The sequence below is a fragment of the Anaerocolumna jejuensis DSM 15929 genome, from assembly GCF_900142215.1.
Taxonomy (GTDB): domain Bacteria; phylum Bacillota; class Clostridia; order Lachnospirales; family Lachnospiraceae; genus Anaerocolumna; species Anaerocolumna jejuensis.
Map to the genome: position 1 here is coordinate 241,093 of NZ_FRAC01000007.1, position 57,309 is coordinate 298,401.

The window sequence follows — 57,309 nt, forward strand, 5'->3', positions numbered from 1 at the left end:
TGTGAGCTCAGACAGTGGTATAATTTTACCTAGGAACAGCTGCTGCCATTTAAGTGTCATTAGGGAACTCCTCAATAGAAAATTACGAAAGGTAAGCCAAAATCATCTGGGGATTGGCAATAAACCCTTGGAAGCCGTTTTGTAGTTTTAGTCTTATAGGGTACTAGGCACAGCAAACACATGAGACAAAATAATTGATATACACAGATGACCAAGGGGGTTGTTTTGGAGTTTTGTCTCAAGAGGTTCCTTATGACACTTAAGCGGCAGGAAACGTGACTAGGTAAAACAGTGCCACTGTTTGAGCTCGTTAACTGACACAGCCATATTTGTCACAGCGAGTTTGGCGCTGATTTACCTGCCAGTTACGTTTTCTGCCGCTTTAGTGGAATATGGGTTCTCGCGTAACAAAACTCCAAAACAACCCCCTTGGTCATCGTCCGCTTCCATAAACTTCCTTCATACGTTTGTCGTGACAGCCCCACTTGATTTACTTGATTCATAGGAAGCAAAATGATATAATTAATACCAATAAACAGGAATATGCTGGCAGATAAAAGTATTGGTTTTGTGCCTTAAGGACATACTAATTTTGAAATGAAAGTACGTAACAGGCTCATTATGTGAAGGTGTAAAGGCTGATGTAGCTTTGGACAAGGAAGGTAGCAATGAATAGCAAGAAGGAAGGAACAGTTACAAAAGGCTCAGCGGATAAGCCGGGGTTGATGCTATCGAAAGAAGGGATTACCTTTTCGGTTTTTTTACCTGCTGAAAAAGAATGCAGGCTGAATCTGTATCATAAGGCTTCCGGCAGGCAGCTTATTTCCTTCCGTCTGACGGAGGAAGTGAAAAACGGAAATATTTTTTCGGCTTTCATAAAGTACAAACAGCTGAAAAAATACTTCGAGGAACAGGAAGACCCGGTAAAAAGCCTGGGATATCTTTATGAAACCAGGCAGGGGGAATTCCTTGATCCTGGTGCTGCTCTTGTATATGGAAGAGAAGAATTTGCAAAGAGGGAAGGCAGGCTTCTTGGAGGAATTTCCGGTAAGGAGTACGACTGGGAAGAGGACAGGCCCATTCAAAGTCCTTTCAGTGATACCCTGGTCTATAAGCTTCATGTAAGAGGCTTTACGATGGATGCATCCTCGAAGGTGCAATGTCCCGGAACCTTTCTTGGTATTACGGAGAAAATCCCTTATCTTAAGGAACTTGGAGTCAACTGTCTGCTGCTGATGCCAGCCTATGAATTTGATGAGTCCATGAAGGAAGAGGGAATTACGGACCGGATTAATTATTGGGGATATTCCCTTTTGAATTCCTTTTTTGCTCCCAAGGCAGCCTATGCCTATTTAAAGGATGAGCCGGATACGGAGTTTAAGGATATGGTAAAGCTGCTCCATCAGAATGGTATGGAAGTTATGATGGAGATGAATTTTACAGCGGGTACGAATACTGTCTTTGCCATGGAGTGCCTGCGCCATTGGGTTAGAGACTACCATGTGGACGGCTTTAAACTATCCAATGAAACGGTGCCGGTATCCGTTCTTGCCTCCGATCCGGTACTGGGCAGTACAAAGATTCTTTCCGAAGGCTGGGACTATAAAACGCCGCCGGAAAAGAAGAAGGTCTTTCAAAATTACGCAGAGTGCAACAATAATTACAGCAATACCTGCAAACGCTTCCTTAGAGGGGACGAGGAGCAGGTAAAGGAATTTGCAAGGCAATTTACCTGTCTTTGTGAGGAGTCAGGCAGTGTAAAATACATTACCAACCATGACGGCTTTACACTGATAGATTTATTTTCCTATGATAAAAAGCATAATGAAGCAAATGGCGAGAATAACAGGGATGGACAGGAATATAACTTTAGCTGGAACTGCGGGAAGGAAGGCAGGACAGGAAAAAGCTCCGTACTGGAAATGAGGAAAAGGCAGGTAAGAAATGCCTTTGCCATTTTACTGCTCAGCCAGGGAACTCCTCTCATTCTCTCCGGTGATGAATTTTTAAACAGCCAGGAAGGCAACAATAACCCCTACTGCCAGGATAATAAGCTATCATGGCTGAATTGGGATAACCTGATAAAGGAAGAGGAAACCTTTCATTGGGCAAAGACACTTATCCATATAAGAAAGGAGCATCCGGTTTTTCGCAGAAGTGAACCCTTTCACTACATGGACTACATCTACTGCGGTATGCCGGATATTTCTTTTCACGGAACAAATCCCTGGTATGCGGAGTACGACCACTACAGCAGGCAGCTGGGGGTGATGCTCTGCGGAGCCTATGCCCGTAAGGGCCATACAGGCTTTGACGATAGCTTCTATCTTGCCTTTAACTTTCATTGGGAAAGCCGGGAATTTCATCTGCCGGATGCACCCTCCGGCGAAGCATGGAAACTGTTCCTATCTACATCGGAAGGTTATATAGAAGCAGAAGACGAGAAGGAAATGGTAGAAAGGGAAAAAGAAGCGAAGGAAAAAGAAGCAAAGGAAAAAGAAGCGAAGGAAAAAGAATCGAAGAAAATTGAAACGAAGAAGATAGAAGTAAAGAATGCAGCAATGCCAGAAATAAAGGAAGCAGAGGAGAAGGTAGGGAAAGAAATAGAGAAGTCCTTTACACTTTCTGCAAGGTCTGTCAGAGTATATAAAAGCTGCAAGGTATAAGATACAGAATGACGGTTTTCTATAGAAAATAAGCTGTTGGAAGTACCAGCAGCTTATCTTTCCATAACTTATCAGCTTTTAAAAGCATTTCAAAACAAAATTTGCAATCAGCCCGCATAAGGCATAGCCCGTATAAAAGTTGAAATTAACTTTCAAAAGGCATTGCTTAATTAAAAAAGAGAATTTAATCTGTATAGGCTTTGCGAAAAAAAATAGAAATTAACTTTCATAAGACATTGTACAAATAAAAGTTGAAATTAACTTTCATAAGACATTGTACAAATAAAAGCTGATTTAGCCTTCACAAGGCATTGTTCAAATAAAAAATTTGCAATAAAATCAGGAGTACCTGTCCTGTATATCTTCTTCATGACTGCCGGAAGAATCCAGATAAAGGTCAGAATATTGGTTATAAAGCTCTGAATGTTTATCCGGCAGATACATGGGACTTATGCTTTCAAAATCTGTTATACTGTTTTTGCTTGGAAATCGGTAATAGCTTCGTTTAGAATGATCAAAATACATATAAATATCCCTCCTTACTGAAATGAAAACCTTCTGCTTTATCAATTGACAGGTTTACAGTATGCTGTGGCTTTCATATGTTTTGACGTTATTATCTGTTAATTGGGAGGAAATATACTTGTTATCATTAAAAATACTGGATGTTAAAAGCTTTATGGGCAGCCTTTTGATTCAAAAGGTCTTTGATAATTTTTTGTTGTCCGAGGCTGAGATTACGACCTTTGCTCATTTTTCCATAGAGGGAAAGATTAATCAAAATTTTTATACGGAAGAGGAAAAGGAGGAGCTTAAGTTAAATCAATATGTCCGCTGGTCAGATGTTAAGCCCTATGTCTTTTCTTTAATCAAAGGAAATAAGCTTCCCTTATTCATAAAAATCGTCATGGTTCTATCCCCGGAAAACACGGAAAAATTACTGATACAATCAGGCGCCTCCTTAAATAAAGAAGAGGTCAATGGATTGTTCTTAAATATCCGGTATGAAAAGGATACCCTTTTAATTACAACAGGTACCTCTGTAAGTACCTTTACATTGGATAAGACCCTTGATTATTATTGGGATGAAAGTGTAAGAAAATTTTTAAAGAAAGAAAATATAGTGGCGGAAGACTTATAAATTAAATTTTAATATCCCCCTAAAGCTGTTAGCACTCACTTTTGATGAGTGCTAATTTTTTCTTGACAAATAGATACAAGCGTATTAATATTATGCTTATATGAGACATTAAGAAAAAAAGGAGCGATTTATTATGATGAATGAACATGGTAGTCTGTCAATCAATTCGGAAAATATATTTCCCATCATTAAAAAATGGCTATATTCTGACCATGATATTTTCTTTCGTGAAATAATATCCAACGGCAGTGATGCTATTACGAAATTAAAGAAGCTGGAGCTTATGGGAGAAGTCAGCCTTCCGGAAGATAATAAATACAAGATAGAAGTAATCGTAAACCCGGAAGAGAAAACGCTGAAATTTATTGATAACGGTATTGGTATGACTGCCGATGAAGTAAAAGAGTATATCAATCAGATAGCTTTCTCCGGTGCAACGGACTTTTTGAACAAATATAAGGATAAGGCCAATGAAGAGCAGATTATCGGACATTTTGGTCTTGGCTTTTACAGTGCCTTTATGGTAGCGGGCAAGGTAACAATCGACACATTGTCCTGGCAGGAAGGTGCAGATAGCGTTCACTGGGAATCCGAAGGCGGTACGGAATTTGCAATGGAGCCTGGAGACAGGGAAGAGAGAGGTACAGAGATTACCCTTTTCTTAAATGAAGACAGCTATGAATTTTCCAATGAATATCGTGCAAAAGAAGTCATTGAAAAATACTGTTCCTTTATGCCGGTAGAAATTTTCTTTAAAAATGCAAATGCGAAAGAAGAGCCTCAGGAGGATTTGGAAGAAGACTTAGACAAAGAAGAATCCGGGGATGATATCATAGACGCCGCTGTCGATGAAGATGGCAATGTAACAGAAGGCGATGGAGCAGAAGAGACAGAAGACGGGGTACAGGAGGAGAAGAAGCCAAAAGGTCCTCAGCCCATCAATAATACTACTCCTTTATGGACAAAGCATCCGAATGATGTAACGGAAGAAGAATACAAGGAATTCTACCGTAACGTTTTCCATGACTACAAGGAGCCTTTATTCTGGATTCATTTGAATATGGACTATCCTTTTAATTTAAAGGGTATTTTATATTTCCCGAAATTAAATACGGAATATGACACCTTAGAGGGTACGATTAAGCTATACAGCAACCAGGTATTTATCGCAGATAATATCAAAGAGGTAATTCCTGAATTCCTTATGCTTTTAAAGGGTGCCATAGATTGCCCGGACCTGCCTCTTAACGTGTCCAGAAGTGCCCTTCAGAATGACGGATTTGTAAAGAAGATATCCGAATACATTTCCAAAAAGGTTGCGGACAAATTATCCGGTATGTATAAGGTAGAACGCGAAAGCTATGAGAAGTTCTGGGATGATATCAGTCCATTTATCAAATTCGGCTGCTTAAAGGATGACAAATTCAGAGAGAAGATGAAGGAATATATCATCTTTAAAAATCTGGAAGGCAAGTATGTTACTCTGCCGGAGTATGTGAAAGCTGCCAAGGGGGAAACCTCAGAAGAAAAGGCGGAAGAAACAAAGGCCGAGGAAACAAAAGTTGAAGAAAATGCATCCTCTGACGAAGCTTCCGAAAAGAAGGAAGAAAAGAAAGACATAGTCTACTATGTTACCAATGAGCAGCAGCAGAGCCAGTATATCAATCTGTTCAAGCAGGAGGGAATTGATGCCCTCATCCTTACCCATAATATCGACCAGCCTTTTATCACACAATTAGAGCAGTCAGAAGACAGCTATAAATTCCAGCGTATTGATGCGGATATCACCGACAGCTTTCAAGAGGATGGCCACAGTGAGGAAGCTTTAAAAGAGGAAACTGATGAGCTTACGGAATTATTCAGAAAGACTCTGAATAAAGAGAAGCTGGAGGTTAAGGTCTTAAAGCTTAAGAATGAAAAGGTATCTTCCATGATAACCTTATCAGAAGAAAGCCGCAGAATGCAGGATATGATGAAGATGTACAATATGTACGGCATGGACCCCAACATGTTCGGCAGCAGTGAAACACTGGTACTGAATGCCAATAACAAGCTGGTTCAGTATATATTTGAGCAGAAGGACAGCCAGTATGTACCGCTTTTCTGCTCCCAGCTCTATGACCTTGCCTTATTAAGCCATAAGCCTCTGGAAGCAGATGCTATGACAAACTTCATTTCCAGAAGCAATGAGATTATGGAAATACTTGCAAAATAAAAATGAGCTGATGAAAGGCAAAGGCAGCCTGCCAAAAGCTGTAAGGCTTTGAAAGCTCAATTGATCATAAACAGAAAGAGATTGCTGTAAAAAGAAAGTTCATACCGGATACCCTGCATAAAAGCATTTGTGCATTATCCGGTATTTGTTCTTCTTTTTGCCGCAGTCCCTTTTTTGTTGTTTGGGGAGCTCTTATTTTTTGTCTGTCATTTCAAAATATTACTGGTAAATACTTACTATCAACGGATAGCATTGTAAAGCTTGATGCTGTCCTGCCATCTGCCTTCCTTTGTGCTGCCCATTATGACACAGATGTAGGAGCCTTCTTTTATATCAGCGCAGGAAACCAGACAGCTGCCGGCTTCATCACTGTTTCCGGTTTTTAAACCGGCGGCATTTTTGTAATAATAGGGACTTTTCGGATTAATCAGCTCGTTGGTATTGTAATAGGTAACACTCTGTCCGCTGAGCCAGAGGTCAGATAGCTTATAACTGTTTACAACTTTCCGCAGAGTATCCGATTTTAATAATTCTCTGGCAATTAAGGCAAGATCCTTTGCCGTTGTATATTGGCCTTCGGTATCATAGCCGTCAGGGGTCTTGAAGTGTGAATGACTGGCACCGATTTTAACAGCCTTTTTATTCATTTCTTTGAGAAAGGCATGGAGAGCTTTGTCTATGGAGGCGTTACTGTCCCTGCAGATTTTTTTACCCGTATAGACAGCAAGGGCATAGGCAGCATCGTTGCCGGAGGGCAGCAAGAGAGCATTGAATAATTGCCGTATTGTCAGTTCATTACCAGGGTTCAGCCATGCCCGGGAGGCATCCCCAGCAATTAACTGTACTTCCTTCCCGACCAACACCCTGTCATTTACATCACAATAATCCAGCGTTGTTAAGGCTGTCAGCATTTTGGTGGTACTGGCCGGTGCAATGGACTTATTACTGTCCTTTTCGTATAGTACAGTATTGGAGGTCAAATCCCATAAAAATGCATTTTTGGCATCTATGCTGGCAGAAATCTCTTCCGATTTATGAATTGCGATTGTGGGGGCTGGAGCAGACTTCTGAGTTATTTCATTTGGCATTACAGGCGGCAGGAAATCCTTGTCTTCTAAAAAATAAGCTTTGATTGTTATGGCTAATAATATAACGACTGTAAGGGAGGCAAAGCCCCCTGCATCATGCCGCTTTCTGACCAACTTACCGTCATTTCTTTTAAAGATGCCGACATTTCTGCGGATAAATGGGACATATGCTGCCAGTATTTTACCGTAGAAATACCCAATAATCAGCCCCGTGGTATTTAAAAGGACATCATCGATATCCGTAGCCCTGATTCCAAAGAGCTGCAGCACTTCAATGAGTAAAGATATTCCGGCACCGGTTATTAGAACGGCAGGAAACCGCTGACAATGATTGAAGAGCAGAACAAGCAGTACTCCAAGGGGAATAAAAAGGAAGATATTCCCCCAGAAATTAAGCGGATTTGAAAAGGCTGTTTTCAATACCTTAAAGGGTACTAAATTAATGTTATCAAATGAGTGGGGGATGGTAAGGGCTGAGCCCGGTGACAGTGTCACAGCAAAGATTTCTGTCATATAAAGCCCTGTGAGCAGAATCAGTATTCTGTGAAACCAGGTTACTCGCTCCCCCCGAAGCCGGATCAGAATCTCATCAATCAATAAAAATAGTAAGGTGGCTGCAAAACCAGGAAGCAGGTATTCTTCCGTTTGAAACATATAACCTTCATTCCTTTCCTGAAAACCCGGTACAGAATGGAAAAGTACCCGGGCTTGATATTATTAAAAGGTAAAGGGATATTTGCCGAAACCGATTACTTGCCCTATAAGGGTTTCCGGCAAGGAGAGCCTGTACCTCCGCATGAATAAGCATACCACAGACGGGCAGGTATACTTTAAATTGAACTATATAATTTGCTAAGAAACAGTAACGATAATCCTAAGATTTTATAAAGGCAGGCAGGCCGGCCCGCCCGCCCGGGCCTATAGCTGGGCAGCTTCGGCCTGCTTGTTAAAAAGCTCCACCGTAAATATGGTATGTGCATTATCACTTTGGGCTTTGATTGTTCCGCCATGTAAGGTTATGATATCTTTCGCAATTGCCAGTCCAAGCCCTGCACCGCCGGTGGTACTTGATCTGGCGGAATCCAGTCTGTAGAACTTCTCGAATATGGAGTTTAATTTCTCCTTGGGGATGCCCCCCTTATTTTCAAAGCATATGACTACTTTATTCCCGTTTTCTTCTGCGCTTATATCGATGCTGCTGTTTTTATCACCATAGGCAATGGCATTTTTTAATATATTATTGAAAACCCTGGCAAGCTTTTCAGAGTCTCCCCAGATGATCGTGTTTTCCTCAATGCTTATCCTGATATCCTGTCCATGTGGGGCAAGCTGGGGATACAGCTCATCGGCAACCTGTATCATCATGTAGCACAGATTGATTTCCTTCTGGTATAGCGGCATGGACTTTAGATTGTAACGGGTAATTTCAAAAAATTCATTTATCAGGGTTTCCAGCCGGTATGATTTTTCCAGTGCAATATGAACATATTTTGCTTTCTGCTCCGCCGGCATATCATAAGCTTCATCCAAAAGGCTCAGATAACCAATGACGGAGGTCAGAGGCGTTTTGATATCATGTGCCAGATATACCACAAGTTCATCCTTGCGTTCTTCTGCCGCCTGGGCTTCTTCGGCCCGTCTTTTCAACCGGTCCTTGACTTCATTAAGCTTAATTTCCATAAACTTCAGCTCCGGGTTCATAGCAATTTTTTCATCCGCTTCCTCCGAAAGCTTGTCCACGCCGGCAACCATCTGGTCAAAGTATCTGGTAAACAAAGAGGATGAGAGCCGAAATAAAATAAAGAAGAAAATAACGATAATAAGGCCGATAATGAGTTCAATATTATTACGGATATAAATAAAATAGATATCCTGTGCGCGGTACCAGTCAGTATCCAGAAGGATAGCAATATAGTACACCAGTGTATCTGCCAGCTTACCCCGTAAGATGGAACGGAGAAAAAGAACAAGGATAGCAGCTATCGCCAGCAGGGCAAGGGTTTGAAAAAATAATCTGCGAAGCAGCCTGCCATATGCTTTTTCCTTAAAAGTATTACTTTTCAATTTTATAGCCAACCCCCCAGACCGTTTTAATATACTTTGGATTTTCTGCCAAATCATTCATTTTTTCACGTAAATGCCTGATGTGCACGGTAATGGTATTATTGCTTTTGCAGTAGTATTCGTCCTCCCACATTTTATGAAACATTTCCTCGGCACTGACTACGCTGCCTTGCTGCTCTAAAAGTATGCGGAGTATGGAAAATTCCGTGGGCGTAAGTGTCAGGGGAGCATCATTTAGAAAGCACTCATGGGTTTGGATGTTCATGGACAGACCAGAGTTTGTTAAGACAGCTTCAGCTGCAGCATCTGATTGAGGAATATTGTATTTTTTATAACGGCGCAGCTGTGCTTTCACCCGCGCCACTACTTCAAGAGGGCGGAAGGGCTTTGTGATATAGTCGTCCGCACCCAAGGTCAAGCCGGTAATCTTATCGGACTCCTTATCCTTGGCAGTCAGCATAATAACGGGGTAATTATATTTTTCCCGTATTCTTTTACAAATGGTATAACCGTCTGTATCCGGCATCATAATGTCAAGTATGGCAAGATCAATTTCGGTATTTTCAATACAGGCAAGGGCATCCTCTGCAGAATAAAACTTATGGATGGTATAGTTTTCATTTCGCAGATATACCTCTATCAAATCGGCAATTTCTTTCTCATCGTCTACGACAAGGATATGATTGCTCATGGTTCTGGCTCCTCTCCGACATATTCTGGTAATAATTATTTTATCCTGTTTGATAATTGGAAATATCTTTTTTTACCTGTGAAATTGTTAAGATTTTCATAAGATTTTTTTTAATCATCCGGATTACGTTTTATTTTTACAGGAATCCTATTAAATATGGGCTTAGAGCTGGAGGATAAAAGGAAATTAATGTATGAAAGCCGGGATTGAAGGGATAATAATTTAGAAAGTTTTTAAAAAATTAACAATTTTCCTACTTTAAAAGTATATTAATATATGTTACAATTGGTAGTAATAAAAACTACATAAGATAGTATTTGGAATAAAGAAATGTGGTTGACATAACTAAAATATATTATGGAAACCAAATTGGAGAAATAATTAAAAAGTAAATTAAAAAGAAAATAAACGCAAGCCGAAAAATATTGCCTGTAATAATAAATTTGTAATTTGGGAGGAAGACAAATGTCATATAAAATAATAGGAGATAGCTGCACAGATTTAACGGAAGAGATGAGAAAGGATGGACATTTCCATATAGTACCTTTAACCTTGCAGGTGGGAGAGGATTCCATAGTTGATGACAGAACTTTTAATCAGGCCAGGTTCCTGAAGCTGGTCAGTGAGTCACCGGTTGCTCCGAAATCCTCCTGTCCGTCACCGGATGCCTACATGGAGCTTTTTAAAGGAGAAGAGGATATTTATGTTATTACTCTTTCGTCCAACCTAAGCGGTTCTTTTAACAGTGCTGAGGTTGCCAAAAAGCTGTATCTGGAAGAAAATCCCCACAAGAACATTGAGGTAATCAATTCCTGTTCAGCGTCAGTAGGCCAGACACTTATTGCCTTAAAAATACAGGAATTTGCCGGAATGGGACTGGGCTTTAAAGAAATAACCGAGCGGGTTCGTAAATTCCGGGAAAGCCTAAGTACAAAATTTGTGCTGGAGAACCTGGATACCCTTAGAAAGAGCGGACGGCTTACCGGCCTTAAAGCAATTATCAGCAGTGTGCTAAATATAAAACCAGTTATGTACGGAACACCGGAAGGTACAATTAATAAGCTGGACCAGGCAAGAGGAATCCAAAAGGCTCTTGGTATCATGGTGGATTCCGTAGAAAAGGATGTGAAAAATCCGGAAGAGAGGATATTCGCAATAGCCCATTGCAATAATGCGGAGAGAGCCAAATTCGTGAGAGAAGAGATTTTAAAGAGGGTTTCCTTTAAAGACTGCATCATTGTCGATACGGCGGGAGTAAGTACGATGTATGCGGGAGACGGCGGGATTATTATAAGTTATTAGAGGGTGATTTGTAGCCGGGCACCTCGTATTATCTTTATGGTAACTCGAATTATCCTCGAACAAGTAGAAAATAAAAACGAAAATGAAAACGAAATTAACCTCGTTCACAGACCTAGATTGGGCATTTAACCGCCCCGTCCAAGGTCTGTTTTTTTATGCATTTTGAACCCGGACCACGCAACGCTTCTACAAATTAATATTAGAAAAGTCCAAGAGAAATAAACGTAGAACCCTTGAAAATCAAGCGTTCCAGCTTTTTTCTCTCTTATGAAATAAAGAAAAAAGAACGAAAAAAGAATGAAGAAAAGAGAAGAAGGAATGGTGCTTCTGAAGAAGCATGAAGAGAGAAAAATAGAAGGAAGAATAACCTCGTTAGAGGATAAATGAAATTGCCCCGAACGAGGCTGATGGGGATAATTGCATTTACCCCACGACATAGTGAGATTTGAAAATGAGGTTTTTCGGGAGATATTTTTCGGAGCAAATTTTTCGGAATGGGCTTAAAATAAGGATTCTTGTTTCCGAAAAATTTAAGCTTAATCATGTTTTTCGGGGAATTCAAATTTTTCGGGAGATTTTTCGGAAAAAATTCGGAGGAAAAAATTGAGAAAAAAGGTACAAAAAGGACGATGTGAAAAGTGGCAAATACCAAAGTGCAATGAAATTTTAAAGACATATGATGCTGTGCAATAGAAGCGTATGACAATTATCCTGAAAAGAAGAAAGATAAGCTTCGAAAGGATGTGTATGATGAGTTAGGTGATTTGTTAGATGAAACGGGGTATTTAACAGTATATCGTGGAGAGTACATGGATGTTGAATTTGGAAGTAGCATTGAAGTTGGTCAAGCAATCAGCTTCACTTTGAATTATGAGAAAGCCCGCTTTTTTGCCTGTAGGTGGAGCCCTAAGAAAGCTAAGGTTTATACGGCTAAAGTTAGTTTTGAAGATATAATATATTACACGAATGACCGTAATGAATCAGAAGTGATTATACGTCCAGAAAGTAAAGGCAGAAAATTTCTTAATGTGAAATGTGAAGATTTGAATCCGGTAGAGTATTATAAGGGAAATACTGCAGCAGCTAAAGATGCACGATTGAGGCTGGCAATTGAAAATGGTATTTCGCTTGAAGATTACAAGAAGATGCATCCGGAGTATTTTTAGAAGTAGTGATGGAATAAAGTGGTACAAAGAAAAAGCAGGTAACCCTGCTTTTCTTAAAAATGATACTTAATCATTTATTTAAATCCGTATTAAGTTCGGGTGCATCACACGATGATAGTAAGGCATGTGCATATTTCTTTGCGCAACTAATAACAAGAGATTTGTTTATCAGAATAATCCACATCATTAAACATAGCACATCGGATATGAGGCAGTATATAACGAGATTGAGATTAATAGTTAAATCAAATTTGCAATATGCAACTATGGTGATACTGTTAAAAATCAACATTAATGTGCATAAACATATTCCAATAGATTTGATACCAAGCAAGTTATAAGCAAATCCTAAATCCATATTTTCTTCTGCAATCAATGGGAATTTGGAACTATTTCTAGTTTGTGATATAAGCCAAGTGACAGCAGAGTCTGTTTGTTTTTTCATTTCCTCATCATTTTGAGACAATGTAAAATCTGCTAAATGATTTTTAAAAAAATTATAATATCGTTCCTTTACACATTTGTTCAAGTGACTATTACTTGGCATAAGATACTGTTGCGCGGGAAGACCGTTCGGAAAGCATTCATTTAGTATCTTTCCACTTTTTCTTCTTGAAAAAAGAATTATAAGACCTGATAAAGCATAAGCTACGAAAGTTATTATTAATGTACTAGAAAGATTACGAATTTCTGGAACAAGTATATAGGATTGAATAATTAACGGTGCTAAAAAGACAATAACAACACTAATTCTAGAACGAATGTTATATATTCCAAAGATATCCTTCAACTGGAACCTCCTATTAATGAATTTGCAAAAATGATGAATTAAGCCTGCTTATTATATTTGGGTCCTTTTTGGAATTGTAAAAGATGATTTCGGATTCTGTCAAATCAAACTCGAATCCATATTCGGAGCCATTTAATAAATATGCAAGATTATTTACTTTATTTTGATATGGAATGTAGAACCTCCTACCAATAACATTTATTGATGAGAAATCAATCGAGCCATCACAAGTGATGGCAACGATTGTATTTTCATATATATCTGATAAATTTTGGTTGATAAAATTTTTTAGCTTATAGTTATGTCCAAGAATAAAAAAAATATCTAGTTCTTTGACAGGAAATCCTTCTAAACATAAAAATTCTTCATTGTAAGGAATCAGCCTTGTCCATAGATGCATAGAATCAAAAATATATTTTTTTCGCGCAAGCATTTCATGAGACATATGGTAAGGAATTAAATAACGCATTAAATACCCAACGTCCTTCCTGTATGCGTAGAGTGGCTGGAGAAAAATAGACTATTTATAACTATGTTTTCAGAATTTTTGGTGTTAAAAACCCTATGACCGGTGGTATCTAAGTCATCAGAACCGCCATTAGAGCCACCTGTATTATCTGAAACAATATAAACTGTATTAATTTGGCCGCTTTTCTTATCAAATATTGACTCGGCCTGCTTAGGCTTTCCATGATGAGGTAATTGAACAATGTCATAGTTGCAAACCTTATCTTCAATTGCCGGGAATGAGCAGTCGCCACATAATAGGAGGGTATGACTGCTTATTTTTACTGAAACCTGTACACTGGTAGCATTAACCGCGGTTTCTCCATCAACAGTATTTCCTTCGCGGCCATCGAGACGTTTTGCTACGGTGTCAAGCATATATTCTTTGTCAGGACCGACGATTGATATTTCGCTACTTAAGGCATCATCTAATTCATAGATGTCTTCCAGATTACATCCAGATAGGGTTGCAATATTATCATAAGTTTCAAGTATAGCTTTTTTTACTGATTCACGGGTTCTTCTTTTGTCATCGATTCTCTCTAATATGTCATCGACATACTTTAACAATAATACTGTACGTATTGAGTCAATCTTCTCATTTGCGATTAGCATAGGTATACCATCGAAATGGTCGGAATCATTGTGTGAGAGAATGAGTTTAGCCTTTTTGAAACCATTTTTATTCATATATGATATGACTTCTTCTGCATGGCGCTTTGAACCACAATCATAAATGAATAATTCTGTACCTGTGTTGATGAGAATGCAATCTCCGTAATTTGAACTATCGGGATTCTCGTAGTGTTTTGCACTTAGTATGACAATTTCTTTCATTAATTGTCCTCCTGAAATTATTATATCTATGTGAACAATAATAAAAGAAAGCGAATAAACGTTCCGGTTGAAACATAATTCGTCCTGTGGTACACTATATTCAATCAATATTATATGTAATGCACGTTTGGGACCAGTAGTTAGCGCTACTGGTTTCTTTTGATTATTGGATTGTTAGCAGTCTATTGGATAGAGTGCTAAGTTCTGGTAATAGAATAGCATGGTTTATTTATGAAGTCAATATAAAATATGAATAAATGTAATAATTTATTACAGAAAAAATTAAAACATTATTGAAAAATGTTGACTTTTGCGGAAAAACGTGTTATTTTAAGCAAAAATAGATAAGAATGGAAGTATGATATGTTTACATATTTAAAACTAAAGAATTTTAAATCCTTTAAGGATGTGGAAATTAATTTACAATCAAAAAAGAATGAACCAAAATCGCTAGCAATAATTTATGGAGCGAATGGTAGTGGCAAATCTACAGTTGCTAGAGCTTTTTTAACTCTTAAGCGCACAATGGAAACGATGCAAGTACGTGATATGCTAAAAAGTCTATTAGACGATAAGTACTCACCTCCAGAGGACATGCCTTTTAAGCCTGAAATAATGTTGAATTTAATAAAATCTAAGTTGGCTAATAATACAATTGAAAAAGTTATTGATGAAAGTAAAATGATAGATTCTACTGGACCTTTGATTTTAGAATATGGCTTTAGTATAAAAGGTAATACGGGTTCTTACTATATTGAGATGGATAATAGTAATATTATTAGAGAACGATTGGAATATAAATTAAGTAAGAACAGAGGCTGTTATTTTGACATTGAAGAAGATAAAATAGAGATTAATGATAAGATATTTGAATCAAAAGAATTTGTGGATGAAATTAAAAAACAGCTACAGATGTATTGGGGCAAGCATTCATTTTTATCGATTTTACTTTATGAAATGGATGAAAAATCAGCTACATATATTGATTCTAATTTATCTACAAATTTAACTGATGTTATTCTTGAATTTCAAAGCATTAGTTATAGTGTTAAAAAAGCACATGATGATGAAAAGATTTCGATTCATATTGGAGATGATATTTTAGGGAACCTCGAGGGTGGTGTGATAGAAAAGTCGGAAGAAGCAAAATTGAATAGAGTAGAACAGTTGATTAACAATTTTTTTGTAACCTTATTTGACGATGTAAATAAAGCTTATTATAAAAAAAATGAGAATAAGGGAAAGATTAGTTACAGTTTATATTTAAGTAAACAGATTGAAAAGCATAAATATGATATTGATTTTAGATATGAATCTAGCGGCACCCAAGAAATTTTAGACTTATTACCATATTTAATGCTTGCTGTATCTGGTAAATGTGTGGTGATAGATGAGTATGGTAATGGAATACATGACTTATTGGCTACTAAATTGCTTAGAGCTGTTACAAAAGAAATGAGAGGGCAGTTAATAATTACTACTCATAATACATTATTAATGGACCAAGCAGATATCAAACCAGAATCATTATACTTTATCATGAACGACAAGACTTTTAGCAAATCAGTTAAGTGTGTTACTGAAATAGAAGAAAGATTACATCCGAACTATAATTATCGTAATCGTTATTTTAATAATGAGTTATATGCAGATGGATTACCCAAATTTAATGAAGAATTTGACTTTACAGAATTGGCCAAATTGTATACATAGATTGTAATTCATAAAGACTTGAATAGAAATTAGTCAAATTTAATCTAAGTCTTTTTCAATGTTCAATGAATGGAAGATAGCCAGAAGGTTATTAATGAGTTGTTTTTAAATGAAAGAATTGTGAATATTCTTGTCATCTGAAATCAGAATTCCGGCAAAATGGAAATCAGACTTCTGCTTGACGGAAATCAACTTAACTCAACTGCTTTTGTTAGCGAGGTACGTACGAGGATGGCTATTGAAAATGGGATAGACGTTTTGGATTATATGAAGATGCATCCGGAGTATTTTAAGAAAACTGATGGTATAAAAGGAATAAATAGCCAAGATATTTGGGATTTTATTGACAAATAATTGACAAATATTATATGATTTTATAATAAAACAATTTTACAGGAGCGTATACTATGGATAAAAAGTTTGAAAAAGCAGTAACAAGCCTTGTTACAACTATGGCAATATTATTTTCTTTTTTACCTACGACTGTCTTTGCAGGGGACAGCTTTAGTGCAGCAGATACTATAGCATTAAATGTGCCATGTTCGGGGGCACTTGAGACAGATGATGATGTAAATTATTATAAGTTCACCACATCAAACAATGATTCGTTTTATAAAGTTGAACTTAGAAATTCGGAAGTGACAGACGCTATTAATTTGATACTTTACTCTGAAGATGATGCAACAACTGATATTTTTGACTTAAGAGCATCTGTTGCTACTGCCAATTCTGATACAAGAAAATTGGAACCGAATCATACTTATTACATTTCTGTACAAAAAGATTATTTTAAATGCACAGGTAACTATAAATTAAGTGTTACAGAAATTAAAGACGACGTTCCTGATAACTATTCAAACAGTACTTCAATATCGTTAAATAAAAAGAAAGCTTATAATCTGGAAGCGTTAGGAGATTCAGATTGTCTTAAGTTTACTACCACATCAAATGATTCATACTATAAAATCGAACTGGCAAACACGGAGGCTACTGATACAATTGGTGCTACCTTATATTATGAAGATGATGTAACAACTGATGTATTGGATATATCAGCCTACAAAGCGAGTATTGGCTCAAAAACCGTTAAATTAGAACCTAAACATACCTATTATGTTGTGATTCAGGCTCCAATATACGATAGTCCGGTTGGAGGTTACAAATTATGTGTTACTGAAATAAAAGATGATTCATCAGACACCTTTAAGAACTGCACTAAAATTTCATTAAATAAGAAAAGTACTTATAAATTGAATGTAGATGGGGATGTTGATTATTTCAAGTTCAAAGCCTCAAAAAGCGGCACTTATACAATTACTCTTGCAAATAAAAGTGGGAATGACGGTATTAATGCAATAATTTATAGCGAGGCTGATGTTACTCAAAGTATTGGTACGATAACATCGTATAAAGCCGCGAAAAACACGACTCAAATTAAGGTGAAAAAAAATCATACATACTATATTGGTGTTGCAAAAAGCAGCAGCTATTCTTCTGTAACGGGAGAGTATTCATTGACGATAAAGAATTAGTCTCAATATAGTAGATAATGATTACATAGCGATTATTGGCCAAGGCGATGGGGAATCCAATAGCCTTGGTTTTTCTTTTGGATTTTTCGGATGCTAAATAATTTTGTTCTGGTGATTGAATAAATATTTTAAACTAACAAAATAAATTTTTCTAATTTAATGACGATGAAATGTTGAAAATTGGTAGAAGTTGTACTATTCTTAGTTTATTAGGTTTTGTATAGTAGGGGGAGCTGAATAATTGAAGAAAGAAGAACTGGATAATTTAATATTAACTTGCGATAAATTTATTAATAGGTATCTTTTAAGGGGAACGGCATTTGTGGAGTATGTATGTTTTCAATATGGAAAATATAATGCTTTTATTAGCGGAGAACCTGATGCACATTTTATAAGTGATTTTCAATATTTTGTTTTTACCAAAAGCACAAAATCTCTTAAAGCTATACGAATGTTACTGCATCAGGGGTATATGGAAGATGTCATGATTTTGCTTAGGACGATGTTCGAAGGATATTTGGCTAGTAGATATATTGATGAGAATTACGATGCAAAATTATTGAATGATTTTATATTTGTTCCGCAGCTAATAGCTCACAGAAAAGTCATTTATCAGGATGGGGTTGCAATAGATAGAGTAAATAATGAAATCATAGAGTTCATCCAAAGAGACCCATCAAAATTAAAATTAGGAAAGGATAAATCCTATTTTACAGATTTATATGCTTACATGTGCAATTATGCGCATTGTAATTTCTCAATATTAGCCTGTTATATAGATGAACATGGAGCATTCACTTGTTCTAAAGAAACGAATGCTTTATTGGTAAGAGTGCTGGTGTTATTCGTTTATACAAAAATTTTTGAAAATGTAGTTATAGTTGAAGGAGAAGATTTTCTGGATGAAAGAACAGAAAAGGAATGTTATAAACTTGTAAAGGATGCAACATTATTTACATATAAACAACTGGAATATTTCTCGAAATATAACTCAGATGTGAATGAAGAATTAAATAAACACATGAAAAATATGTTTAAGGATATGAAAAATTCTTTAAAGGAAGAAGTAGGGAGTGCTAATAAGGATTTCTTAAAAGAAATGTGATATAAAGGGGAGTGAAAATATGGAATTGATGTACGCATTTACAGATGAATCTGGAAATCATGGATTCAACTTTGAGAGTGAAGGGGTATCTACTTATTTTATTGTAACTGCAATATTGGTAACTGAAAATAATCTAAGCATTGTTGAGAACGAAATTGAGGGTGTTCGTAAAAAGTATTTTCAGACGGGTGAAATGAAATCTTCCTCTGTAGGTAAAAATCATAAAAGAAGAAACGCCGTACTTCGCGAAGTGTTAAACAGCGATTTTAAAGTATTTTCTATTGTTGTTGATAAACAAAAGATTTACGAAGATAGCGGGTTAATGTATAAAGAGTCGTTCTACAAATTTGTAAATAACTTGGTTCATAAGGAGTTGAGGTATGCATTTAAAAAGCTTGTAGTTTGTGCTGATGAAATTGGCGGAAATGAGTACATGAAAGGCTTTTGTAAATATGTAAAGGAAAAGGAGGATATACCGGATTTATTTGGAGAACGAGAATTTTACTTTGAGAACAGCAAAAGCAGTATTCTAATCCAACTAGCTGATTTTATAAGCGGAACTTTAGCTTATGTATATGAACGTGATAAACAGGACGAAGCCCCAGATTATATAAAAATGTTGGATAAGAAAATAATACGGATAGAACAATTTCCTAAAAGCATATCACAGTATGTGGTTGAAAAGGGAGGTATTTCAGATGAATATGACATTGAGATATCAAATATATGTTTGCGCCACATTCAAGGCTTTTTACACAAATATGAGGAAGCTGCAGATGAAGAAAGAATATATCAGGTCATTGTATTAAAATATATGTGTTTTAGATTCTTGAATAATGACACGAGAAAATACATATCTACTAAGGAGCTTATTGGAAATCTTCGATATCGTACCGGTAAAGCAGTATCAATGCAATTTTTTCGAACTAGGATAATAGCGAAACTGCGAGATGAAGGAGTAATTATTGCAAGCTCTCCAAAAGGATACAAAATCCCGTCAAAAGTTGAGGAATTATATGATTTCATAAATCATGGAACAACGATAATTATGCCTATGTTAGCCAGGCTAAAGAAATGCAGGGATAATATTAAGATTGGAACAAACGGAGAATTGGATTTGTTCAATAATTCAGAATATAAAACGCTCAAGGAGTTTTTTGATATTTAGATATAGTAACTGGTGAAGTTGCGTTTAATGGTATAAAATGTAAGAATTAGAGACCAAATAAGTATAAAATTCAATGAGGTGTTAGTATGTCAGCTATAGTCAGTAGAATTGATGATTGGAAAAAAAGTTTATTGGATTTAGGTAAACGAAATAGGCTGTTAAACTATAAAGATACCAAAAGGTCAAATATTAAGATTTCTAGTCCTGAACTAGAAGAACTGTATCAACATCTTGTATTAGATGAAAAGAGCTTATCGTTTCCCTTTTCTTATATTTGGGATGAAGATGGTGAGGAATTAGAAAATGAAAGAATCATACCTGTGGACATTTCAACGAATCGGACAATTAAGGAACAACAAAAAACTCTTAAGAATTTGAGGGACAAGGCCAGAACTGCAGTAGAGGAACAAGGTGTTAATATTCTATATTTGGCTTTTGGGTTTCTTCAATGGACAGAAAGTTTGGATTCTAAGCAAGTTATGACATCTCCAATCATTCTTGTTCCGGTATCCATCTCTCTAGAATCATTGACTTCACCATATGTTTTGAAACTACATGAAGATGAAATAGTCATCAATCCTACTTTAATATATAAAATGGAACATGACTTTGGAATTGACTTTCCGGAATTTGAGCCGAATGAAAATGACATTATAGTGTATTTAAATAAAATTCAGGAAAATGTCAGTTTCCGGGGATGGAAAATATTAACTGAGTGTGGGCTGAGTCTTTTCTCTTTCCTGAAAATGAATATGTATTCAGACTTAGAACTACATAAAGAAAAGATTATTACTCATCCAATTTTAAAGGCGTTAGCTGGAGATAGGAGTAACGTCGAAAATGTTCCAGAAGAATATACAGATTACGACCATGATAATAACGTAAAGCCAATTGATATTTATCAAGTTGTTGATGCTGATTCAAGTCAACAAGATGCCATATTATATTCAAAAAAGGGTATCAGTTTTGTATTGCAGGGGCCACCGGGAACAGGGAAAAGCCAAACTATTACCAATATTATTTCGGAAGCTTTGGCAGACGGTAAGAAGGTTTTATTTGTATCCGAAAAGATGGCTGCTTTGGAAGTTGTACATAAAAGATTAACACAGTCTGGATTAGATGATTTTAGTTTAATGCTTCATAGTCATAAAGTTAATAAAAAGGAAGTATTGTCTGAACTGAATCGAACACTTAATGCAGATAGAATACGTTTACAAGATGATGCCATTTATCAGTTGAATGCATTGGAAAAGCAAAGAGAACGTTTAAATAGTTATGCAAAAGAACTGCATGTAATTTGTCCGCCATTAAATAAATCAATATATGAGATAACTGGAAAGTTGGCTAAATTATCAGATGTACCGTGTGTAATTTTTACTATTGAAAATGTTGATGAATTTTCAGCTGGAAAACTTCAACAGTTTGTATTTTTGCTAACAGAGTATTCTAAAACTGTTGGTAAGATGACAATAGATTATAAAGATAATCCGTGGAGAAGTGTTGCCCTAAGGGCAGTTACTCATATTGAGAGACAAAACATTGAAAAGAATATTCGGGATTTATTGCCCAAAATAAAGATGTTACATAGTACGATGGCAGATACTATTCAAATTATTAATTATGAATCAGAAATAACGATGAATTCTTCCAAAATTTTGATATTGGTACTTAAACATCTTGCACTGTCGCCTAAACTCCCGGTTGAGTGGTTTGTTAATGAGAATATATTAGCATTGAGAAATAAAGCGGAAGAATATCATATTTTGGAAATAGAATATCTTAGTCAAAAGGATTTTATCAAGACAACTTATTACGATAAATTTTTCGATTTAAATGCAGAGCAGACTAAAGATGAAATAGAAAATATATTGGTTAAGATTAATAATGTTATAAACACAGAACATTATTCGAAATCAGAAGAAATCTATAATTCAAGAACAGAATTGGAAAAAGAGCTTAAAATTATTAAATGTCAAATAAATCATGCTGAAGATGATATGAATTATTTGAAAGATATAGGCTTAAATGTTGATGAAAATACAGTTCACACATTGTCAGCAACAGTAGAGATACTGGAAATATTAACAAAAGACATAAAACCAACGGAAGCCTGGTTTGATGGAAAGAACTTTAGCAAAAACATTGAACTGGCAAAGAAGTATAAGAGTACATTAAAGGAAATCGATGAGTTAACATTGTCCCTGTTACATGATTTTGACAAAGAAATCCTTGATATTGATTTTAATAACATCATAAAACGGTATCGAGCTGAGTATGGCTCTTTCTTGAAAATATTCAAGAAAGAATATAGACAGGATAAGAAGACAATACAAGCACTGTACACAATTTCAGGTAAGAAAATTGATGATGCAACTATTTTAGCAGCCCTAAATAAGGTTAAGGACATTGTAGAAAAAAGAATATGGCTTGAGGAAAATCAAAATAGAATATCAGAATTCCTGGGTCAATATTTTCTTGGAAGTGATACAGATTGGGAAGGCGTTTTTTCATCTATTGAAGAATTTCAGAAATTGATTGTAGAATGTCAGAATGATGTATCTGATGTTTTGAAGAATAATATGATACAAGGTTCTATTGACTTGAAGCGATGTAAAGATGCAATTATCCATTTTGAGGGAATAGTTTCTTCTGAATTTTTAAACTATCTAAATAAAATTGTTAAAATTGAAAGCTCTGAAGAAAAGACAGATTTATGCACTATAGCAAGGAGCTCTGAAGAATTATTAAGAGAAATAGAAAAATTCAATATATTAATTTACCAATTATTATCGACAGCAAAAGAGAATATTAGCTTTGTGCGGTTGAGTGAGGGTATCAACGCATTGATGCAGGTTCAGCAATATATTAAGACAATTAATGATATGGACCAGGAACTAAAAAATAAATTCAAACATGAGTATACTGGTATTGATACCGATTGGGAGAGTATTATTAAAAAACTTAATTGGATGATTGAATGTCAGAGATTAAATGAAACTGCCAAATTACCAGAACAATTTATCATAAGAGCTTGTGAGGATACTGTGGTTAAAAATGATTGCAGTAATCGGGCCAAACATTTGGAAGATTTAGCTAAAGAAGCTTCAAAAGAATGGAATTATGTGTGTTTGCTTTTCGATGAGAAAGAGAAGCTTGATTATGTTGACTTGAGTAACCTGATGTGTCGGCTTGAAAAATGTGCAAATAATATGTCCTCTTTAGAAGAATGGATTGATTATTGTGCTATAACAGAAAAGTGTAAAAATCTTGGATTGGGTGGGTTTCTAGAAGAAGTAAGTAATGTTTGTATCGATACGAAAGTAATTGTAGAAATATTCCAGAAGAGATTTTATCGTTCTTGGCTAGATGCGATGATACCAAAGTATCCTTCTATTAATTTATTCAGACGAAGAAGTCAAGAAAGCGTTATTGAAGAATTTAAAAATTTGGATTTACTCCAAATGAGGATTGCACGTATACGTGTTCGTGAAAGGTTGCTAGCTAAGATACCTGATATCAATCGGATGACAGCAGCCTCTGATGAAATAGCAATACTGAGACGAGAATTAAATAAGCAAAGAAGAATTATGCCATTACGTAAATTATTTAGAACAATACCAAATTTATTAATGGCTATCAAACCTTGTCTAATGATGTCTCCATTATCCGTTAGCTTGTTTTTGCAGGCTGACAGTTATGATTTCGATTTGATAGTATTTGATGAAGCTTCCCAGGTGCATACAGAAGATTCGATTGGAGCTATTATGCGAGGCAAACAAATTGTCATAGCTGGCGACTGCAAACAATTACCTCCGACGAGTTTCTTTGCTGCAACGACATCAGATAATGACTTTGATACTGACGATGGCGATGAAAATGAAGAAACAAATGTATTTGAATCAATTCTAGACGAAGCAAGCACTATTTTACCAGAGCGAATATTGAAATGGCATTATAGAAGTCGCCATGAAAGTCTTATTGCTTTTTCAAATGCGAAGATTTATAACCATTGTTTGACCACGTTTCCGTCTACAATAGAAAAAGTTGAGAACAACGGTGTTGAGTATGTATATGTCAAGAATGGAGTTTATGATAGGGGAGGAAAGAAATGCAACCTTGAAGAAGCAAAAGAAGTTTCCAATCTTGTATTTAATCATATTAAAAACTCGCCAAACAGAACACTGGGTGTCATAACGTTTAGCGAGGCTCAACAACATGCAGTCGAGAATGCTATTCAGCAAAAACGCTTACAGCATCCTGAATATGAAGCATTTTTTAATGAAGAAAAAATGGACGGGTTCTTTATTAAAAATCTAGAGAATGTGCAGGGAGATGAACGTGATACCATTATCTTTAGTATTGGTTATGCGAAAGATATAAATGGTGTTATGTATATGAATTTTGGCCCCCTAAGTAGAGACGGAGGTTATCGAAGATTAAATGTTGCAATTACAAGGGCAAAGTATAATGTCAAATTAGTAGGTTCTATATATCCGACCGATATTAGACTAGAAAGCACGAATTCAGAGGGGGTTAAGATGCTTCGCTCCTATATTGAATTTGCGATACAGGGACAAAAAGTTTTAGATACAGAAATATCATCTAATGATGTTGTAAATGTAGATTCGCCTTTTGAAGAAGCAGTTTATGATTTCTTGATTAAAAATAGCTATCAGGTATCGACACAAGTTGGTTGTTCAGGTTATCGTATAGATATGGCTATTAAACATCCAAGCCTAAGTGGTAGATTTGTAATAGGAATTGAGTGTGATGGCGCAACATATCATTCTTCTAGGACAGCCAGAGAACGGGATAGGTTACGGCAAACAATATTAGAGGATATTGGATGGAAAATATATCGTATTTGGTCTACGGATTGGATAAAAGACCCAGTCACTGAGGGGCAGAGACTCTTGGAGGCAGTTGAAGCCGCTATTAACGATTATATTGATGAAAGTATAGAGACTATTCACGACGATAATTCTGATTTTGAAGATACTAATGATAAGGTTCTGGTAGCTGCCATCGAAACGATTCATATCGACGATTCTACAGTATCAGATTATGATTTCTTAAATTATGAAGAAACGAATATTTGGGATGTTGACCGGGATTACAATGATAACCAATACCTTAGAAATGTTATTGAATATGTTGTAAAAAAAGAGTTTCCTATTCATTTCGAATTGCTATGTAAAAGAGTGGCGCCTCTTTTTGGAAATCAAAAGGCTACTGTAAAGGTTAGAAATGGAGTGGATTTCATTATGAGACAATATTGTAATAGTGTACTCAAGAAAGGTGAGTTTTGCTGGCTAAAAGATAATGATGAAGCTAAAGTTAGGATACCAACTGATTTAGTTAGCCGACCGATTCAATATATAGCAGTTGAAGAACTGGCAGAAGCAATGATGAAAGTCATCAGCAATTCGTTTGGAGTTGAGAAGGATGATTTGTTTGTAACAACAGCACGAATATTTGGATTTAACCGTACAGGTGGTAATATTCAAAGTGCTATGAGTGAAACCTATGAGTATCTTGAGAAAAATAATATGATAAGATTACTAGATAACAAGGTTGCTTTAGTCTAAATAAATATTTTCTTGGAAGGAGTGTGCTATATGGCCGATATTAAATATGAAATCATAAAAGAAATCGGAGTATTATCAGAAAACGCAAAGGGCTGGAGAAAAGAATTAAATCTTATTAGCTGGAATGATGCGGCTCCAAAATACGATATTCGTGATTGGGCTCCGGGCCATGAGAAGTTGGGGAAAGGGGTAACATTGACGAAAGAGGAAGTGGAAATGCTGAAGGAAATTTTATGATTATTACGAAAAGTAAGTGCAGACAGTTAGGAGATGCTTTCGAAGTGCCCAAATTAATGGCATTTAGATATAAGTGGTGCGATGCATGGTATACAGAAGGATGGGGGTATGATGCCATGTTTACCACTGGTGAAAAAGGTACATGGATTGATGTACTGATTGACGGAAATTTTGAAAGACTTAATATTACAGATAAAGAAGATGAATTTATCGATGATTTAAGGTTCTGAATAATGTTTCAATGGGATGGAAAACATTATGTGAACCCATATATATTAGATGGATATATGTGGGAACTGGTTATCGTATATGATAGCAAATCTATTAGAGCTAGAGGTAGTAATGGATATCCGCCAAAGTTTGAACTATTTATTTCAATTCTACATGACAAATGGGGATTATCTAAAGCAGAGATTGATTCACAAAAAGGGTTTTAATATCAAAGGAAAGTAAAGATACTGAAGTGAAAGCTTACGATGAATTATTTTGATACGAAAATTTTAGATTTGTTTCATTAAAAGAGTGAAAATTTATGTGTTAATATAAGTTTACCAAATATGAGAAAAATTTAGTAGAGCAAAAAATATATTACTATTATATGATAGAAGCGGTACTCTTAAATGCATATTTCGGTTTAATTGCGTAGTTATTTCGTAGGAACTGTGCGACGTTTCGCTCCAAACTGCGTATGACACTGATGACTGGTGTTTCATGTGTTTACTGTAGGAGCATCTATGCTAGGCTGGCACATAGTGCCGACAGGATTCAAGTCCACATGTCTCATCGTGGGCTGGGAGCGTGTCCCCAAGCCCTGTGTAAGTATGGAATGCGGGTTCACGCAGTCAATACTTTAATCATCGCTGAAGAAGTGGCATGCAGTTTTAAACGAAAAGACATGCAGCTACTAGCGAAAAAAGCACGTAGTTGAGGCGGAATATGCACTTTTAAACATTTAATACAAAAATTAGTACGAGAAACACTAACATCATTTATGAACATATCTTTGTATTAATGACGTAAATTTTAGGATAAAGGAGTGAAAATTAGTTTGAAAAATGCAAATATGAGTGAGATAGGCTATCATTATTGTACAGTAGAATCATTTTATAAAATTATATCAACATCAATTATTAGATTTGGCAATGTGCTTAAAATGAATGATTCAACTGAATTGAGATGGCTTGCTGATGTAATTAATAGCTATGTTGAGGAATATACACATAATTGGGATGATGAAAAAAGAAAAGAAGCAAAAAGATTTTTGAGCGAAAATCTTTTTAATTTTTTAGAAGATTTCTTACTAAATGATTATCAAGGCAATAAAGATAAATACATATGTTGTTTTTCAGAAGAGAATGACCTTCTAAGTCAATGGAGAGGTTATGCTGATGATGGACATGGAGTATGTATTGGATTCGATTTGGAAGCTCTTGTTAATTGCAAACATCATCAGGAATTTGATGAGTGTGTAAATAACATAAAACCCTTGAAATATTTTGCTAAGATTGAGTATGCAACTTCACATTACATAAAGAAAGATGAAGACAATAAAGGTCGAGTGAGATACATAACAAAAAAATTAGAAGATAAGATTGTAAATAAAAATGATAAAGTGATTATTGACGAAATATATAAAACTATTGATAATATTATAGAAAAGAATGATATTAACTTAGCAAAAACATTCATAATGTTTGAATTGATGCATGGGATATTATTTAAAAATAAAGCATTTCAAGAGGAGAAAGAAATAAGATTGATTTGTAATGTAAGTGATAATGCAGATAAAAAACATCAACTTATGGAATCTTTTTCAGAATATCCAAATGAAGTTACGATAAAAGGTCCAATTTTTTATCCTCTTAAAAATGACTTGAAATCATGTTATGAAGTTCGGTTTGCTCCAGTTAAGAAAAAAATAATAAAAGAAATATGGATTGGACCAAAATGTAATATCGACAATAGAGATTTGCGGTTTTTTTTAGAGAACTGTGGTTACGATGATGGAGATATAATAATTGAACATTCCAAGGCATCATATAAGTAATGAGAGTTTTGTAAATTTCTTTAAACTAATTCGGCATAACTTAATTCTGGCATGCAGGTAACTAATTAGTTTTGAGAACTGGCTAGTATTTATTGTGATTGGAGGCTGCCTTAGTCTATTAGCTTATAAATATCTTACCGTAATTTTGCAGCTCATCAATTATCAAATCAACATAAACGGTTTGACCATCTACCATATACACTAGCCACAAATGGTCCCAGAATGGAATTGCTCTATATTTGGAAGGAATGTTTGCTAAGCGGCATTCTCTATCCGGATTATTAATCAGGGCATCAATTGATTCATCGAAGGCATCCAGTAAGAGCTGCTCCGCACCGCAATAGCGGCAAGGCCTTGACAATCTATCCGATAACAAGTGCCCAGTAGTTAAGCAGAAGTAAGTCGGTTTCCATCTACCGGAAGACTGGTTTCCATTTTTCCGGAATTATATGATGGGTTAAATAACGGAACATCAGAAAGAGAAGAAATATTATATATAGCATCAATAGAATTATATTTACATTTTATACCCCAAAAAACCTATAATTGATTTTATTTGGTTGCAACTTGAAAATACAATACAAGGAGTTGATAGTAATGGATTTATTTTTTCATTTTCCACCCGATTTATTTGGATTGTTAGTGGATACAATTCCACGCTTGAATAAATCAAAAAAAGATTTATTACTTTTTTTTGAGAGTACAGGTGTTCCTTCTGTTTATTTGAAAGAATACTATAATTTGCTAAATACTAATAATTCACAATTTAAAAAATTTAATGTTACGCGTGAAGTATTGGAAGTCTTGAACCGAGAGACAGATAAAATGTTAGGTGTTCGCAGAAAATTATTACAACGTGTTATAGAATTTGATTCATTTGAGATGTGTTATGCTAATGATAAGGACCGTGCAAAGGCTAACGTCGCTGATATCCAGAAACTTGTTAAATTAAAAGATACAGTGACAAAGTATGAAAATTACTTATCGAGCGAGAGAAATCAAAAGATTCAAAATAAAAATGAAGAAATAGAAAAAATAAGCAAAAATAAAAATAGATACATAGAGTTGTTAGAACAGTTTGAAGCATTATTTTCAAATAATAATCCACAGGAGCGTGGGAAAAAATTAGAAATAATTCTTAATCAGATATTCAAATATTTTAGGATTGGTATTAAGGAGGATTTTGTAATATATGATGAGGAAACAGGAAAAAATTATGAACAGATTGATGGTGTAATAGAAATCAATCATTATCTTACTTTATTAGAGATGAAATGGGAAAAGAACTCTATTGGTGCAGACAAAATAGGAAGATTTATGTCTAGACTATTAGTGAGAAGAAATGTAGATGGGATTATAATATCTTATTCATCTTATACGGAAACAGCAATAATAACGGCGAAAGAAGCATTGTCAATTTCGGTGATTGCATTAGTCGATTTAAAAGATATTTATGATGTATTAAAACAAGAAAAAGATTTACTTACTTATTTTACATATTTAATCCAAAATGTAAAACTTTATAAAAGTCCTAAACCTGTAATAAATATTGCGGAATTACCAAATATTGATTTTCAATTATATGGATGATGATAAATGTTATATTAAATAGTTATTTTATATAGAAATAAGACGGGAGAGGAGATAATAATGATTGGAGAAATGATTATAGGATATACCTTTGGAAAAGTATCAGATGCTAGTATTGAAGCGTTTACGAAATGGTTTGAGGGAAAAAATGGACAAAGAATGCTTTTGAAGTGCTTTGAGGAATACATAGCAAGGGAAGGAACTGATTGTTGTTATTTGGATAAAAATGAAATTTTAAAAGTGAATAGCAATAAAATACAGCCAAACTATACTTTGACTAAAATAATTAGTAACTTAGAAGACATTTTTGAAAAATGTATAAAAACAGATGATGAAGATTATGCGTTAAGTATTAGAAGAGAAATTTGTACCAATTACTTAAATAAATCAAGAAAAGAATTATTGGAATTATACCATTTAGATGAAAATATACAGATGGTAAATGATGAAATTTTAAAAAGTAGAGAAATAAATAGTAAAGAACATGCCGAGATGTCAAAGAATATTAAAGAAGTCTGCGTGAGTTTAAGAAAAAAGCCGCAACAAATGTTATATTTTATTAGTGAATTAGATAATAGTAGAACGTTTTGCTATATTATATTAGAGGTATCAGAACAAGTGAAAAATCAAATTATGGATGAAATTTATGAGGAAACTGGTATTGGGGAGGAACATGAAAATTATTCAAATCCAGGTGAATTAAATCATATAAGTATTGATTTTTGTGAGCCATTATGCCAATGTGAATTGAAAGAATACTTAGAAGGATTAGATAAAATCTTTTCGAAACATGATATAGGGATTTATAGTATTACATCACATTTTTAATTGTTATCAATATGAGTCTAAAAATATTAATACATGTGAGACGAGTAACACAATCTAATAATTTTGCAGAAATAGTTAATGAGGCTCTTTATAGGTAGGGGCTTAATATTTCGATAAATATTGCTATAGTATTGTTTATTATAATCTAAAATTGTATACTAGAAAAGAACAAGGAAAAATTTTATATATGTGAATTATGACATTAGGTTTGACTTTTATTAGCTACGGGAAATTTAATAATGCTAATCTTTATAAACAAACTGTAAGAACTGGCCAGTAAAGCAATTAGTAAAATGGGGGAAGAAATGAATAAGAAAAGCTTATCTGAACAAGATATCCGAACAAAATATATTACTCCAGCCATTCTTTCTTCAGGATGGGATAGGGATGTGCAGCTTAGAGAAGAAGTCTCATTCACTAAAGGTAAAGTAATAGTTCGCCGGAAAACGGTTAAGCGTGGGGAACAGAAGCGCGCAGATTATATTTTATATTTTAAACCATATATACCTATCGCTATTGTTGAGGCTAAAGATAACAACCATAATATCGGAGATGGAATGGAGCAGGCATTGGAATACGCTGAAATTTTAGATATCCCTTTTGTGTTTACTTCAAACGGTGATGGTTTTATGTTTTATGATAAAACTGCAGTAGATGGTAATATACAAACAGAGATTTCATTAGAAGAATTCCCAACACCAAAAGCATTATGGGATAAATATAAAATATATAAGAATATTACAGGTGAATCTGAAAAAATAGTAGCACAAGACTATTATTATAACCCTATTAATAATAGAACACCGCGTTATTATCAGAGCATTGCTGTTAATAGAACGGTTGAAGCAATAGCCAAAGGTCAAGATAGAATATTGTTGATTATGGCAACGGGGACAGGTAAAACATATACAGCTTTTCAAATAATTTATCGTCTTTGGAAATCAAGAACAAAAAAAAGAATTTTGTTTTTGGCAGATAGGAACATTTTAGTAGATGACCCAATGAAAAAAGATTTTAAGTTCTTCAATTCGGATAGTAACAACCGAAAGATGATAAAGATTAAAAATAAAGAAGTGGACAAGGCTTATGAAATGTATTTTGCAATCTATCAAGGTGTAACTGGTCAGGAAGGATTTGCGGATACATATAGAGAGTTTTCTCCCGATTTCTTTGATTTAATAATTATTGATGAATGTCATAGAGGAAGTGCTAAGGATGACTCTGCGTGGCGAAGAATATTGAAGTATTTTAAAAATGCTACTCAAATTGGAATGACTGCTACTCCAAAAGAAACAAAGGAAACATCAAATATTGAGTATTTTGGTGAACCGATATATACCTATTCGCTAAAACAAGGTATTGAAGATGGCTTCCTTGCACCGTATAAAGTTGTCCGTGTAGGAATTGATAAAGATTTAGAAGGGTATCGTCCTACGAAAGGTAAGCTGGATAAATACGGAAATGAGATTGAGGATAGAGAATACAATATTAAAGATTATGATAAAAATCTGGTGATTGAACAGCGAACAGAATTGGTCGCAAAGAGAGTATCGGATTTTCTAAAAAAGAATAAATCTCGTTTTGCAAAGACTATCTTCTTTTGTGTTGATATTAATCATGCACAGCGTATGACACAAGCTTTACGGAATGAAAATGCAGATTTAGTAAAACAAAATTATAAATATGTTATGCAGATTACTGGTGATAACGATGAAGGTAAAGCTGAACTTGAAAACTTTATGAATCCAAATGAACCATATCCGGTCTTGGTTACAACCAGTAAGCTGTTAACAACAGGGGTTGATGCTGATACTTGTCAGTTTATCATACTTGACAGTAACATTAACAGCATGACGGAGTTTAAACAGATAATAGGACGTGGAACAAGAATAAATGAAGAGCATAATAAGTTATATTTTACAATCATTGATTTCAGAAATGTAACTAAGCTTTTTGCAGATAAAGATTTTGATGGCGAACCGGCAAAAATCAAAGAGACAGATGGCGATATTCCTCCAGAAGAAACAGAAGATAATCCACCTGACGAAGGTGTGGACGACCAAGCAAAAGGGGATAAGGCAGGTCAAGAAGTACCTGCGGACGTTGGATTTTCTTCAAGTGATGAAGATATACCGAAACGAATAAAATATTATGTGAATGATGTCCCTGTTTCGATTATTAACGAAAGAGTACAATATCTAGATGGAAATGGAAAACTCATTACGGAAAGCCTAGTAGATTATACTAAGAAAAATATTCGCAGTGAATATGCATCTCTTGATGAATTTTTACAGAAATGGAATAATGCAGAGAAGAAAACTGCCATTATTGATGAACTGGAGCAAAAAGGTATTTTCTTTGACGAACTTAAAGAAGAAGTATCGAAGGATTTGGACCCATTTGATTTAATATGCCATATTGCTTTTGATATGCCACCTTTAACACGTAAGGAAAGAGCAAATAATGTAAAAAAGCGAGGATATTTCGGTAAATATAATGAAGTTGCAAAGCAGGTTTTAGAAGCTTTGTTGGATAAATATACTAACGAGGGATTGGCAAATTTAGAAAGTATGGAAATACTTAAGGTACCAGATATGGCACGATTTGGTACACCATTAGAAATAATCAAGTGCTTTGGAAATAAGGAAAAATTTATGGAAGCTATAGCAGAATTGGAAAACGAACTGTATGTAGCATAAGGAGATAAGATAAATGAGTATATCAGCTACAATCAAATCTGTGCAGGATATCATGCGCCAGGATGCTGGCGTAGATGGAGATGCACAGAGAATATCACAACTTGTATGGATGCTATTTCTGAAGGTGTTCGATTCTAAGGAGAAAGAATGGGACCTTTTATCAGATAACTATACATTTATTATACCGGATGGATTGCGATGGTCTGATTGGGCTGAGGATGATGAAGGAATTACAGGAGATGAGCTGTTAGACTTTGTGAATAATACATTGTTTAAGACGTTTAAAGACTGGCAGTTAACTGAAAAAACTGACCCGAAAGCTTTTCTGGTAAAATCGATATTCGAGGATAGCTATAACTATATGAAGTCTGGGACGTTAATTCGAAGTGTTATTAATAAACTTAATAATATTGACTTTGATAAGACCAACGACCGTCATTTATTTAATGATATTTATGAGAATATTTTGAGGGATTTGCAGAGCGCAGGTAATTCAGGCGAATATTATACTCCTCGAGCTGTAACACAATTCATGGTGGATATGATTAATCCAAAACTTGGTGAAAAGGTCTTGGATTTTGCATGCGGAACGGGAGGGTTCCTGGTTTGTGCTTTGGAACATTTGCGTAAGCAGGTAAAAAATGTAGAGGATGAAAATATCTTACAGAATTCTATAATAGGTGTAGAGAAGAAACCATTACCTCACATGCTCTGTACTACAAATATGATATTGCATAATATAGATACTCCACAAATCAAGCATGATAACTCATTAAGTTATCCTGTTAGAGATATAAAAGCTAATGAAAAGGTGGACATTATTTTAACTAATCCTCCATTTGGTGGTATTGAAGAAGATGGAATTCAAGATAATTTTCCGACAGCGTTTAAGACAAAAGAAACAGCTGATTTATTCCTTGTTTTACTTATGTATAAATTGAATCAAACAGGAAGAGCGGCAATTGTTCTACCTGATGGTTTCTTGTTTGGTGAAGGTGTAAAAACTGCTATTAAAGAAAAACTACTTAGTGAATTTAACTTGCATACTATTGTTAGATTACCTAATGGTGTATTTGCGCCTTATACGAGTATAAATACAAACTTGCTTTTTTTGGAACGTGGTAAAACTGAGGAAATTTGGTTTTATGAACATCAATTACCCCATGGCTATAAGAATTATACAAAAACAAAGCCGATTAGAATTGAGGAATTTGAGAACGAAAAAGCTTGGTGGGATAGAGAGAACAGAAAACAAACCGACTGTGCATGGAAAGTTAACATTAATGAACTTAAAGCTAGAAATTATAATTTAGATTTTAAAAATCCAAATAAAGAAAATGATGATATTCTATACACAATTTCAGATTTGATTAGTATGATAAGAACCAGTAACAGTAACATAAATATACTATTAACCGAAATTGAGAAAAACGCAGGGGTATCAAAATGAAATATGTGAGATTAAAGGAAATTTTGAGAGAATCTAAGATTGTTTCTGATTCTCCTAACCCTGATAAAAGAATTACTGTTAAATTAAATACGGGTGGAGTAGAGAAAAGAGTGTTAAAAGAAGAAGCTGAAGGAGCAACTAAATATTTCATTCGCCATAAAGGACAGTTCATTTATGGAAAACAGAATCTGTTTAAAGGAGCATTTGGTATCGTTCCGGATGAACTAGATGGTTTTGAATCAACTTCAGATATTCCGTCATTTGATGTGGATGATAGTTGTTATGCTGATTGGATTGTACGATATTTGCAATGCAATAAACTATATAAGAAATTAGAAGGTTTAGCGAAAGGAAGTAGCTCTAAGCGTATACATCCAGAACAATTGTATAATATAGAAATTCCGCTCCCAAATAAGGATGTTCAGAAAACAAAATTAAATGATATTAAAAATGTGGAAGTAATAGTTAAGGAATCGTTACTAAACATTAACAGTCAAGAAAAATATATCACATTACTCCGTCAATCTATTTTGCAACAAGCAATTGAGGGTAAACTTTGCGAGCAAAATCCTGATGATGAGCCTGCGAATATATTTTTTAAGAAAATCCAAGAGGAAAAAGAAAAACTTATTTCAGAAAGGAAAATCAAAAAACACAAAGAGTCGAATCCTATCAACGAAGTGGAAAAACCTTTTGAATTACCACGTGGGTGGGTATGGTGTCGATTGGAGGATATAATTTTTCAATTACCCCAGAATGGCTATTCTCCTAATAGAGTTGATTATATAACTAACACAAAAGTCTTAACATTAACAGCAACGACAAGGGGAATTTTAGATATTAATCAGTACAAGTATGTTGATGATAATATTAGTAAAGCTTCGCATTTGTGGGTAAAGCAAGGGGATATACTTATTCAACGTAGTAATTCAATTGATTATGTTGGAATAGCTTGTTTGTGTGAAGTTGACCTTCAAGGTTACATTTATCCTGATTTAATGATGAAATTACAATGTCTACCAAGTATTAACCTTAAATTTATTTTGCTATGTTTGCGCAGTCCTTATATACGTAATTATTTTCGAAACAAAGCAAGTGGAACTTCTAATAGTATGAAAAAAATCACACAGGGAATTGTAGCAAATACGGTAATTCCACTTCCGCCATTTGCAGAGCAACAACGTATTGTTGAAAAAACAGAGAGGTTAATGGCTCTTTGTGATAAATTAGAGCAAGAAGTTAAAAAAGTAAAAAGTTATTCATCTCAACTTATGGAAGCAGTTTTGCAGGAAGCATTCGGGAGTGAAAAGAGGAGTATTCAAGGCACCATTATAGAATATGTTTCGAAGCCTCAATTACAGCAAAAGCAAATGCAATTTACAGCCGCAGCTCGTGGTAACGTAAAAGAGAGTACTTGGAATAACCTAGTTGCAAGAGCGCTAGAAATTGTTTGCGAGGATAATTAATGGACTGGAGAAGAAGAAAGCAAATTACAAATTTGGTTGATGGTATTTTAGAATGTAATGTTTTGAATCAACCTCCGATTCTACTAATTAAAGATATAATGATTAGACGTGGAATAATTTTTGAAGAACGAGATGAGGATGATGAGGAATTCTGTGGTATTTATATGGTTATGGGTAACACAAAAATTATATTTGTTAACGCTAATCTTTATGAACCACGTAAGAATTTCACAATCGCTCACGAGTTAGGACACCATTTTTTGGGGCATGTATTATCAGAAGGAGCTATAGTATGTGATAAAAGTGCATTTGATACCAAAAATAAAAAGCGTCCTGAACAAGAGAAAGAGGCGGATTATTTTTCGAGTTGTTTTTTAATGCCAAAAAATTTGATGAATAAAAAAATGAAAGAGTTTGAAGGAAGTTATAGTGAGCAAATCTGTATGATTCCAATAGAAAAAGAAGAATATAATGATGCTTTAGTAGAATATCTTTGTACCTTTTTTCAAGTATCCAAAGAGGCCATGCGAATAAGATTAGAAATAGTAAATTGTTGATGCTTTTAAATGGAAATATACTTAATAAGCTCATTATAAGCTGATTCTTAAGAGCTGATTATTATCACAGGGGAGGATGACTAGATTGCAATGTGAATATTGCAAATCTGAAGGTAAAATGTCACGAGAGCACATTATTCCTAAAGGATTTATAAATAATATGAATTTTAAAGAGCAAACGGTATGGTTTGATAAGGCTCCTTCCAGAGTTATAAATAATGAATTAATGATAAAGGATGTTTGTGCAAATTGTAATAATGGAGAGTTGTCAAAATTAGATGCATATGCTTTAAAATTACTAATAAGTTACAATGATAAAATATCTTTTGATACAAAAAAGATTTACTTCAAATATAATTATCATATGTTGACACGATGGCTTTTAAAAGTTTGCTATAATTCAGCGCGAGCCAATGATGCTGATTTTGATATCGGTTTATATCAAGAATATATCAGTTATATTTTAAATAAGGATTATACAGAAGCACTAGATATATCAATATTTGCAATGTTCATGGAAGTGGCATTTGATAAGGAAACACAAGAAGAATGCTATCACTTGAATAAAGATAGAAATTATGAAATTGATTGGTTTCGTATAGCACCTTTCAGAATGGTTAATTTATCAGTATATTATATAGCAATGCGTTGTATTATGATAAATTCCTTAGCTTTTTTAGTTGTTGTATATAATAAAGATACTATATCAAAGAAGACAACAATAGAACAAGAAATTTTAAAGACTTATCCTAATTTTGTTAAATTACTTACAAATAATAAAGCTTGTTTAAAGAAAGATATTAAATTTTGGCATTCATCTTATATGACAAATTATTTATTGAGAGATAACTTTCTTGGTAAAAGAACTAGTAAGATGGATGGGATATTGAAATTGGTTAATATATCCAAAAAAGAAGTATTTGATAGAGACTATAATCAATTAAAATATTTGAAAAATTCATACATGAGTACTAAAGATGATTTAAAAGATTCATATCAAAGTTTTGAATTAATGATGGATGGTTATAATGATGATAAGAGAGAATTATATCAAATTAAAGAAGTTCAAGATTATATTATAGGAATGATTAATAAGTTCCCAGATATTATATGGATATTAAATTTGGAATTATCCTTTTTTCAGGTTATACTCGGGGCGTATATAAATGAAAAAGTGATAAATGATAAAATTGATTCATCTAGACAAATAGATATTAATCAAAAATAGCTAATAGATTTTCAGACTAAGTGTTATATTGGGATTAATAAGTTAACGGATATGTATGCATTTGATTTGAGTAGAAATATAGAATTGACGGAAAAGTTTAAAAAAAATCTATTTAGAAATTTACTATAAAATATGTTTATATTATTGAAAAAAGATATAATACATAATATAATTCTATTATGGTCTGAAAACTACTATATCCCGAGGCACCTCGTATTATCCTTGTGGTAACTCGAATTATCCTCGTCGATAGTAGAAAATGAAATAGAAAATAATGCGAAAGCATCTTAGAAAACAGACCTAGATAGGGCATTAAACCGCCCCGTCTCAGGTCTGTTTTTTTTGTCTTTTCAATTACAGACCACGCAACGCTTCTAACAATTCAACACAGAAAAATCCCTGAAGAAATACAGGGAAATCAAGCGTTCCAGCTCTTTTCGCTTTTTTGAAATGAAGAAAAAGGAATGGAAGAAGAGGAAGAAAAGAGAAGAGAGAATGGTGCTTCTGAAGAAGCATGAAGAGAGAAAAATAGAAGGAAGAATAACCTCGTTAGAGGATAAATGAGATTGCCCCAAACGAGGCTGACGGGGATATTTGCATTTACCCATGACATGATTTGTCGCCGGGTACACTTCAATATCCAAAAGGCAACCCCGCTTATCCTCGTCGACAGTAGAAAATGAAATAGAAAATCATGCGAAAGCATCTAAAATTTCAGACCTGGATAGGGCATTAAACCGCCCCGTCGCAGGTCTGTTTCTTTGTCTTTTCAATTACAGACCACGTGTGGCTTATACTAATTCAATACCAGAAGATCTTAGGAAAATCAAGCGTTCCAGCTCTTTTCATCAGCCGCTGTGGTTAATTATGTATTTAATGGTAATCTGTTGGAATCTGTAGAATCTCGGACTCATAACTTGAATAATTCCTCAAGTAATTCCATATATTTTTGAGGGTATTTTAAACTTATTTCGCCATGTCTCATACCAGGAGCAATATATAGTTCGCTTCCAGAGATTTCTTTATGCAGCCTTTTAGCCGATTTTTGCATGACTGAAATCTCTTTTTCACCCACAATAATCAGCACTTTAGCCTTAGTGCTTGAAATGGATTCTTTTAAATGATATGTTCCATTGCTCAATGTTATATTTATCAGAGATTGCTTCGAAATTTTCATACTATCATTATAGTATATTTCAAGCATATTATTAGGGACACACAGAGATTTTGCTTGCAGTTTTGAAAACCACCTTTGCCTAATTAATCCATAGAAAATCTGATAGGAAGGAACTGTAAAGTTTATAATACCCGTAATTGGATAAACCAAGGCACTTTCAATAATCCCATATTGTGTAATATCATTTCTTTGGGAGAGAACTTCTGTTACAATCTGGGCTCCAATAGATAACCCTGCAATTGCAAAGACCTTTCCGTTACACTGTGTATCTATAAAATGGATCAATTTTGCGGCAGAATCGGGAATACTGGTAAATGTTTCAGCGGCAGCTTCTCCATGTCCATCAATAATAGGTGTAATTACGTGGAATTTCTTTTGAAATTCATCTACGATGGGTATTAATGACCAGTCAGACAGACCACCACCATGGATAAAAATCATTGTTGGAAAATTGTTTTGTCCAGCTTCCTTAAATATCATATGAACCCTTCCCTTGTATAAAATTTTCTATCTCCAGGTTAACTTGTTCTGGATTGTCTCCATTGGAAAAGTGCGCTGCATGGCTAATGATATGCAGAGGATAGCTGGTTGCCTTGGTCCATGCTTTGTTATATTGCTTTACTTTTCCGGTAGTATCACTATCACCAAGTAAGAGTAGTACCGGACAATCAAATTGTACATTCTTATTTTCCTTAGCAAATTTTCCGTATGCAATATCCATTTGCTCGATTATCTCCGCCTTTGATAAAGGGTTTAGCATTTCAATCATTTTTTTGTAAGAATAGTCGGTTTTGGAAACGGATTTTGCCATGCTTTCGCGAAGCATACGGTCAGTAAACCATTTTCCAAGTGGTGCTGCTTGTTTCAACCACCATAAATCTGATTTTGAATAAAACTCAAGTCCAAATGGCGTGGTATTAAGCATTATCATCCTATCCACATTTTCCGGATATCTGTATGCAAATTCCTGACTAGGATAACCGCCCATTGACATACCGACCAAGATAACTTTTTTGATGTTCTCTTTATTTAAGATAGCCTTTAATTCCTTTGCTGTATTCTCATAAGAAAAATTTTGATAAGGCCTTGATAATCCATGTAGAGGTACATCCCATGTAATTACCGTATAGGAGGCTTCAAAATATTCAACCTGTTTTTCAAACATGGTATGATTTGCAGTTAGTCCATGTGTAAATAGGATGCATATTGCATTCTGATTACAATTTCTTGAAATCCAGTAGTGGACACAGCCATTATTAGATTCAAGTTGTTTATGTTCTGCGCTCATAATTTCCTCCTATACTATTTTTGATACACCTTTTCCCACATAAGAATTAATTTTTCAAAATCAGATTTCAGTTTATCGGCATTTATTTCACCCTGCATAAATGCCGTATGTAAATATCCATCCGAAGCCCAAATCATTTCCTGATACATTTGATGTATATCTATATCATCTCTTAACCTTCCGGTATCTATGACTTCAAATGCTTTTTTCTCACTTTCCAGATTGATTTGCTGAAAACTATCCTGGATTTCTTTTTTTACCTCCGTATTTTCCTCATAGTAGGCTCGTAATGAGAATTCACTTATATAAGGATATTCTCTCAGCAAATTGCATTTTCCAATAAGAGAGCGTCTTAGCATTTCAAAATAGTTATTTGTTCCTAAGACATCTTGTTCCTTCATTGCAATACTTGTCAACTCTATTGATTTTTTCCACAAAAATAAGTATAGTTCTTTTTTGTTTTTGAAATGGTAAAAAAGAAGAGCTTTGGAAATACCTGCTCCCAAGGCTATTTCTGCTACAGGGGCCTTCTTATATGTACTCTGGGAAAAAACTTGAAATCCCATATTAATTATTTTCTGTTGTTTGTCTACAGGCAAACTGAAAAAACCTTCATTCATGAAAAACCTCCTGACCAATTTGGTTAGTATATCCTATATGCTAATACGACTGACCCAAATTGTAAAGACCCTGACAGAAAATAGCAGGAGACAGAGCCCCTGCTATCATAATCATTGCATATTTTTTGATTTCTGTATTAACTCTTTTACATCCAACTCGAATGGAAAATCACCAGTAACGATTAACTGCGCGTATATTGGATATATCATTTCAACTGACATACCGTTCTTTACAGCAATTTCAAACCAGCGGATTCTAAAATCAACTGGCACATCCGAGAACAGCAAATCGTATTGTTTGTTTTCTCATAAAATGATATGGCGGTAATAGGTCTCGGCAGCAGATAAGGGGTTAGGAAGGTAATAGATATCATTCGCTTCTAAGTAAACCATCAAGCCCTTTCCGTTATCTATCAGACACAGAAATAATTACACTCTCCTGATTGAACGCTTATAACTGGATTGAATTGAAAAAACTACAGGTTCACATTGCTAAAACTTACCCGATGACTGTTCAAGGAATAACGGAAGCTTCTACAAATAGACACTTGATAAATCCAGGAGCAATTCTCAGAACCTTCCTTATGATTAAATATCTGAGGTTTTTCGGAGAAATTTTTTCGGAATTGTTATGAATCCTTATAAACATATATCAATAGATAAGAGTAGTAATCCAAGATAGTGTGGTGTAAAATGGAAATATGTTGAATAGTTAAACATATATGGGGAGAATTTGTGTTGAAGATATCAATCAATGAAGATGTTTCTGATGTAAAGCTCAGTGAGCTAATGGATTTTGTAATTAGAAAAAGTGATACTATATCTGTGTCCAGATATTATACCGGATTTTTGGATATTGCAGAATTCGAACAAATGCAGGAAAGCTATAAAGAACACATATATAAAGAAAATGCAAGCCGAAGAGAAGCTTATACAAGTAATCGCAATGATTATCAAGCCAGAATAAGCAGTATGTTACATTCGAATACTGAACAGGAGGCATATTCATATTTTGATGAACTCCTGGAGCAGGATTTAAGTATGCTTGAGGGATTGCAATATGATTCTCTTTCAGAAGAACTGAATAAAAAATTCATATCTCAGTCCGATGAATTTAGGAAAACAAAATATACCAGATTTACTCCGGTAACCATGAATCCGGTTTTTGAAATGTGTTTCTTTCAGCTTGGACAAGTCAGTGCTTCAATCATCAATAAAATGAAAGATTTATATGATTTCCCATACCTGATTGATGGCACCGCTTTTGAGGACATAGCTTTTTATAAGAATGATAAGATAATACTTGCCGTATGTTCCCATGAAAGATTTGCTTACCTGAATTTAGCGGAAAATGATTATAAGTTCTTTAAGGAATTAGGAATAGCTCATGAGAAATATGGAACAGAAGAGTGAATTTTTGTAATGGAAATATTGTTTTCCAAAGGAGCTGCCCCGATTTTAGAACCAACAACAGAAACCTGGGGGCTACGCCTGTTATATCGCTGCCCCGGATGGGGATTTGATTGGAATCAGCTCTTTTGATCAGTAAAAAAGAGATGGGAGATTTTATATGAGATTAAAGATAATTGGTTCAGGAGGATGCGTCAGTACACCCAGACCATTATGCCAGTGTAATATTTGTATAGAGGCAAGGGAAAAGGGCTTTCCCTATGCGAGATGCGGCTGCAGCTTGTACATAGAGGATGCTAATATATTGATTGATACACCGGAAGACATTGCCGATGCACTGAATCATGCAGATATTAAGGAAGTCGAGTATCTCCTTTATAGCCATATCGACCCTGACCACACCATGGGGATGCGTGTAATCGAACAATTGAGGCTGGACTGGCTGGCAAATTCCATTGGTATGAAATGTAAGAACCCGATAACAGTAGCTTCCTTACCGTCAATTATAAAAGATATAAAATGCCAGGGAACCAAATACGGTTCTGCACTGGATTATTATGAAAGCATGAATTTAATAGATATTCAGGCATTTACGAGCCTCGACCTTGCTTCCATACATATAGACTTGATACCCGTTGATGAAACAGTAAATGTAGCTGTTTTTGTCTATACTCAGAATTCACATAAGGTGATTTATGCACCATGTGATGTAAAACCATTTCCTGAAAATGATATTTTCATGGATGCTGACTGCCTGATTATTGGGAATACGATTGTAGGGGATGTATTGAAGGATGGTTTTGTCCTGGAAAAAGATAATCCGCTGCGTGGTGAGCTGTTTGTTATGGATGAAATTGTTGAATTGAAAAGTAAATATCATATTAAGAGGGTTATAATAACTCATTTGGAAGAGGACTGGGGAAAATCCTACGATGATTATATGAATTTACAAAAACAATTTGATGGAATTGAATTTGCATATGATGGTTTAGAAATTAATCTTTAGTGAGGGATGTAATGAAACGCATAAGCTGGTACTATTTAAGAACTCAGCACTTTATCCTCAATTTGAAGAAAAAGATAAATTTTATCAATGGATGTGTGATACATTTAAAACAGGAGTGTCTTCATCGACGCAATCTAGGGGGAAAAACGTAATTTTTAATAATATAAATTATTTGAATAAGGAGAAGGCAATGAACACAATAACAAATCGAATACTCAGTTTTATATTAGTCTTTTTTATAATTATCTTTTTAATACCTCAGAATACCCTTATTACCAGTGCAGCAACTAACACAGCGGTTTACGAATATTCACCTATGCTGGAAGGCAGAGGAAATATCTATTATATTCAGAGAGTAGAAGGGGATGAATATTCTTATGACATCTACCAGTTGGAGATTGCCACAGGCAATAAGACGAAGCTCATATCGTCAAAGGAAGATATTTTAGACATGAAGCTTCATAATGACACCCTTTATTATACCAGCTATACAGGGGAAAATGATGTTTATCAGACTTATTCTGTTTCCATCGATGCCAAAGATAAAAAAATTATTTGCAATGGTTACTTCCAATGTCTTGACGACAGCAGTATTTATTATACTGTTATGAAAGGAAAAGAAAGTAAGCTATATAAAAGAGATTATGACAGCAAGAAAGCTACTCTTATTTTTACTGGTAATAAGACCTTACGCTTTGTGAAAAACTTGGATAACACATTTTATTTTACTCAATTTAATGAAGCCTCTACAAAGCTGACAATATACACATTGATGCCGAAGCAGGCAAAGTTGGCTGTTTTGACTAAATACAAGATTACACTGGATGTAACGGAGCGGACATTTCCCATGGTATCCGACATTGCTAAAATAAACGGAGATATTTATTATCAATACGGTTCATATGAGGGCACGGGCAACTATTGGTACGGAACATTAATAAAATTAGATTCCGGTACAAATATAAATTCTGTTATCGCAAAGCAGCTATATGAGGAACAGATCTATCATAACAAGAACAGCATCTTCTATAACGGAACCGATAGTAGCGACAAACATTATATATACAACACAAAGACCGGCAAAACCTCTTCTTATACATATAAGACCACTGGTACAGAAACCTTCAATATTCTGGGAGATAAAACCTATTGTGCAAAAGCGGACGGTAAAGAATTGATTAACATATCCCGTTTTACATCTGGAACTAATAAAAATAATTTGGTCAAATCGTTTATTAAGCTTTCTTACAAGCAAAATAAGAAATATGACTATTTTGCACGTGTAAAACAATATGGTGATTATCTGGTAATCCCTGTGACGTGTATGGATTGCAATGGATTGAGACCAAGTTATGTTAGTGTCACCTGGTTTGTCACTGATTCTGACGGTAAGATACTTGCACAGTTTCGGTGATGGTTCGGGGGGAATTTAATCGAAATATTGGAAATTGGATGCAGTATGCTAAGAAAAAGGATAAGTATATTTAGCGGAGGCAATGAATTATGATAAAACAAGCAGAAGTTGGTGATAGCAGATTTGTTGCAGAATTAGCTATGTTATTGTGGCCAGATAATGAAATTAATGATTTGGAAAAAGAAATGACGGAATATATAGTTTCAGATAAAGGAGTTGTTTTTATATCCTTTATTAAAAATGTGCAAATTGGATTTGCACAGTGCAGCTTGCGGTATGATTATGTTGAAGGAACAGAAAGTAGTCCGGTTGGATATTTGGAAGGTGTTTTTGTAAAAGCAGAATACCGTAAAAGAGGTATTGGAAAAAAGCTGATTCATCAATGTGAAGAATGGGCTGAAAATAAAGGCTGCAGGGAATTTGCAAGCGATTGCGAACTAAATAATACAGATAGCTTAAAGCTTCATTTACAACTTGGTTTTGAGGAAGCAAATAGAATTATTTGTTTTAAGAAAAAACTGTGAGTTCTTGGAATAGTCGACTATTCAAGAATATTGGGAGAAGTTTGGAAAGAAGTCTGGCAGACCCGGATTGAGTCTTAATTGACTTAAGTCCTGGGTCTGTCTTTTATTTTTTATTTCCATTACGCGGATCAGTTGTTGCTTGAGAAAACTGATGACTTGAAGAAGAACGGGCAGAATCACCACTGACATAATCCTGAGTAGTTCCAATACAATCTTCACTGGAATCACCACCGCTGGTATTGCTGCTGTCTGTCTGGTCTGCGCTTGGTGTTGTATTTTTCTTTGCCATTGAGTTGACCTCCTTGTTAAGATTATCTATAGTATTTGTAATCTTAAAAGAAAATATGCTAATGTTGAAATTAACAGCAGCAGATAAATAACGTTATTATTATAAATTGACAGGTAATGATATGTTTGATACTAATCTGCATAATAGGGAGCAGTTTATTGATTTTGATTCTTCGCTCCCCATTCGCATAAACCTTCCAAAACAGGTAAGAGCGTTTCTGCCTTAGCTGTAAGACGGTACTCAACTTTAGGAGGAATTTGAGGATACTCTTTTCGGTCTACCAAACCATCTGATTCCAGCTCTTTCAGTTGTGAACTCAATATTTTAAATGTAATTGAGCCAATTTGTCTTTTTAAGTCATTAAAACGGACTGGCTGGTTTTCTGCTAAAAGGTATATGATAACCATTTTCCATTTACCGCCAATTAATGACAAGGTATATCCAAAAGGTGTATCCTGAATGTTTTTCACTTGACCTTTATATTCAGCCATTCCCATAATTGAACTATCCTTTCTAATAGTACCTATCAATAAAGTGCGTACTATATTTTTATTCACATTCTTGTTATATTAAAGTTACTTTAAAGTAGAGGAGAGAAAAAATGGCTATTATTAAAACTTATAATCATAATCTTTGGGATCATGGTATTTCCCAGGCTTACAGCGTGAATGGCACGATTTATATTTCTGGACAATTTTCCCATGATTCAGAGGGCGTGTTTGTCGGCGAAGGTGATATTGAAATGCAAACTCACCAAACTCTAAAAAACCTTGACCATGTGTTAGCAGAGTTTGATGTCACAAAATCCAATCTCGCTTATGTGGAAATTTATCTGGCAGATGCTGGAGAACATTCGGATTCCGTCATTAGGCTGTTTAAAGAATACTTGGGTCAGCACCGTCCGGCGGGGACTCTTGTAGGAGTGCCGTATTTTGCTTTTTCGGCACAATTAATTGAAATAAGTGCTGTTGCATATACAGACTAATGTATTAAAATAATCTCTATCTGGCTGTCAGGTTGGGATGCTCCTTATAGGAATATCAAAGTCTTCCGATATTTATGCATAAGAATTATACTGTAAAATAATTAAAAAAGCAAGAAATCTCAAACAGCAGCTTCACATCTCAAACAGCAGCTTCACAAAAGTCATAAGGAATGAGCAGATAAAAAGATTGCTGCCAAGACAATTACCCACGTGCCATTCAAGCTCCGAAACAGCAGAACATTACTGTTTCGGAGCTTTTTATATAAATTGCATGCCGTTCTGACATGAGTTTACACAGATTTTGAAGCGGGCTCTATGCATATTTCAGAGCCAAATCATTCAATTCTTCCGTCAATTTTGCATTTCCTATTTTAGTAGCAAAAGGAACAAAAAATTCAATCGTTTCTTTTGCTTTCATCTGTTGTGCGTGTTTGTCCATAAATTCAACGGTTCTCATATTGTGAAGCCGTTCAGCTAACTTTATTGTCAGTATATCTTCATCTGCGGCAGGAAAAGTTATGTTAAAATTGGCCAGCCCTGATAAAATATGCCTAATGTTACTTGAAAATTCTTTTTCAATTGATTTAGCTTCGGTATTTGTCTTGGTTAATATATCACACATCATACCGGATATAATTACATCTTCACGCGCTTCCAGGTAAGCTAAGAGGATAGCAACATTTAGCGGGTGAGTGATGTATTCGTCACCGGAATGTCGGGTGATTCCTTTGTATGCTTCACAGGTAAAGGCATAGGCCTTTTCGAATTTTGTTGTGTTATAATTTAAATTGTTATCTTGGATTAACTCCAACAATTTTTCAAATAATTCTTCCTTGGAAGAATGAATATCCATCTTATCTAAAAAAATATGACTCATACTATGTTTCCCTCCTAATACTGAAAAATGTAGTTTCATTACTTTAAGCATGGAAGGAGAAAATCCGAATTCATTCAGAAATGCTTTTGTAAAGCCGCTATGGGAATCATAACCATACTTTAACGCCACGTCAATTATTTTTTCACCATTCAGCAGATCTGTTGATGCAAAGGTCAATCTTCTTCGTTTGACATATTCCATAACAGATAGGCCGATGTATTGCTTAAAAACTCTTTCAAAATAGAATTTTGAATATCCGGAATGCCCGGAAATATCATTTAACTTCAATGGTTTATTAAGATTGCTGTCAATAAATTTAAGAGATTCAACAATAACGAATTTTATTTCATCGGTAAGCTTAATATTATCATTCAAATTTGGTGTTTTCTCTCCTTCCATATATTTATTAGTTTCCACATGTGGTAAGTATAATATAAATCATATTCTAAAATAATTCTTTTCCATTCTTGCGGTGAATACCAAAAAACATACTTCTTTCCAATATCACGAATTTACACCTACCCGGTACTTTGGGGGTAGATATTAGAGCTGAGCGGGCTTACGTACAAACATTGGACAAAGGCGTAAGCCGTGCCAATGTGAAGTTAGTGAGTGTTCTTTTCATAAAATGCATATATTGAGGTATTTGCCTCCTTGTCAATCCTGTATATTCCAACATATGGCTCCTCCAGGTAGCAGTGGTTTCCAGCTGAGAAAAGATACAGCTTTTTCTCGCCTTCCTTCATTTTTAGCCTGATTATAAGATAGTTATCCTCGTTGGGTGAGTCGTTTACAGACTGTCTTGAGGTCTTTCTTGACCGGGAGAGGGCAGATAAAATAGCTTCCATATCGGTGGTATCTGTTACAGTGACAATTCCGGTACTTTTATCCTCCTTGATTTGTTCCATCTCCATAGATAAGAGGGTGGATGTACTGGGAAGTTGTATTGGTTGTGACGGTATAGAATGCGCCTGTATTGCAAGCAGAAATATAAGGGCGGCAGCACAGACTGACACAGCAGCTAAAGAAATCCAGAAACATGTCTTTTTCAAGCTCTTTAAAATCATCTTATTCATAACATCCCCCCTTGATAGGATAACAGCGGCTTTTTAATTTTATTGTCTCAGCATATTTTTGTAATGAAAGAAACACTGCGGCAAACTTTTCAGTTCTGCCTGTTACTGCTTAAAAATTTAAAAAATATATCGCATTTTTAAAGTTATATCCAGCCTAATATATTCGACTGGCATTGTCAACACTTCCTAATAACTGTTCCTGCGGAGGGAGTGAAACAAAATAAATGGATAAAAGATTTAAAGAGTGGTTATTGCAGCCCATATTCCTGCACCAATATGGGTGTTGACTTTTTCCCTATCGTTTATAATAATAAACAATAGGGGAAAAGGATAAAAGGATGTTAAATGAATGCCATGTATTTGAAGAATTTTACCGAATGTAATGTTGAAATCCAGTAAATTTAAAAAACGAAAAATAGTGTTACTGCTAAGCAATAAATGGGAGAGTTAATATGAGAATAGAAACAGAATTTCTGATAATCCGCAATTTTGAACTGAAGGATGAAAGTGACTTATGTGAATATATGCTGCAGCGGGTCAATGCTGAGTTTGAAGCGTACCCGGATTTTACCCGGGAAAAGGCCGGAGAAGAAATCCAATACCGGTCAAAAAGTGATGAGTTTTATGCGATTGAGTTAAAAGCAGAGCATAAGGTTATCGGTAATATTTACCTGGGGAAAAGAGATTTTAATTCCCGGGAGCTGGGCTATGTGTTAAATGAAAAGTACCAGAAGAAGGGCTATGGAAGTGAAGCCGGAAAGGCAGCGGTAGACTATGCTTTTACACAGGGGCTGCATAGAATTTATGCAGAGTGTGCTCCGCAAAACACCTCTTCCTGGAAGCTTATGGAGAAGATTGGATTAAAAAGAGAAGCTCATTTTCGAAAAAATGTCTCTTTTCATTCGGATGCAAATGGAAACCCCATTTATTGGGATACATATGTATATGCAGCCTTGAATCCCAAGGAAGAGTTCCCGCTGGTTAAGGATATAGTACTTTAACAAAAAAATTATTAAAATCATTATACAGGATACGGATACTTTTATATATGATTCGGGTGTCATAAGTTAATCTCAATAAACATGACATTCTGACGCCTGAATCAAATATATGATTTAAATATCTATGTCTTCGGTTATATCCAATATATCCGTTAAATTATTATCAATTGTACCCTTATCCTCACAAAGAATAAATTTCAGATCATCGGAGTATAACTCTGTATGTAACTCATAGGAGATGCGCTGAAATAAGACATTCTTTTGTGATAAAGTCAGCTTCCAATTAACCAGCGTTTTTCTATTTATGACCTCCCCAATACCTACATATCATCTTTTGTCCCGAAAGTTTTGCATTATCTGGGGCTGGAGTTTTGCATTATCTGGGGCTGGAGCTATGCATTATCTAAGGCTGGATTTTCGCATTATTTAAGGCTGAAGTATTGTATTTACTTTGATATTAATAAAACTAATGTTATAATTAGAATCGATTTAATCTGGAAATTACCCACTGGAAGGAAAGGAGGCGTTATTACATGGCTAAAGTTCCGGCTTATAAGATTGTTTATGATGCGCTAAAAAAGAAAATTCAGGATGGAACCTATCCGGTATCTGAATTACTGCCGACGGAGCCTGAGCTTGAAAAGATATTTCAGGTAAGCCGCACCACGATAAGAAGTGCCATAGAAGTACTGAGGGAAGAAGGCCTGGTCGAAGTGAAGCAGGGCAGAGGTACTATGGTATTGGATTACAGAACAAAGCAGGATTTGGACAAGGTCACCTCGGTTACGGAGTCCTTAAGAAGACGGGGATATGATGTGCGGACGAAAAGCATGTATATTGATATTATACCCGCCGGCGAAGAGCTTGGGAAGGAACTGCAGCTAAAATACGGAGAACCGGTAGCCAGGGTTCAAAGGATTCAGCTTGCCAATGAAAAGCCCATTGCCATTATGAAAAATTATATTCCCTATGGGCTTGTTCCAAATTTGGAGCAGTTTACCAATAAGTTCTCCGGATTATACCAGTTTTTAGAAGAACATTACCAGCTGGAAATCAATTCTTCCAATGACAAGATATATGCAAAGTCGGCAGATTTTACAGAATCTGAAATGCTTGCAGTGCAGCCGGGGACAGCACTTCTTTGTATCCGCCGCATTTGCTATGGGAGCAAGGAGGCAATTTGTGTCGACGATGTTTCCATACTGGGAAGTCAATATGAGCTTGTAATTACTGCCAATGGGCGGTATAAATAGAAATTGGAGGTTAAAACTATGAATGATTTGGGGTTAGAGATGCTTCCGGAAGTAATTGATATCAGCTGTGTGAAATCCAATCACACGTTAGAAGACTTGAACCAGATGATTGCTGCGGCAAACAAATACAAGTTTATCTGTGCCTTTGCCCTGCCCAGCATGACTCCGTATTTAATTGAAAAGCTGAAGGGAAAATCCCGCACAAGAGTAGGAGGAACCGTAGGCTTCCCATCTGGTTGCGATACAACGGAAAGCAAAGTATTTCAGGCCAGACAATTGCTGGAAATGGGCTGTGAGGAATTGGACATGGTAATAAATATCACTCAGTTGAAAATTCATAATGATGAATTTGTTTATCAGGACATAAAAGCAGTTGTGGATACAGCACAGGGAATACCTGTAAAGACGATTCTGGAAGTAACACTGCTGACGGAAGATGAGTTAATAACCGCATGCCAGATTGCCGAAAGGGCCGGAGCTGCCTTTATCAAAACAGGTACGGGCTGGTGCAGTGAGCCTACGGAGGTTCAGCATATTAAACTTATAAAGTCGGTTATTGGCCCCCGGACTAAAATTAAAGCCGCCGGAGGAATACGTAATCTGTCCGGGCTGCTTGAAATGCAAAAAGCAGGGTGCGACCGTTTTGGCATTTCTGTCAATTCGGCCTTACATATCATGGAAGAGGCGGAAAAAGCAATGCGATAAATCAATCTTGGCAAATTCATCATATTTTTTCAGGTATTCTTACTATATTTTCAGCAATATCCTATAACATTATAAAAGCTTTTCGAAACATCATTATATTCATTTAAAGTAAAAGTATGCATTTATATATGTGATAAATTTTCTCAATTCATTATTAAAATTAAATATGAATTATATTTGACTAAGAAAAGATTATGATGTATAATACCCACGTAGAATTGTTAAAAATATAACAATAATAGTTGAAAAGGAGTTGTTTATTATGAAAGGTTTTGCGATGTTGGGTATTGGTAAAACAGGATGGGTTGAAAAGGAAAAGCCGGTCTGCGGCCCCATGGATGCCATCTGCCGTCCCATTGTACTTGCCCCCTGCACATCTGATATCCATACCGTTTGGGAAGGTGCCATTGGTGAGCGCCACGATATGATTCTGGGTCACGAAGCAGTTGCGGAAGTAGTGGAAGTCGGAAGTTATGTAAAAGATTTTAAACCTGGTGACAGGGTAATCATACCTGCCATTACACCTGATTGGAATTCGGTTGAAGCTCAGGGCGGCTATCAAATGCATTCCGGCGGAATGCTTGCAGGCTGGAAATTTTCCAATTTCAAAGATGGTGTTTTCGCTGAGTTATTCCATGTTAACGACGCAGACGGTAACTTAGCCTTATTACCGGAGGGGATGGACCCCGTGGCTGCCTGTATGCTTTCCGATATGGTTCCTACCGGTTTTCACGGAGTTGAGCTTGCAGATGTACAGTTTGGTGACAGTGTGACAGTAATTGGAATCGGACCTGTTGGACTTATGTCTGTAGCAGGCGCAGCCATTCGTGGTGCATCCAGCATTTATGCAGTAGGCTCCCGTCCTAACTGTGTTCAGCTTGCCAAAGAATATGGTGCTACCGATATTGTCAATTACCGTGAAGGCGATATTGTAGAGCAGATCATGAAAAAAACCGATGGAAAAGGCGTGGACCGTGTTATTATTGCCGGAGGAGATGTAGATACCTTTGCTCAGGCAATTACCATGTTAAAGCCCGGCGGAAAAATCGGCAACGTGAATTACCTGGGTGAAGGTGATTACATAAAGATTCCCCGTCTGGAATGGGGATGCGGCATGGGCCATAAGATTATTGCAGGCGGCCTTATGCCTGGCGGAAGATTAAGGATGGAAAAACTTGCATCCCTTATTTCAACCGGCAGACTGGATGCGGGCAAATTAGTTACACACCGCTTTGAAGGGCTGGATAGTATTGGAGAAGCGCTTATGTTAATGAAGGATAAGCCAAAGGATTTAATCAAACCAGTTGTAACTATTAAGTGGTAGGATATAGTATAGGGCTGGAGACCGCAGGTCTCTAGCCTTTTATTTTATAAAGAAAGGAACTATTAATACCAGAAAAGTTCCAGGCTTTTTACGGTATCAGATATTATATTTACTTTTCTAATCTTTGAAATAGTTTCTTAGCAGCAGGCTCATTTTTAATAAAATCAAGTTCCGCATTATTTTTCAAGGAATTTCGAAGCACTTTCTTTGAAGCATCAGGATTAGTACTTTTATAAAACCTGACATGGGAATAAAGCTTGGAAGCTTTATATTCCTCATAAGTATCAATGCCGTTGATCATATGCTCCAGCATTTCGATTCCTTGTGGGATATCTTTCTTTTCTACTGCCAGAAGGAAGTTGGAGGTATATGCGGTATAATCACCTAAATCCAGAGCTGCTGCAATAATCCTTGATAGATCCGCATACTTTTCAGCCTCTGTATATTTCTTTTCCGTACACAGCAAATGGCAGATCATCTGTAAGACATTGCTGAGTTCCTGGGCTCCCTTATAAAGTATATTCTCGTATATTTCATAGGCATCGTCATATCTGGCTTGTTTTTCGTAAAGGATAGCCTGTGTAAATCGTTTATCAAAGCCTAAGGGTTGTATTTCATCCAGATACTGCTGGGCTTTTTCATATATACCTTTTGTCATATAATAACCTGTCAATGAGGACTTTGCCAGGTTGATAATTTTTTCATCCTTGCTTGTTAAAGCTACCTCATACCAGCCAACTATCTTATTTTCATATATTTCCGGATTTTCAATTTCTTTCACTATAAGGTGAACTCTTAGTATATCAGCAATATTCAGCCTCAACATATCATAGTTAGGATATTCCTTGATCAAAGCTTCTCCCTTTTCAAATCCTGCAGTAAAACCATCCTTTTGTATACTATCGGAAATGCCTTTTACCAGCTGCCTGCATTCGGCATCCGATAATTCTTCGTGAAAAGACAGTAAGGTATCCACATCAGTTTTTAAAATACGGGCAAGGGGAGCTAAAAGAGTAATATCCGGATAGGATATTCCATTTTCCCATTTGTTAACGGCGGGAGCTGTTACCCCCAAATAATTGGCTACCTGCTCCTGGGTAAGATTTTCATCCTTCCGGTACTTTCGTATGATTTCATTTATTTTCATTCAAATGCATCTCCAATCTGCTATAGTGACGAGGCCTTCGCTACCTATAGAATAGCAAAGACCTTATAATTTCACAAGTGAACGGTTATCATAATTCCTTCATGAAAATTAACTGCTGGTTATATTGCGTTTGCCATTATGAACACAGAATCGCTTCTTGTAATGATTGGTTTATTCTGGTATAGTAGTGATGTGCAGGACAGTCCGCAATCAGGTGGACTGCCACGTTTAAGAGAGAAATTATGAATGCAGGTAAACAAAGATGTCATACAGGGATTTACAAGGATTTATAAAGGTACTGGAGAAGAATGGAGAGCTTAAGAGGATAACCTGTGAGGTATCACCTATATTGGAGATAACGGAAATTACAGACCGTATTTCCAAGAAAAACGGCAGTGCCCTGTTATTTGAAAATGTCACAGGCTCGCCTTACCCGCTGCTTATCAATGCCATGGGCAGCTTCCGGCGGATGGACCTGGCTTTGGAGGCGGAGAGTACGGATGCCATAGCAGAGGAAATCAGGGAATATCTGAACCTTAGGAATTATTTGTCTGTGGCGGGAATCCTTAAGAGTATTCCAAGGCTTTTCCGGCTACTATATGCGCTTCCCATAAAGCGGCCGGGAAGAGGAAAATGCCAGCAGGTTATTGAAAAGAATGTAAACTTAAATCAATTGCCGGTCTTAAAGTGCTGGCCCATGGATGCAGGGAGGTTTTTTACCCTGCCTTTAGTTTTTACAAAGGACAGGCATAGCGGGCAGCAGAATGTCGGTATGTACCGGATGCAGATCTTGGACGATGAAACAACGGCGATGCACTGGCATAAGCATAAGGACGGCTCCCAAATATACAAGGATTACCAGGAGAAGGGAGAGCGGATGCCGGTTTCCGTAGCATTGGGCTGTGACCCGGCCATAACCTATGCGGCTACGGCTCCCCTTCCCAAGATGCTTGATGAAATGATGCTTGCAGGATGGCTGCGCAGAGCCAATGTAACACTGGTAAAATGCATTACCAATGATATTTATGTACCTTCTAATGCGGAATTTGTACTGGAAGGCTATGTGGATACAAAAGAGGAACCAGTACTGGAGGGGCCTTTTGGGGACCATACGGGATATTATTCTCTGGCGGATTATTATCCTAAATTCCATGTGACCTGTATCACCCATAGAAAAAGGCCGGTGTATCCGGCAACGGTAGTAGGCCGGCCGCCCATGGAGGACTGCTATATGGCAAAGGCTACGGAGCGTATATTCCTGCCCTTTTTGAAGCTGCAGATACCGGAATTAAAGGATATGAATCTTCCGCTGGAGGGAGTTTTCCATAACTGCGCTATTCTTTCCGTGCATTCCGCTTATCCCGGCTGTGCCAGAAAAGTCATGAATGCGGTATGGGGCATGGGGCAGATGATGTATACCAAGCTGATTATTGTGGTGAAGGACAGTGTTGATGTACAAAACCTAAGGGAAGTAGAAGAAGCAGTCCTGTTAAATGTCAGCGGCCTGGAGGATTTGGTCCTGTGTGAAGGACCGCTGGATGCCCTGGACCACTCCTCTAACCGGGCTTTGTACGGCACGCGCCTTGGTGTGGATGCCACAAGGGAGGGAACCCCTTCAGGAAGGGAGCATTACAGCGTAATCAATGTGAACAAAACTTATCCGGGAGAAGCAATGGACAGGCTGAAAGAGCGGTTAGGCGATTCGGAAGATAAATTTGTCATAGCCGTTGACGGCAATGTGGAGAAGGAGGACATTTCTCTGGTAATGTGGAAGCTGTTCAATAATATCGATGGGAAGCGGGACCTGATAGTTTATGGCAGCAGAATCGGTATTGATGCCACGAAAAAATGGAAGGAAGAAGGAATTACCAGAGAGTGGCCGGAGGATATCCTTATGTCGGAAGACATCAAAGAACTGGTAAGCAGAAGATGGGAGGAATACGGACTTGATTAATATAGTGAGCAAAGGGGTAGAGAAATTAAGACAGTATGGCAAGCTTGTGATGTTTTCCCATACGATTTTTTCCTTAAGCTTTGCCGTTGTATCCATGGTACTTGCCTCCAAAGGAATTCCGGATATCAAAACGGTATTTTTCATCCTGGTATGCTTCCTGGGAGCCAGAACGGGAGCAAATGCCATCAACCGTGTCATAGATGCAGAAATCGATGCCAGAAATCCCAGAACAAAGGGAAGGCAGATACCAAGGGGAGAGGTAAAGAAAGGGGAAGTAGTGGCTTTTACTGCAGTCTGCTTCCTGATAATGCTTTACGGAGCATACCGGCTGAATATCATATGCCTTTTGCTGTCTCCGGTTGCCCTGGTACTTTTGACCGGCTATTCCTATACGAAGCGGTTCACCTTTCTCTGCCATTTTATACTGGGAGTTACCTGTGCCTGTGCACCGGTAGGAGCATGGCTGGCTGTCAGGGGAAGCTTAAGTCTGTTACCTTTGTTTTTAGGAGCAGCCAATACCTTATGGGTAGCTGGCTTTGATATCATATATGGGTGCCAGGATTATGACTTTGACAGGGAAAATGAACTTCATTCGGTAGCGGTACAATTCGGAGTGAAAAATGCCCTGAGGATAGCGGCCCTGCTGCATACCGTAACCTTGATATGCCTGATAGCGGCAGGTATCCTTGCGCCGGAGCTGGGCATTGTCTATTTTATCGGAATAGCGCTTATTGCAGCGCTTTTTGTGACGGAATACCGTATGGTATCCCCGGAGAATCTGGTGAATGTTAATATTGCGTCCTACAGTGTAAATCAGCTTGTCAGTATTGTGTTCCTGGTATTTGGGCTTGCGGATGCATTTTTATAAAGGTATTGGGAGGATGTATGAAAAAGTTGATCATAGCGGTAACGGGAGCAAGCGGCTCCGTTTATTTTAAGAGGCTTGTCGACTGTCTTTTGCCGAAAGAAATAGAACTGCATATCATTGCTACGGAACATGGAAGCCAGGTATTTGAATATGAAATGGGGATTAGCCTTAAAAAGCAGATGGAGGAATGGCAGAGAAATAACGGACATATTATTTGGGAGGACAATGAGAATCTCTTCTCCCCGGTTGCCAGCGGCTCCTACCAATGTGATGCCATGGCGGTAATCCCCTGTTCCATGTCCACAGCGGCGGAAATTGCAAATGGTATAACAAAATCCCTGCTTACAAGAGCAGCGGATGTAATGTTAAAGGAGAACAGGAAGCTTCTTTTAGTACCCAGGGAAACACCTATGTCTACAATACATCTGAAGAATCTGTATGAGCTGTCAAGGCTCGGAGTCACGGTATTACCGGCAATGCCCGGATTTTACAGCCATCCTGAGACAATGATGGATTTGGTGGACTTTGTTGTGGGTAAGACCCTTGATAGCCTTGGGGTTCAAAATGACTGTTATAAGAGATGGGAAGGAAACAGCGAAGCATGAAAGAAAGGCGCTTTCGCACTCTATTATTTAAGGCAGTACCGCAGACAAGCCTGCGGTATGCAATGGGAGCAAGTGTGAAAGAAAGGAGCTTTTCACACTCTATTATTTAAG

48 protein-coding genes are annotated in these 57,309 nt (G+C 36.0%); 33 read left to right on the forward strand and 15 right to left on the reverse strand.

Annotation, left to right across the window (positions count from 1 at the left end; all coding sequences use genetic code 11):
* The first annotated feature begins 668 nt into the window (after positions 1–668).
* On the forward strand, positions 669–2,666 hold the full coding sequence (locus BUB77_RS04545; protein ID WP_073273361.1) for an alpha-amylase family glycosyl hydrolase: 1,998 nt from the start codon (positions 669–671) through the stop codon (positions 2,664–2,666).
* Positions 2,667–3,005: 339 nt separating this feature from the next.
* Here BUB77_RS04545 and BUB77_RS04550 read toward each other — a convergent pair whose 3' ends face one another.
* The gene (locus tag BUB77_RS04550; protein ID WP_073273362.1) at positions 3,006–3,191 is read right to left on the reverse strand and encodes a hypothetical protein; all 186 of its coding nucleotides are present in this window, start codon (positions 3,189–3,191) and stop codon (positions 3,006–3,008) included.
* Between the two features lie 118 nt (positions 3,192–3,309).
* On the opposite strand from BUB77_RS04550, the gene BUB77_RS04555 reads away from it, so the two are divergent.
* Positions 3,310–3,807 (forward strand): DUF5721 family protein, encoded by a 498-nt coding sequence (locus tag BUB77_RS04555; protein ID WP_073273364.1) that lies wholly within the window; start codon positions 3,310–3,312, stop codon positions 3,805–3,807.
* A gap of 133 nt (positions 3,808–3,940) precedes the next feature.
* Positions 3,941–6,022 carry a molecular chaperone HtpG gene (htpG, locus tag BUB77_RS04560; protein ID WP_073273366.1) on the forward strand — a complete coding sequence of 694 codons (2,082 nt, stop codon included), beginning with the start codon at positions 3,941–3,943 and terminating at the stop codon, positions 6,020–6,022.
* 239 nt (positions 6,023–6,261) lie between these two features.
* Here htpG and BUB77_RS04565 read toward each other — a convergent pair whose 3' ends face one another.
* The 3 genes from BUB77_RS04565 to vanR all read right to left on the reverse strand — a co-directional run bounded on the left by BUB77_RS04565 (position 6,262) and on the right by vanR (position 9,865).
* Entirely contained in the window at positions 6,262–7,764 is a 1,503-nt protein-coding gene (locus tag BUB77_RS04565) for a VanZ family protein (protein ID WP_073273368.1), read from the reverse strand.
* 264 nt (positions 7,765–8,028) lie between these two features.
* Entirely contained in the window at positions 8,029–9,186 is a 1,158-nt protein-coding gene (locus BUB77_RS04570) for a sensor histidine kinase (RefSeq protein WP_073273370.1), read from the reverse strand.
* Positions 9,164–9,865, reverse strand: a complete 702-nt coding sequence (gene vanR / locus BUB77_RS04575; protein ID WP_073273372.1) for a VanR-ABDEGLN family response regulator transcription factor — start codon at positions 9,863–9,865, stop codon at positions 9,164–9,166. Before vanR ends, BUB77_RS04570 begins: the two co-directional genes overlap by 23 nt.
* A gap of 465 nt (positions 9,866–10,330) precedes the next feature.
* On the opposite strand from vanR, the gene BUB77_RS04580 reads away from it, so the two are divergent.
* Both BUB77_RS04580 and BUB77_RS04585 read left to right on the forward strand, forming a co-directional pair.
* Positions 10,331–11,167, forward strand: a complete 837-nt coding sequence (locus tag BUB77_RS04580; RefSeq protein WP_073273374.1) for a DegV family protein — start codon at positions 10,331–10,333, stop codon at positions 11,165–11,167.
* Between the two features lie 809 nt (positions 11,168–11,976).
* Complete coding sequence (locus BUB77_RS04585; RefSeq protein WP_073273376.1) at positions 11,977–12,333, forward strand: hypothetical protein; 357 nt, start codon at positions 11,977–11,979, stop codon at positions 12,331–12,333.
* Positions 12,334–12,403: 70 nt separating this feature from the next.
* On the opposite strand, the gene BUB77_RS04590 is transcribed toward BUB77_RS04585, so the two are convergent.
* Genes BUB77_RS04590 through BUB77_RS04600 form a run of 3 tightly spaced genes read right to left on the reverse strand, consistent with a single transcriptional unit; the run spans position 12,404 to position 14,467 of the window.
* Positions 12,404–13,123 carry a hypothetical protein gene (locus tag BUB77_RS04590; RefSeq protein WP_073273378.1) on the reverse strand — a complete coding sequence of 240 codons (720 nt, stop codon included), beginning with the start codon at positions 13,121–13,123 and terminating at the stop codon, positions 12,404–12,406.
* A 13-nt stretch (positions 13,124–13,136) separates the two neighbouring features.
* On the reverse strand, positions 13,137–13,592 hold the full coding sequence (locus BUB77_RS04595; protein WP_073273380.1) for a hypothetical protein: 456 nt from the start codon (positions 13,590–13,592) through the stop codon (positions 13,137–13,139).
* Positions 13,592–14,467 carry an MBL fold metallo-hydrolase gene (locus BUB77_RS04600; RefSeq protein WP_073273382.1) on the reverse strand — a complete coding sequence of 292 codons (876 nt, stop codon included), beginning with the start codon at positions 14,465–14,467 and terminating at the stop codon, positions 13,592–13,594. The genes BUB77_RS04595 and BUB77_RS04600 overlap by 1 nt, the downstream gene beginning before the upstream one ends.
* 363 nt (positions 14,468–14,830) lie before the next feature.
* Here BUB77_RS04600 and BUB77_RS04605 point away from each other — a divergent pair, with 363 nt between their 5' ends.
* From BUB77_RS04605 to BUB77_RS04690, 16 genes are all read left to right on the forward strand, one after another.
* Entirely contained in the window at positions 14,831–16,180 is a 1,350-nt protein-coding gene (locus BUB77_RS04605; protein WP_073273384.1) for an AAA family ATPase, read from the forward strand.
* A gap of 159 nt (positions 16,181–16,339) precedes the next feature.
* A complete protein-coding gene (locus BUB77_RS04610; protein ID WP_073273387.1) occupies positions 16,340–16,534 on the forward strand; it encodes a hypothetical protein in 195 nt (64 codons plus the stop codon).
* A 53-nt stretch (positions 16,535–16,587) separates the two neighbouring features.
* Positions 16,588–17,712 (forward strand): hypothetical protein, encoded by a 1,125-nt coding sequence (locus BUB77_RS04615; protein ID WP_073273390.1) that lies wholly within the window; start codon positions 16,588–16,590, stop codon positions 17,710–17,712.
* Positions 17,713–17,953: 241 nt separating this feature from the next.
* Positions 17,954–18,817 (forward strand): DUF5677 domain-containing protein, encoded by an 864-nt coding sequence (locus BUB77_RS04620; RefSeq protein ID WP_073273392.1) that lies wholly within the window; start codon positions 17,954–17,956, stop codon positions 18,815–18,817.
* A gap of 19 nt (positions 18,818–18,836) precedes the next feature.
* A complete protein-coding gene (locus tag BUB77_RS04625) occupies positions 18,837–19,985 on the forward strand; it encodes a DUF3800 domain-containing protein (protein WP_073273394.1) in 1,149 nt (382 codons plus the stop codon).
* 86 nt (positions 19,986–20,071) lie between these two features.
* Positions 20,072–25,573, forward strand: a complete 5,502-nt coding sequence (locus BUB77_RS04630; RefSeq protein ID WP_073273396.1) for a DUF4011 domain-containing protein — start codon at positions 20,072–20,074, stop codon at positions 25,571–25,573.
* Positions 25,574–25,603: 30 nt separating this feature from the next.
* On the forward strand, positions 25,604–25,810 hold the full coding sequence (locus BUB77_RS04635; protein WP_073273398.1) for a YdbC family protein: 207 nt from the start codon (positions 25,604–25,606) through the stop codon (positions 25,808–25,810).
* The gene (locus BUB77_RS04640) at positions 25,807–26,040 is read left to right on the forward strand and encodes a hypothetical protein (protein ID WP_073273400.1); all 234 of its coding nucleotides are present in this window, start codon (positions 25,807–25,809) and stop codon (positions 26,038–26,040) included. The genes BUB77_RS04635 and BUB77_RS04640 overlap by 4 nt, the downstream gene beginning before the upstream one ends.
* Before the next feature lie 818 nt (positions 26,041–26,858).
* Entirely contained in the window at positions 26,859–27,857 is a 999-nt protein-coding gene (locus BUB77_RS04650) for a DUF2971 domain-containing protein (RefSeq protein ID WP_073273404.1), read from the forward strand.
* Between the two features lie 597 nt (positions 27,858–28,454).
* Entirely contained in the window at positions 28,455–29,447 is a 993-nt protein-coding gene (locus BUB77_RS04660; protein WP_073273408.1) for a restriction endonuclease, read from the forward strand.
* A gap of 60 nt (positions 29,448–29,507) precedes the next feature.
* Positions 29,508–30,275 (forward strand): hypothetical protein, encoded by a 768-nt coding sequence (locus BUB77_RS04665; protein ID WP_073273409.1) that lies wholly within the window; start codon positions 29,508–29,510, stop codon positions 30,273–30,275.
* 305 nt (positions 30,276–30,580) lie between these two features.
* Positions 30,581–32,974, forward strand: a complete 2,394-nt coding sequence (hsdR, locus tag BUB77_RS04670) for an EcoAI/FtnUII family type I restriction enzme subunit R (protein ID WP_073273411.1) — start codon at positions 30,581–30,583, stop codon at positions 32,972–32,974.
* Positions 32,975–32,987: 13 nt separating this feature from the next.
* Complete coding sequence (locus tag BUB77_RS04675; RefSeq protein ID WP_073273413.1) at positions 32,988–34,424, forward strand: class I SAM-dependent DNA methyltransferase; 1,437 nt, start codon at positions 32,988–32,990, stop codon at positions 34,422–34,424.
* Entirely contained in the window at positions 34,421–35,890 is a 1,470-nt protein-coding gene (locus BUB77_RS04680; protein ID WP_073273415.1) for a restriction endonuclease subunit S, read from the forward strand. Before BUB77_RS04675 ends, BUB77_RS04680 begins: the two co-directional genes overlap by 4 nt.
* Positions 35,890–36,447, forward strand: a complete 558-nt coding sequence (locus tag BUB77_RS04685) for an ImmA/IrrE family metallo-endopeptidase (RefSeq protein WP_073273417.1) — start codon at positions 35,890–35,892, stop codon at positions 36,445–36,447. The genes BUB77_RS04680 and BUB77_RS04685 overlap by 1 nt, the downstream gene beginning before the upstream one ends.
* A gap of 76 nt (positions 36,448–36,523) precedes the next feature.
* Positions 36,524–37,675, forward strand: coding sequence for a hypothetical protein (locus BUB77_RS04690; RefSeq protein ID WP_170866577.1), 1,152 nt, complete (start codon positions 36,524–36,526; stop codon positions 37,673–37,675).
* A 910-nt stretch (positions 37,676–38,585) separates the two neighbouring features.
* Here the strand turns inward: BUB77_RS04690 and BUB77_RS04695 are convergent.
* From BUB77_RS04695 to BUB77_RS04705, 3 genes are read right to left on the reverse strand one after another with little or no spacing between them, the layout of a single operon-like run.
* Positions 38,586–39,332, reverse strand: coding sequence for an alpha/beta fold hydrolase (locus BUB77_RS04695; RefSeq protein WP_073273421.1), 747 nt, complete (start codon positions 39,330–39,332; stop codon positions 38,586–38,588).
* Positions 39,322–40,140 (reverse strand): alpha/beta fold hydrolase, encoded by an 819-nt coding sequence (locus BUB77_RS04700; protein WP_073273423.1) that lies wholly within the window; start codon positions 40,138–40,140, stop codon positions 39,322–39,324. Before BUB77_RS04700 ends, BUB77_RS04695 begins: the two co-directional genes overlap by 11 nt.
* Positions 40,141–40,154: 14 nt before the next feature.
* A complete protein-coding gene (locus BUB77_RS04705; RefSeq protein ID WP_073273424.1) occupies positions 40,155–40,760 on the reverse strand; it encodes a TetR/AcrR family transcriptional regulator in 606 nt (201 codons plus the stop codon).
* Between the two features lie 735 nt (positions 40,761–41,495).
* On the opposite strand from BUB77_RS04705, the gene BUB77_RS04710 reads away from it, so the two are divergent.
* The 4 genes from BUB77_RS04710 (at position 41,496) to aac(6') (ending at position 45,114) form a co-directional block, all read left to right on the forward strand.
* Positions 41,496–42,173: a hypothetical protein gene (locus BUB77_RS04710; RefSeq protein ID WP_139241107.1), complete on the forward strand. Its 678-nt coding sequence runs from the start codon at positions 41,496–41,498 to the stop codon at positions 42,171–42,173.
* A gap of 157 nt (positions 42,174–42,330) precedes the next feature.
* Positions 42,331–43,176, forward strand: a complete 846-nt coding sequence (locus BUB77_RS04715) for an MBL fold metallo-hydrolase (RefSeq protein WP_073273427.1) — start codon at positions 42,331–42,333, stop codon at positions 43,174–43,176.
* Between the two features lie 190 nt (positions 43,177–43,366).
* Positions 43,367–44,590 carry a DUF5050 domain-containing protein gene (locus BUB77_RS04720; protein ID WP_170866578.1) on the forward strand — a complete coding sequence of 408 codons (1,224 nt, stop codon included), beginning with the start codon at positions 43,367–43,369 and terminating at the stop codon, positions 44,588–44,590.
* 89 nt (positions 44,591–44,679) lie between these two features.
* Positions 44,680–45,114, forward strand: a complete 435-nt coding sequence (gene aac(6') / locus BUB77_RS04725) for an aminoglycoside 6'-N-acetyltransferase (RefSeq protein ID WP_073273431.1) — start codon at positions 44,680–44,682, stop codon at positions 45,112–45,114.
* Positions 45,115–45,217: 103 nt separating this feature from the next.
* Here aac(6') and BUB77_RS04730 read toward each other — a convergent pair whose 3' ends face one another.
* Together BUB77_RS04730 and BUB77_RS04735 are read right to left on the reverse strand one after the other, a co-directional pair.
* Positions 45,218–45,403, reverse strand: coding sequence for a hypothetical protein (locus BUB77_RS04730; RefSeq protein WP_073273433.1), 186 nt, complete (start codon positions 45,401–45,403; stop codon positions 45,218–45,220).
* 155 nt (positions 45,404–45,558) lie between these two features.
* Positions 45,559–45,900 carry a winged helix-turn-helix transcriptional regulator gene (locus BUB77_RS04735; protein ID WP_073273435.1) on the reverse strand — a complete coding sequence of 114 codons (342 nt, stop codon included), beginning with the start codon at positions 45,898–45,900 and terminating at the stop codon, positions 45,559–45,561.
* A gap of 104 nt (positions 45,901–46,004) precedes the next feature.
* On the opposite strand from BUB77_RS04735, the gene BUB77_RS04740 reads away from it, so the two are divergent.
* Positions 46,005–46,388: a RidA family protein gene (locus BUB77_RS04740; RefSeq protein ID WP_073273437.1), complete on the forward strand. Its 384-nt coding sequence runs from the start codon at positions 46,005–46,007 to the stop codon at positions 46,386–46,388.
* Between the two features lie 313 nt (positions 46,389–46,701).
* Here BUB77_RS04740 and BUB77_RS04745 read toward each other — a convergent pair whose 3' ends face one another.
* The gene (locus BUB77_RS04745) at positions 46,702–47,664 is read right to left on the reverse strand and encodes a helix-turn-helix transcriptional regulator (protein WP_073273438.1); all 963 of its coding nucleotides are present in this window, start codon (positions 47,662–47,664) and stop codon (positions 46,702–46,704) included.
* A gap of 206 nt (positions 47,665–47,870) precedes the next feature.
* Positions 47,871–48,341, reverse strand: coding sequence for a DUF5301 domain-containing protein (locus BUB77_RS04750; protein WP_073273440.1), 471 nt, complete (start codon positions 48,339–48,341; stop codon positions 47,871–47,873).
* A 452-nt stretch (positions 48,342–48,793) separates the two neighbouring features.
* On the opposite strand from BUB77_RS04750, the gene BUB77_RS04755 reads away from it, so the two are divergent.
* From BUB77_RS04755 to BUB77_RS04770, 4 genes are all read left to right on the forward strand, one after another.
* On the forward strand, positions 48,794–49,342 hold the full coding sequence (locus tag BUB77_RS04755; RefSeq protein ID WP_073273442.1) for a GNAT family N-acetyltransferase: 549 nt from the start codon (positions 48,794–48,796) through the stop codon (positions 49,340–49,342).
* 533 nt (positions 49,343–49,875) lie between these two features.
* A complete protein-coding gene (locus BUB77_RS04760; protein ID WP_073273444.1) occupies positions 49,876–50,595 on the forward strand; it encodes a GntR family transcriptional regulator in 720 nt (239 codons plus the stop codon).
* Between the two features lie 18 nt (positions 50,596–50,613).
* Positions 50,614–51,300 carry a deoxyribose-phosphate aldolase gene (gene deoC, locus BUB77_RS04765; RefSeq protein WP_073273446.1) on the forward strand — a complete coding sequence of 229 codons (687 nt, stop codon included), beginning with the start codon at positions 50,614–50,616 and terminating at the stop codon, positions 51,298–51,300.
* Positions 51,301–51,562: 262 nt separating this feature from the next.
* Positions 51,563–52,624 carry an NAD(P)-dependent alcohol dehydrogenase gene (locus BUB77_RS04770; protein ID WP_073273448.1) on the forward strand — a complete coding sequence of 354 codons (1,062 nt, stop codon included), beginning with the start codon at positions 51,563–51,565 and terminating at the stop codon, positions 52,622–52,624.
* Between the two features lie 109 nt (positions 52,625–52,733).
* On the opposite strand, the gene BUB77_RS04775 is transcribed toward BUB77_RS04770, so the two are convergent.
* Positions 52,734–53,771 carry a helix-turn-helix domain-containing protein gene (locus BUB77_RS04775; RefSeq protein ID WP_073273449.1) on the reverse strand — a complete coding sequence of 346 codons (1,038 nt, stop codon included), beginning with the start codon at positions 53,769–53,771 and terminating at the stop codon, positions 52,734–52,736.
* Between the two features lie 262 nt (positions 53,772–54,033).
* Between BUB77_RS04775 and BUB77_RS04780 the strand changes: the two genes are divergently transcribed.
* From BUB77_RS04780 to BUB77_RS04790, 3 genes are read left to right on the forward strand one after another with little or no spacing between them, the layout of a single operon-like run.
* Positions 54,034–55,725, forward strand: coding sequence for a menaquinone biosynthesis decarboxylase (locus BUB77_RS04780; RefSeq protein WP_073273450.1), 1,692 nt, complete (start codon positions 54,034–54,036; stop codon positions 55,723–55,725).
* Positions 55,718–56,593: a UbiA-like polyprenyltransferase gene (locus tag BUB77_RS04785; protein WP_207650830.1), complete on the forward strand. Its 876-nt coding sequence runs from the start codon at positions 55,718–55,720 to the stop codon at positions 56,591–56,593. Before BUB77_RS04780 ends, BUB77_RS04785 begins: the two co-directional genes overlap by 8 nt.
* Positions 56,594–56,610: 17 nt before the next feature.
* Positions 56,611–57,198, forward strand: a complete 588-nt coding sequence (locus tag BUB77_RS04790) for a UbiX family flavin prenyltransferase (protein ID WP_073273452.1) — start codon at positions 56,611–56,613, stop codon at positions 57,196–57,198.
* Positions 57,199–57,309 lie beyond the last annotated feature (111 nt).

Coding starts and splice junctions, on each gene's coding strand:
- BUB77_RS04545 (WP_073273361.1), top strand. CDS start 669: ATGAATAGCAAGAAGGAAGGAACAGTTACAAAAGGCTCAGCGGATAAG.
- BUB77_RS04550 (WP_073273362.1), bottom strand. CDS start 3,191: ATGTATTTTGATCATTCTAAACGAAGCTATTACCGATTTCCAAGCAAA.
- htpG (WP_073273366.1), top strand. CDS start 3,941: ATGATGAATGAACATGGTAGTCTGTCAATCAATTCGGAAAATATATTT.
- BUB77_RS04565 (WP_073273368.1), bottom strand. CDS start 7,764: ATGTTTCAAACGGAAGAATACCTGCTTCCTGGTTTTGCAGCCACCTTA.
- vanR (WP_073273372.1), bottom strand. CDS start 9,865: ATGAGCAATCATATCCTTGTCGTAGACGATGAGAAAGAAATTGCCGAT.
- BUB77_RS04580 (WP_073273374.1), top strand. CDS start 10,331: ATGTCATATAAAATAATAGGAGATAGCTGCACAGATTTAACGGAAGAG.
- BUB77_RS04585 (WP_073273376.1), top strand. CDS start 11,977: ATGGATGTTGAATTTGGAAGTAGCATTGAAGTTGGTCAAGCAATCAGC.
- BUB77_RS04595 (WP_073273380.1), bottom strand. CDS start 13,592: ATGCGTTATTTAATTCCTTACCATATGTCTCATGAAATGCTTGCGCGA.
- BUB77_RS04600 (WP_073273382.1), bottom strand. CDS start 14,467: ATGAAAGAAATTGTCATACTAAGTGCAAAACACTACGAGAATCCCGAT.
- BUB77_RS04605 (WP_073273384.1), top strand. CDS start 14,831: ATGTTTACATATTTAAAACTAAAGAATTTTAAATCCTTTAAGGATGTG.
- BUB77_RS04610 (WP_073273387.1), top strand. CDS start 16,340: ATGGAAATCAGACTTCTGCTTGACGGAAATCAACTTAACTCAACTGCT.
- BUB77_RS04615 (WP_073273390.1), top strand. CDS start 16,588: ATGGATAAAAAGTTTGAAAAAGCAGTAACAAGCCTTGTTACAACTATG.
- BUB77_RS04625 (WP_073273394.1), top strand. CDS start 18,837: ATGGAATTGATGTACGCATTTACAGATGAATCTGGAAATCATGGATTC.
- BUB77_RS04630 (WP_073273396.1), top strand. CDS start 20,072: ATGTCAGCTATAGTCAGTAGAATTGATGATTGGAAAAAAAGTTTATTG.
- BUB77_RS04635 (WP_073273398.1), top strand. CDS start 25,604: ATGGCCGATATTAAATATGAAATCATAAAAGAAATCGGAGTATTATCA.
- BUB77_RS04640 (WP_073273400.1), top strand. CDS start 25,807: ATGATTATTACGAAAAGTAAGTGCAGACAGTTAGGAGATGCTTTCGAA.
- BUB77_RS04660 (WP_073273408.1), top strand. CDS start 28,455: ATGGATTTATTTTTTCATTTTCCACCCGATTTATTTGGATTGTTAGTG.
- BUB77_RS04665 (WP_073273409.1), top strand. CDS start 29,508: ATGATTGGAGAAATGATTATAGGATATACCTTTGGAAAAGTATCAGAT.
- hsdR (WP_073273411.1), top strand. CDS start 30,581: ATGAATAAGAAAAGCTTATCTGAACAAGATATCCGAACAAAATATATT.
- BUB77_RS04675 (WP_073273413.1), top strand. CDS start 32,988: ATGAGTATATCAGCTACAATCAAATCTGTGCAGGATATCATGCGCCAG.
- BUB77_RS04680 (WP_073273415.1), top strand. CDS start 34,421: ATGAAATATGTGAGATTAAAGGAAATTTTGAGAGAATCTAAGATTGTT.
- BUB77_RS04685 (WP_073273417.1), top strand. CDS start 35,890: ATGGACTGGAGAAGAAGAAAGCAAATTACAAATTTGGTTGATGGTATT.
- BUB77_RS04690 (WP_170866577.1), top strand. CDS start 36,524: ATGACTAGATTGCAATGTGAATATTGCAAATCTGAAGGTAAAATGTCA.
- BUB77_RS04695 (WP_073273421.1), bottom strand. CDS start 39,332: ATGATATTTAAGGAAGCTGGACAAAACAATTTTCCAACAATGATTTTT.
- BUB77_RS04700 (WP_073273423.1), bottom strand. CDS start 40,140: ATGAGCGCAGAACATAAACAACTTGAATCTAATAATGGCTGTGTCCAC.
- BUB77_RS04705 (WP_073273424.1), bottom strand. CDS start 40,760: ATGAATGAAGGTTTTTTCAGTTTGCCTGTAGACAAACAACAGAAAATA.
- BUB77_RS04715 (WP_073273427.1), top strand. CDS start 42,331: ATGAGATTAAAGATAATTGGTTCAGGAGGATGCGTCAGTACACCCAGA.
- BUB77_RS04720 (WP_170866578.1), top strand. CDS start 43,367: ATGAACACAATAACAAATCGAATACTCAGTTTTATATTAGTCTTTTTT.
- BUB77_RS04730 (WP_073273433.1), bottom strand. CDS start 45,403: ATGGCAAAGAAAAATACAACACCAAGCGCAGACCAGACAGACAGCAGC.
- BUB77_RS04735 (WP_073273435.1), bottom strand. CDS start 45,900: ATGGGAATGGCTGAATATAAAGGTCAAGTGAAAAACATTCAGGATACA.
- BUB77_RS04740 (WP_073273437.1), top strand. CDS start 46,005: ATGGCTATTATTAAAACTTATAATCATAATCTTTGGGATCATGGTATT.
- BUB77_RS04745 (WP_073273438.1), bottom strand. CDS start 47,664: ATGGAAGGAGAGAAAACACCAAATTTGAATGATAATATTAAGCTTACC.
- BUB77_RS04750 (WP_073273440.1), bottom strand. CDS start 48,341: ATGAATAAGATGATTTTAAAGAGCTTGAAAAAGACATGTTTCTGGATT.
- BUB77_RS04755 (WP_073273442.1), top strand. CDS start 48,794: ATGAGAATAGAAACAGAATTTCTGATAATCCGCAATTTTGAACTGAAG.
- BUB77_RS04760 (WP_073273444.1), top strand. CDS start 49,876: ATGGCTAAAGTTCCGGCTTATAAGATTGTTTATGATGCGCTAAAAAAG.
- deoC (WP_073273446.1), top strand. CDS start 50,614: ATGAATGATTTGGGGTTAGAGATGCTTCCGGAAGTAATTGATATCAGC.
- BUB77_RS04770 (WP_073273448.1), top strand. CDS start 51,563: ATGAAAGGTTTTGCGATGTTGGGTATTGGTAAAACAGGATGGGTTGAA.
- BUB77_RS04775 (WP_073273449.1), bottom strand. CDS start 53,771: ATGAAAATAAATGAAATCATACGAAAGTACCGGAAGGATGAAAATCTT.
- BUB77_RS04780 (WP_073273450.1), top strand. CDS start 54,034: ATGTCATACAGGGATTTACAAGGATTTATAAAGGTACTGGAGAAGAAT.
- BUB77_RS04790 (WP_073273452.1), top strand. CDS start 56,611: ATGAAAAAGTTGATCATAGCGGTAACGGGAGCAAGCGGCTCCGTTTAT.